46 protein-coding genes and 1 pseudogene are annotated in these 57,671 nt (G+C 39.8%); 36 read left to right on the forward strand and 11 right to left on the reverse strand.

The genetic code is table 11. The features are described from left to right. Positions 1 to 109: 109 nt before the first annotated feature. The 13 genes and pseudogenes from MUN53_RS03735 to metH all read left to right on the forward strand — a co-directional run. Positions 110 to 637: pseudogene (locus tag MUN53_RS03735) on the forward strand (DUF2264 domain-containing protein); the annotation flags it as partial. A 58-nt stretch (positions 638 to 695) separates the two neighbouring features. Beyond that, positions 696 to 1,490, forward strand: coding sequence for a gluconate 5-dehydrogenase (locus MUN53_RS03740; RefSeq protein ID WP_022456210.1), 795 nt, complete (start codon positions 696 to 698; stop codon positions 1,488 to 1,490). A gap of 20 nt (positions 1,491 to 1,510) precedes the next feature. After that, positions 1,511 to 2,761: a DUF4861 domain-containing protein gene (locus MUN53_RS03745; protein WP_243323479.1), complete on the forward strand. Its 1,251-nt coding sequence runs from the start codon at positions 1,511 to 1,513 to the stop codon at positions 2,759 to 2,761. A 1-nt stretch (position 2,762) separates the two neighbouring features. Next, positions 2,763 to 4,148 carry a PTS galactitol transporter subunit IIC gene (locus MUN53_RS03750; protein ID WP_243323480.1) on the forward strand — a complete coding sequence of 462 codons (1,386 nt, stop codon included), beginning with the start codon at positions 2,763 to 2,765 and terminating at the stop codon, positions 4,146 to 4,148. Between the two features lie 28 nt (positions 4,149 to 4,176). Further along, complete coding sequence (kduI, locus tag MUN53_RS03755; RefSeq protein ID WP_022456206.1) at positions 4,177 to 5,100, forward strand: 5-dehydro-4-deoxy-D-glucuronate isomerase; 924 nt, start codon at positions 4,177 to 4,179, stop codon at positions 5,098 to 5,100. 97 nt (positions 5,101 to 5,197) lie between these two features. Then, positions 5,198 to 6,676: a glycoside hydrolase family 10 protein gene (locus MUN53_RS03760; protein WP_243323481.1), complete on the forward strand. Its 1,479-nt coding sequence runs from the start codon at positions 5,198 to 5,200 to the stop codon at positions 6,674 to 6,676. A 327-nt stretch (positions 6,677 to 7,003) separates the two neighbouring features. Further along, positions 7,004 to 7,534, forward strand: coding sequence for an RNA polymerase sigma factor (locus MUN53_RS03765; RefSeq protein WP_022456204.1), 531 nt, complete (start codon positions 7,004 to 7,006; stop codon positions 7,532 to 7,534). Beyond that, positions 7,531 to 8,781 (forward strand): porin family protein, encoded by a 1,251-nt coding sequence (locus MUN53_RS03770; RefSeq protein WP_243323485.1) that lies wholly within the window; start codon positions 7,531 to 7,533, stop codon positions 8,779 to 8,781. The genes MUN53_RS03765 and MUN53_RS03770 overlap by 4 nt, the downstream gene beginning before the upstream one ends. Before the next feature lie 24 nt (positions 8,782 to 8,805). After that, complete coding sequence (locus MUN53_RS03775; protein ID WP_243323487.1) at positions 8,806 to 9,591, forward strand: BFO_2992 family lipoprotein; 786 nt, start codon at positions 8,806 to 8,808, stop codon at positions 9,589 to 9,591. Between the two features lie 119 nt (positions 9,592 to 9,710). Next, entirely contained in the window at positions 9,711 to 10,499 is a 789-nt protein-coding gene (locus MUN53_RS03780; protein ID WP_243323489.1) for a BFO_2992 family lipoprotein, read from the forward strand. 19 nt (positions 10,500 to 10,518) lie between these two features. Next, entirely contained in the window at positions 10,519 to 11,106 is a 588-nt protein-coding gene (locus MUN53_RS03785) for a hypothetical protein (protein ID WP_243323491.1), read from the forward strand. Positions 11,107 to 11,121: 15 nt separating this feature from the next. Beyond that, the gene (gene smpB / locus MUN53_RS03790; protein ID WP_022456199.1) at positions 11,122 to 11,583 is read left to right on the forward strand and encodes an SsrA-binding protein SmpB; all 462 of its coding nucleotides are present in this window, start codon (positions 11,122 to 11,124) and stop codon (positions 11,581 to 11,583) included. A 70-nt stretch (positions 11,584 to 11,653) separates the two neighbouring features. After that, positions 11,654 to 15,343 carry a methionine synthase gene (metH, locus tag MUN53_RS03795; RefSeq protein ID WP_243323493.1) on the forward strand — a complete coding sequence of 1,230 codons (3,690 nt, stop codon included), beginning with the start codon at positions 11,654 to 11,656 and terminating at the stop codon, positions 15,341 to 15,343. Between the two features lie 96 nt (positions 15,344 to 15,439). On the opposite strand, the gene MUN53_RS03800 is transcribed toward metH, so the two are convergent. Next, a complete protein-coding gene (locus MUN53_RS03800) occupies positions 15,440 to 16,810 on the reverse strand; it encodes a Gfo/Idh/MocA family protein (RefSeq protein ID WP_243323495.1) in 1,371 nt (456 codons plus the stop codon). 133 nt (positions 16,811 to 16,943) lie between these two features. On the opposite strand from MUN53_RS03800, the gene MUN53_RS03805 reads away from it, so the two are divergent. From MUN53_RS03805 to MUN53_RS03815, 3 genes are all read left to right on the forward strand, one after another. Next, positions 16,944 to 18,143 carry a C1 family peptidase gene (locus tag MUN53_RS03805; protein ID WP_243323496.1) on the forward strand — a complete coding sequence of 400 codons (1,200 nt, stop codon included), beginning with the start codon at positions 16,944 to 16,946 and terminating at the stop codon, positions 18,141 to 18,143. Between the two features lie 457 nt (positions 18,144 to 18,600). After that, positions 18,601 to 20,829, forward strand: coding sequence for a S9 family peptidase (locus MUN53_RS03810; protein WP_243323497.1), 2,229 nt, complete (start codon positions 18,601 to 18,603; stop codon positions 20,827 to 20,829). Between the two features lie 49 nt (positions 20,830 to 20,878). Next, the gene (locus MUN53_RS03815) at positions 20,879 to 21,676 is read left to right on the forward strand and encodes a M48 family metallopeptidase (protein ID WP_243323498.1); all 798 of its coding nucleotides are present in this window, start codon (positions 20,879 to 20,881) and stop codon (positions 21,674 to 21,676) included. A gap of 25 nt (positions 21,677 to 21,701) precedes the next feature. Here MUN53_RS03815 and MUN53_RS03820 read toward each other — a convergent pair whose 3' ends face one another. Further along, positions 21,702 to 23,495 (reverse strand): MutS family DNA mismatch repair protein, encoded by a 1,794-nt coding sequence (locus MUN53_RS03820; RefSeq protein ID WP_243323499.1) that lies wholly within the window; start codon positions 23,493 to 23,495, stop codon positions 21,702 to 21,704. 181 nt (positions 23,496 to 23,676) lie between these two features. Between MUN53_RS03820 and MUN53_RS03825 the strand changes: the two genes are divergently transcribed. Continuing rightward, positions 23,677 to 24,492, forward strand: coding sequence for a phospholipase A (locus tag MUN53_RS03825; RefSeq protein WP_394803037.1), 816 nt, complete (start codon positions 23,677 to 23,679; stop codon positions 24,490 to 24,492). A gap of 84 nt (positions 24,493 to 24,576) precedes the next feature. Here the strand turns inward: MUN53_RS03825 and MUN53_RS03830 are convergent, their stop codons facing one another. Together MUN53_RS03830 and MUN53_RS03835 are read right to left on the reverse strand one after the other, a co-directional pair. After that, positions 24,577 to 26,070 carry an IMP dehydrogenase gene (locus MUN53_RS03830; RefSeq protein WP_243323501.1) on the reverse strand — a complete coding sequence of 498 codons (1,494 nt, stop codon included), beginning with the start codon at positions 26,068 to 26,070 and terminating at the stop codon, positions 24,577 to 24,579. A gap of 170 nt (positions 26,071 to 26,240) precedes the next feature. Beyond that, the gene (locus MUN53_RS03835) at positions 26,241 to 27,527 is read right to left on the reverse strand and encodes a M64 family metallopeptidase (protein ID WP_243323503.1); all 1,287 of its coding nucleotides are present in this window, start codon (positions 27,525 to 27,527) and stop codon (positions 26,241 to 26,243) included. Between the two features lie 355 nt (positions 27,528 to 27,882). On the opposite strand from MUN53_RS03835, the gene MUN53_RS03840 reads away from it, so the two are divergent. The 4 genes from MUN53_RS03840 (at position 27,883) to MUN53_RS03855 (ending at position 34,317) form a co-directional block, all read left to right on the forward strand. Next, positions 27,883 to 29,067 carry an N-acetylmuramoyl-L-alanine amidase family protein gene (locus MUN53_RS03840; RefSeq protein WP_243323558.1) on the forward strand — a complete coding sequence of 395 codons (1,185 nt, stop codon included), beginning with the start codon at positions 27,883 to 27,885 and terminating at the stop codon, positions 29,065 to 29,067. Between the two features lie 28 nt (positions 29,068 to 29,095). Then, positions 29,096 to 29,980, forward strand: coding sequence for an MlaD family protein (locus MUN53_RS03845; protein WP_022455712.1), 885 nt, complete (start codon positions 29,096 to 29,098; stop codon positions 29,978 to 29,980). A gap of 360 nt (positions 29,981 to 30,340) precedes the next feature. Then, positions 30,341 to 31,735: a chromosomal replication initiator protein DnaA gene (dnaA, locus tag MUN53_RS03850; protein ID WP_243323559.1), complete on the forward strand. Its 1,395-nt coding sequence runs from the start codon at positions 30,341 to 30,343 to the stop codon at positions 31,733 to 31,735. Positions 31,736 to 31,776: 41 nt separating this feature from the next. Beyond that, positions 31,777 to 34,317 carry an adenosylcobalamin-dependent ribonucleoside-diphosphate reductase gene (locus MUN53_RS03855; protein ID WP_022455709.1) on the forward strand — a complete coding sequence of 847 codons (2,541 nt, stop codon included), beginning with the start codon at positions 31,777 to 31,779 and terminating at the stop codon, positions 34,315 to 34,317. Positions 34,318 to 34,390: 73 nt separating this feature from the next. Here the strand turns inward: MUN53_RS03855 and MUN53_RS03860 are convergent, their stop codons facing one another. Beyond that, the gene (locus MUN53_RS03860; protein ID WP_243323504.1) at positions 34,391 to 34,786 is read right to left on the reverse strand and encodes a bactofilin family protein; all 396 of its coding nucleotides are present in this window, start codon (positions 34,784 to 34,786) and stop codon (positions 34,391 to 34,393) included. Positions 34,787 to 34,907: 121 nt separating this feature from the next. On the opposite strand from MUN53_RS03860, the gene folB reads away from it, so the two are divergent. From folB to MUN53_RS03915, 11 genes are all read left to right on the forward strand, one after another. Then, positions 34,908 to 35,261, forward strand: coding sequence for a dihydroneopterin aldolase (gene folB, locus MUN53_RS03865; RefSeq protein ID WP_243323505.1), 354 nt, complete (start codon positions 34,908 to 34,910; stop codon positions 35,259 to 35,261). Positions 35,262 to 35,301: 40 nt separating this feature from the next. Then, complete coding sequence (locus MUN53_RS03870) at positions 35,302 to 36,750, forward strand: monomeric [FeFe] hydrogenase (protein WP_243323506.1); 1,449 nt, start codon at positions 35,302 to 35,304, stop codon at positions 36,748 to 36,750. A 162-nt stretch (positions 36,751 to 36,912) separates the two neighbouring features. Beyond that, a complete protein-coding gene (locus MUN53_RS03875; protein ID WP_243323507.1) occupies positions 36,913 to 37,656 on the forward strand; it encodes a copper homeostasis protein CutC in 744 nt (247 codons plus the stop codon). 67 nt (positions 37,657 to 37,723) lie between these two features. Then, positions 37,724 to 38,491 (forward strand): type III pantothenate kinase, encoded by a 768-nt coding sequence (locus MUN53_RS03880; RefSeq protein ID WP_245406144.1) that lies wholly within the window; start codon positions 37,724 to 37,726, stop codon positions 38,489 to 38,491. Continuing rightward, entirely contained in the window at positions 38,478 to 39,779 is a 1,302-nt protein-coding gene (locus MUN53_RS03885; protein ID WP_243323509.1) for a hypothetical protein, read from the forward strand. Before MUN53_RS03880 ends, MUN53_RS03885 begins: the two co-directional genes overlap by 14 nt. 31 nt (positions 39,780 to 39,810) lie before the next feature. Next, on the forward strand, positions 39,811 to 41,175 hold the full coding sequence (locus MUN53_RS03890; protein WP_243323511.1) for a tetratricopeptide repeat protein: 1,365 nt from the start codon (positions 39,811 to 39,813) through the stop codon (positions 41,173 to 41,175). 60 nt (positions 41,176 to 41,235) lie between these two features. After that, positions 41,236 to 41,832 carry an LPS export ABC transporter periplasmic protein LptC gene (gene lptC / locus MUN53_RS03895; protein WP_394803034.1) on the forward strand — a complete coding sequence of 199 codons (597 nt, stop codon included), beginning with the start codon at positions 41,236 to 41,238 and terminating at the stop codon, positions 41,830 to 41,832. Positions 41,833 to 41,834: 2 nt separating this feature from the next. Next, positions 41,835 to 43,091, forward strand: a complete 1,257-nt coding sequence (locus tag MUN53_RS03900; RefSeq protein WP_243323513.1) for a hemolysin family protein — start codon at positions 41,835 to 41,837, stop codon at positions 43,089 to 43,091. A gap of 112 nt (positions 43,092 to 43,203) precedes the next feature. Further along, complete coding sequence (locus MUN53_RS03905; RefSeq protein ID WP_022455699.1) at positions 43,204 to 45,339, forward strand: peptidylprolyl isomerase; 2,136 nt, start codon at positions 43,204 to 43,206, stop codon at positions 45,337 to 45,339. A gap of 576 nt (positions 45,340 to 45,915) precedes the next feature. After that, on the forward strand, positions 45,916 to 46,329 hold the full coding sequence (locus MUN53_RS03910) for a DUF3836 domain-containing protein (protein ID WP_022455698.1): 414 nt from the start codon (positions 45,916 to 45,918) through the stop codon (positions 46,327 to 46,329). Between the two features lie 121 nt (positions 46,330 to 46,450). Beyond that, positions 46,451 to 47,287, forward strand: a complete 837-nt coding sequence (locus MUN53_RS03915) for an OmpA/MotB family protein (protein WP_243323514.1) — start codon at positions 46,451 to 46,453, stop codon at positions 47,285 to 47,287. A 230-nt stretch (positions 47,288 to 47,517) separates the two neighbouring features. Here MUN53_RS03915 and MUN53_RS03920 read toward each other — a convergent pair whose 3' ends face one another. From MUN53_RS03920 to MUN53_RS03930, 3 genes are read right to left on the reverse strand one after another with little or no spacing between them, the layout of a single operon-like run. Beyond that, positions 47,518 to 48,753: a sugar MFS transporter gene (locus MUN53_RS03920; protein WP_243323515.1), complete on the reverse strand. Its 1,236-nt coding sequence runs from the start codon at positions 48,751 to 48,753 to the stop codon at positions 47,518 to 47,520. 20 nt (positions 48,754 to 48,773) lie between these two features. Next, on the reverse strand, positions 48,774 to 50,228 hold the full coding sequence (locus tag MUN53_RS03925) for a DUF4153 domain-containing protein (RefSeq protein ID WP_243323516.1): 1,455 nt from the start codon (positions 50,226 to 50,228) through the stop codon (positions 48,774 to 48,776). Further along, positions 50,225 to 50,941 (reverse strand): SGNH/GDSL hydrolase family protein, encoded by a 717-nt coding sequence (locus MUN53_RS03930; protein WP_243323560.1) that lies wholly within the window; start codon positions 50,939 to 50,941, stop codon positions 50,225 to 50,227. Before MUN53_RS03930 ends, MUN53_RS03925 begins: the two co-directional genes overlap by 4 nt. 168 nt (positions 50,942 to 51,109) lie before the next feature. Here MUN53_RS03930 and MUN53_RS03935 point away from each other — a divergent pair, with 168 nt between their 5' ends. The 3 genes from MUN53_RS03935 to mazG all read left to right on the forward strand — a co-directional run bounded on the left by MUN53_RS03935 (position 51,110) and on the right by mazG (position 54,976). Then, the gene (locus tag MUN53_RS03935; protein ID WP_243323517.1) at positions 51,110 to 52,030 is read left to right on the forward strand and encodes an RluA family pseudouridine synthase; all 921 of its coding nucleotides are present in this window, start codon (positions 51,110 to 51,112) and stop codon (positions 52,028 to 52,030) included. Positions 52,031 to 52,043: 13 nt separating this feature from the next. Beyond that, entirely contained in the window at positions 52,044 to 54,104 is a 2,061-nt protein-coding gene (locus MUN53_RS03940) for a protein-disulfide reductase DsbD family protein (protein WP_243323519.1), read from the forward strand. 83 nt (positions 54,105 to 54,187) lie between these two features. Next, complete coding sequence (mazG, locus tag MUN53_RS03945; RefSeq protein ID WP_243323520.1) at positions 54,188 to 54,976, forward strand: nucleoside triphosphate pyrophosphohydrolase; 789 nt, start codon at positions 54,188 to 54,190, stop codon at positions 54,974 to 54,976. Between the two features lie 104 nt (positions 54,977 to 55,080). On the opposite strand, the gene MUN53_RS03950 is transcribed toward mazG, so the two are convergent. Genes MUN53_RS03950 through MUN53_RS03960 form a run of 3 tightly spaced genes read right to left on the reverse strand, consistent with a single transcriptional unit; the run spans position 55,081 to position 56,578 of the window. Next, the gene (locus MUN53_RS03950; protein ID WP_243323522.1) at positions 55,081 to 55,527 is read right to left on the reverse strand and encodes a hypothetical protein; all 447 of its coding nucleotides are present in this window, start codon (positions 55,525 to 55,527) and stop codon (positions 55,081 to 55,083) included. A gap of 36 nt (positions 55,528 to 55,563) precedes the next feature. Then, positions 55,564 to 55,980: a hypothetical protein gene (locus MUN53_RS03955; RefSeq protein ID WP_243323524.1), complete on the reverse strand. Its 417-nt coding sequence runs from the start codon at positions 55,978 to 55,980 to the stop codon at positions 55,564 to 55,566. A 49-nt stretch (positions 55,981 to 56,029) separates the two neighbouring features. Beyond that, a complete protein-coding gene (locus MUN53_RS03960; protein WP_243323525.1) occupies positions 56,030 to 56,578 on the reverse strand; it encodes an RNA polymerase sigma factor in 549 nt (182 codons plus the stop codon). A gap of 495 nt (positions 56,579 to 57,073) precedes the next feature. On the opposite strand from MUN53_RS03960, the gene MUN53_RS03965 reads away from it, so the two are divergent. Further along, positions 57,074 to 57,616, forward strand: a complete 543-nt coding sequence (locus MUN53_RS03965) for a 30S ribosomal protein S16 (protein WP_243323526.1) — start codon at positions 57,074 to 57,076, stop codon at positions 57,614 to 57,616. The last annotated feature ends 55 nt before the right edge of the window (positions 57,617 to 57,671 follow it).

Consider the following 57,671-nt stretch of genomic DNA (forward strand, 5'->3'; position numbering starts at 1 on the left):
TAGCTTTATTGTAAATTAATAGTTTGATCACTTCTAATCTACTAATAATCAGCGATAAGCACAACCTTTTATACATATTTATTTTATCAATTTAATTCCGCCAACGGGTAATAGTTTTGTGATCCATCCGATGTTAACAGATGTATTACGTATCATGAAGAAACATCAGATTGAAGGAGCAGATTTCTTGGAAACCCAAGAAACGCGTCTAGCTCGTTATGCCGAGCAATTGGAACGCTTTATCTCTCCCGAAGGAACTTTTCCTGTTGTTGGTCGTTCCATTGTTTATCGTTTCGGGGCTTTTCATGCATTGGCACAAGCTTCATTGTTGCATCTACTTCCAAAAGGAATTACACCGGCACAAGTACGTTGTGCATTGACAGCTGTTATCCAACGCCAGCTTAAATCTCCATCTAATTTTGATGCGAAAGGATGGATTCGGGTTGGTTTCACTGGAAGTCAGATGAAGATATCCGAGTCATATATAAACAATGGTAGTGCTTATCTTTGTTCAGTTGGGCTACTTGCTTTGGGACTGCCTCCAACTGATCCTTTCTGGAGTGATCCTTATACCGAATGGACCAACCTGAAGGCTTGGAATGGCATTGATGTCCCGGCTGACCATGCGTTGGAGTAAGAATTGGATATTTAGGATAGTGTAATAGAATAAAGTATAATAAAAACGAATAAACAATATGGTAAACTTTTCATTAGAAGGAAAAATTGCACTGGTAACAGGTGCTTCTTATGGTATTGGTTTTGCAATTGCAACGGGCTTTGCTCAAGCTGGTGCAACAATCGTGTTTAACGATATTAAGCAGGAATTGGTTGATAAAGGTCTGGCAGCTTACAAAGAATTGGGGATTAATGCGCACGGATATGTATGTGATGTGACAGACGAGAAGGCGGTTAATGCTTTTATTGCTCAAATCGAGAAGGAAATAGGTACAATTGATATTTTAGTCAATAATGCTGGTATTATCAAACGGATTCCGATGTGCGAGATGTCGGCAGCAGAGTTCCGTCAGGTTATTGATGTCGATTTGAATGCTCCTTTTATTGTTTCGAAGGCTGTCATTCCGGGGATGATCAAGAAAGGCCATGGAAAGATCATCAATATTTGTTCGATGATGAGTGAACTGGGACGTGAAACGGTCTCTGCTTATGCTGCTGCTAAAGGTGGTCTTAAGATGCTTACTCGTAATATCGCTTCTGAATATGGTGAATATAATATCCAATGTAACGGTATCGGCCCGGGTTATATTGCTACTCCGCAGACAGCTCCGCTTCGGGAAAAGCAACCTGATGGTACGCCTCATCCTTTTGATTCATTCATTATTGCTAAGACACCAGCTGCTCGTTGGGGAACACCTGAAGATTTGATGGGACCGGCTATTTTCTTGGCATCTGATGCTTCCAACTTTGTGAATGGGCATGTACTATATGTAGATGGCGGTATTTTGGCTTATATTGGTAAACAACCTAAATGATAAAAATACCTTTTGTTGATATGTGGATGAAGAATACGTTGGTAATCTGTGCATGTATCCTGGGTTTGGTTACTGGATGTTCCCAAACAAAGGATAGGCAGATTATAACGATAACAAATCATCTGGATCTGCCTCGAACGGAAGAATTAGTGGAGATTCCATTGAAGGAACTACATCGTTCAATGTTGGCAGAAGATAAGACATGGGTGGTACTTGATTCGGAAGGGAATCAAGTACCTTATCAGATTACGTATGACAGTTTGTTGATATTTCCTGTTCGTATAGCGGAAAAAGGAACAGCAGAATATACTGTCGCCAAAGGAATTCCTGCTCCATCAGACACTATTTGTTGCGGGCGATGCTATCCGGAACGGTTGGATGATATTGCATGGGAAAATGATAAGGCGGCTTATCGGGTGTATGGACCTGCGTTACAGCGTAGCGGAGAACGGGGTTTTGGTTATGATATCCTGACAAAAAGTGTCTCTTATCCGGTTTTGGAAGGGCGTTACCGGAAGGAATTGGATCCATTGGCCAGAAAACAAATGAAGGAATTACGGGAATCGGGTAAGCATCATGAGGCGGATAGTATCGGAAGAGCTATTTCTTATCATATTGACCATGGAAATGGAATGGATTGTTATAGTGTCGGACCTACTTTGGGCGGAGGAACTTCGGCTTTACTTGTTGACTCTTCTCTTGTTTATCCTTATTGTTATAGGGAATATCAGATATTGGATAATGGTCCGTTACGCTTTACAGTCCGGCTGGAGTTTAATCCATTAACAGTTGCTTCTGATTCGAACGTCATTGAAACACGAGTGATTTCGTTGGACAAAGGTTCTTATTTGAATAAGACGATTCTTTCTTATCAGCATTTATCAGAACCATGTCAGTTGGCAACAGGTATTGTTGTTCATCCACAAAATCCGGACGGTGCTTGGATAGGAAAAGACCGGGCTATCATTGCTTATGCTGATTCTACCGATCGGGTCAATGCCGGAAATGGAGTTATTCATGTGGGAGCTTTATTGACTAAGAGTCCTTTATGGAAAGGTGTTCGCTGGTTCAATGAGCAGGAAAAGCAATTTTCTCCGGGAGCATTGGGACATGTGATGATGATTTCAGACTATAAACCGGGTAAGCCGCTGGTTTATTATTGGGGTAGTTCATGGAGTAAGAGCGGTTTCAGTACGCAAGAAGAATGGGTGAACTATTTGGAAGATTATGATAAGTTTCTTTCTTCTCCTTTAGAGATAAGTATAAAGTGAAATGGAACAGGTATTTGGTTATATTATAGGATTAGGTGCGGCTGTAATGATGCCGATCATTTTTACAGTCCTTGGACTTTGTATAGGTATCAAACTGGGAAAAGCATTAAAGAGTGGTCTGCTGGTGGGTGTCGGTTTTGTCGGCTTGTCGGTAGTTACAGCCTTGCTGACGGATAGTTTGGGAGAACCCTTGAAAAAGGTAACGGAGATCTACGGATTGAGTTTAGGTATCTTTGATATGGGATGGCCGGCAGCAGCGTCGGTAGCTTATAATACATCGGTGGGTGCTTTTATTATTCCGGTTTGCTTGTTGGTAAATGTCATTATGTTGTTAACCCGGACGACGAAGACGGTTAATATCGATTTATGGAATTACTGGCATTTTGCTTTTATCGGGGCGGTTGTATATTTTGCCTCCGGCCATATTGGATGGGGATTCTTTGCTGCGATTGTTTGTTATATCATAACGTTAGTCATGGCTGATTTGACAAGCAAACAGTTTCAGCGTTATTATGACAAGATGGAAGGTATTTCTATTCCACAGCCTTTCTGTCAGGGATTTGTTCCTTTTGCGGTAGTGATTAATAAAGGATTGGATGCTATTCCAGGCTTCGATAAGTTGAATATTGATGCCGAAGGTATGAAGAAGAAGTTTGGTATCATGGGTGAACCTTTGTTCTTGGGTGTCATTGTTGGTTGCGGAATCGGTATTTTGTCTTGTGAAAACTGGAAACAGGTCATTGATAAGATTCCTTTTATCTTGGGTTTGGGTATAAAGATGGGAGCAGTGATGGAACTGATCCCTCGAATTACGTCTTTGTTTATTGAAGGTTTGCGCCCGATATCGGATGCCACCCGTGAAATGATTGCCCGTAAGTTCAAGAATAGTGCGGAATTGAATATCGGGATGAGTCCAGCTTTGGTGATTGGTCATCCAACTACGCTGGTTGTTTCCCTGCTTCTGATCCCGACTATTTTATTCCTGTCGGTGGTTCTTCCCGAAAATCAGTTCCTTCCTTTGGCTTCTCTGGCCGGAATGTTTTATCTCTTCCCGGTTGTCCTTCCTATTACGAAAGGGAATGTGCTGAAAACATTTATTATTGGTTTGGTAGCATTGATTGTAGGTCTTTATTTTGTAACCGATTTGGCACCTTATTTTACGCAGGCAGCTACAGACGTATATGCAAAGACCGGTGATACAGCGGTAAAGATTCCGGAAGGTTTCCAAGGCGGAGCACTCGATTTCGCTTCTAGTCTGTTCTCTTGGGTAATATTTCATTTGGTTTATAACCTGAAGATAGTCGGGGCTGTTGTCCTTGTACTGTTTACTTTGGCTTTGGCTTTTTATAACCGTACGCGTATTATCCGGGAGAGTAAGAATAAATAAGAATTTAGTTATATAATAAATGTAAGGAATGAAAAATAAAGTTTTAGCAATGATGATTGGTATAACAGCTGCGTTGACAACCAATGCGCAAGTGAATTATCGGATGCAGACAGCTTGTCATCCGGAAGATGTTAAGACGTATACGACCGAAAAGCTTCGTGAACGGTTTGTGATGGAAAAAGTCTTGAGTGAAGATGCCATTCATTTGACTTATTCGATGTATGATCGTTTGATCTTTGGTGGTGCTATGCCAGTACAAAAGGAATTGGTCCTGGAGACCATTGATCCGTTGAAAGCTCCTTATTTCTTGTTTTCCCGGGAACTGGGTGTGATTAATATCGGTGGTGATGGTATTGTAACGGTTGATGGTAAAGAATATGCCTTGAAGTTTAAAGAGGCTTTGTATGTTGGACGTGGAAACCAAAAGGTAACGTTCAAGAGTGTTGATCCTTCTAAACCAGCCAAGTTCTACTTGAATTCTGCTCCGGCTCATAAGGAATATAAAACCCAATGGATTACGATTGATGGCCGAAAAGGTTCGTTGAAAGCGAACAGCATGCCGGCCGGAAAGATGGAAGAAAGTAATGACCGGGTAATCAATCAGCTGATTGTAAAGAACGTATTGGAAGAAGGACCTTGCCAATTGCAAATGGGACTGACGGAATTGAAGCCGGGCAGTGTATGGAATACAATGCCTGCCCATACGCATAGCCGTCGTGTTGAAGCTTATTTCTACTTTAATGTACCGGAAGGGAATATGATTTGTCACCTGATGGGCGAGCCTCAGCAGCAGCGTTTGTTATGGTTGGCCAACGAACAGGCTGTTATGTCTCCGGAATGGTCTATCCATGCAGCAGCCGGAACCAGCAATTATATGTTCATTTGGGGAATGGCCGGCGAGAATTTAGATTATAATGATATGGATAAAATTCCTTATACTGAAATGAAATAAATTCGCCCCTTGCTTTAATTGTGCGGTTTTATCCCTAATTTATAAAGAGAAACAGGCAACATTTTGTATTTTTGTCCGATTTTTATAGCAGATGAGGATGAAAAAAAGACTTGTTGTCCTGTTTTTATTTTGTGTTTCCTGGCTGTTGCAAGCAGCCGATTCGCCTAAACACGAGATTCGTGCGGTATGGCTGACGACCGTTTATGGTTTGGATTGGCCTCGTTTTACTGCAAATTCCGAACATTCTCGGAAAGCCCAGCAAAAGGCCGTCTGTGATATGCTCGATCGTTTACAGGATGCTAATTTCAATACCGTATTCTTTCAGGTTCGTTTGCGGGGAGATGTGGCTTATCGTTCTGCCATCGAACCGATGTCGTATGTCTTTTCCGGAAAAGAAGGTGTTTCTCCGGGGTATGATCCATTGGCTTATGTGATAAAAGAATGTCATCAGCGAGGAATGGAATGTCATGCTTGGTTTGTTACTTTTCCGTTGGGTACGGATGAGTTTGTCAGGAAATTAGGAAAGAAGTCTGTCGTGAAGCGCCATCCGGAACTCTGCAAGAAGCACAAAGGAGAGTGGTATTTGGATCCCGGTATTCCCGGAACGACTGATTACATCTTGTCGTTGGTGCGCGAGATTGTTTCGAATTATGATATTGACGGTATTCACTTTGACTATATCCGCTATCCGGAATCTGCCAATTCTTTCCCAGATAAGAGTGTTTATCGTAAATACGGACGGAAGAAAGATTTATATCAATGGCGCCGAGATAATATCAACCGGATGGTTCATCGGATTTATGACTGGGTGAAATCGGCTAAACCTTGGGTACAGGTAAGTAGTTCTCCGTTGGGAAAATACAGCCGGATTCCGGAAGTTCCCAATGCGGGTTGGACTGCCTACGAGAGTGTTTACCAGGATCCGAAGCAATGGATGCAGGATGGGAAACAAGACATGGTGGTTCCTATGATGTATTATTTGCATAAAAATTTCTTCCCGTTTGTGGATAATTGGGTAGAAAACAGCAATGGCCGACTGATTGTTCCGGGTTTGGGCGCATACCGGCTTGAGAAAGAAGAAGCCGACTGGGCTTTGACGGATATTACCGACCAGATTGATTACTGCCGTTATTATGGTACGGCCGGTTGCACCTTCTTCCGCTGTCTGAATGTCCTTTCGAATGAAAAAGGCATATACGACGAATTGAAAAACCATTACTATCAATACCCAGCCTTATTGCCTCCGCTGACGTGGTTGTGCGATTCACTTCCGCAGTCTCCTGCCGAGATCTGGGTTGAACGCTTGGAGGGAGAACTGAAGTTAAGTTGGGAGAAACCCGCTTCTGAAAAACAAGATTTGACTTATACCGTTTATTATTCCTTGACTGATACGATGAACACCGACAAGCCTCAGCATATTTTGGCGACAGGTATCCGAGGAACAGAATTGTATCTGCCTGTACAGTCCAATCGGGAACAGGGATATTTGTTTGTAGTAACGGCTTCCAACCGGTATCATCTGGAGGGAAAACCTTCCAGAGAAACGTATTATTATTACTCGAAATACGAAAAATAGCTTTTACATTCATGACCAAATAGTTAAATCTTCGTATCCTTTTATATTTTTGACAGATGTGCTAAAGCTTTTCCATATATGTGCTAAAGCTTTTTGACGGATATGGAAAAGCTTTTCGACAGCTGTCAAACAATTAAAAGATAGCAGGTATAAATTTTCAATTGAAAGGAAAAGGATATTCAGATAAATGGACTTATCTTTGCGGCGATAAAAAAGTTCTCTTTTTTATTAAAAAGAATGCAGCGTTTTATTAATTAATTTCATCATTCTAAATGTTGGTTCCTGTATTAATAAGGATGAACTACGTGTGAATGAAGGTGTGTGAGGATGGACGAACAACAACTGATAGCGGGTTGCAAAAGCGAAAATCGATTGGCTCAACGGGAGTTATATGAGAAATATGCTCGTAGAATGCTGGCGGTGTGCTTGCGCTATGTCAATGATATGGAGACAGCCCGCGATTTATTGCAGGATGGTTTCGTCCGGGTGTTTACGAACATTCATTCTTATACTGGATCCGGTTCGTTTGAAGGCTGGCTTCGAAAGATATTCGTAAATGGTGCTTTGGAATATTTGCGGAAGTCGGATGTCTTGCGCGAATCAACAGATTTGGAAAACTCGGCGGAATTAGTACAGCCGGATAGTTCCGCCATAGAGAATTTGTCGGCTGCAGAATTGATGAAAGTGATACAGGAATTGCCTGCGGGCTTTAGGACTGTATTCAACATGTTTGCCATAGAAGGGTATTCGCATAAGGAAATTAGTGAGATATTGGGTATTACAGAAAGTACATCACGCTCACAATTTACGCGGGCGAGGCAACTATTGCAGAAACGCATAAAAGAATTGTACAAATGAAGAAGGGAGATCGGGATAATATAGATGATTTGTTTCGTTCGAAGTTATATGACTTTGAAGTGGAAACAGCACCGGAAGACTGGGATGCGATCGAAAAGAGTTTGACTCGTCCTTCCATTCCTTTCTATCGGAAATATAAATACCAGTGGATGGCTGCGGCTGCTGTGGCGGCCTTGTTGGTTCTATCTTTCGGTATTCCTTGGAACAGCCAGGAAGAAGAACTGGTAAAAATAGCCCAGGAGGTTAAACAAGAAGCCGAGAAGCAAATGAACGATAACGAGTGGGTGGCTGCTGTAACAGAAAATCAGGAAGCTGTTGCTGAAGAGGAAGAGAAACCTAAACAGCGTTCGTTGCGTCCGCGTCTCTTGTCGGTCAATGCGCGGGCAAATAATGTTCCGGCCGTCAAGGTTTCTTCGGAAGTTCCGGTTGATGAGGTGGTAACGGAAGACATTCATGAAGATAATATAGAAGAACAAGACGAGGTATCGCCTGTTGTTCAAGCTGAAGAACAAATTATAGAAGAAGTACAACCCGTACAGACCAGAACGGTTGTAGAGAAGGAAGAAAAGCCAACGAAGGCTGAACCGAAGCCACGTAAATGGGGATTCGGTATGGGAGCCGGAAGTCTTTCGGCTGGAAACAACAGTTCTGTCAATGCCTTTGCATTGAGAAGTTCAGCTGTAACCAACGAATATCTGTCGTTGATGAATGCTTCTTCGTTTGAACAGCTTCCAAAGACAGATGTAAAACATAAGATGCCTTTGTCTTTCGGTCTTTCGGCAAGCCGGTATTTAACAGACAGATGGTCGTTGCAGGCCGGATTGTCTTATTCGTATCTGGTTTCGGAATGGACAACCAATAAGACTTATCGGGCAGAGTCGGAACAGCGTTTGCATTTCTTGGGTGTTCCGGTTGCTGTGACGTATAAGATAGCGGAATGGAACCGATTTATGTTTTATGCTTCGGCTGGCGGACAAGTGGAGCTGAATGTTGCGGGAAAGGTTTGTACGGATTTGTATTCGCCTGTTGAAAAACTGAAATCAGTGACAGAGAAAGAACGTATGAAAGAGCCTTATTTCTCTGTGAATGCAAGAGTAGGCGTCAGTTATCCGATCATCCGCTTCTTGAGTGCTTATGCGGAAGTAGGAGCTGATTATTATTTTGACAACGGAAGCGATGTAGAAACAATTCATTCAGAAAAGCCTTTTTATGTCGGTCTGCAATTAGGTTTTCGTTTTGGATTTTAATAGAAGAACTAATAATAAATTGAAATGAAAAAATTAAACTTTTTAGCGGCAGCTTTGGTATCTGCCATGACTTTGTTTACTTCCTGTTTAGGAAATGGTGGGAACTCTGCGGAATTTTCTGCTACGGGAATTGTCTTTTTGAATGATAAGGCCGGTTTTAAGCAGATGGTAGATGTGGGAAGTGCTTATTTGTATATTCCACAGTTGGAAACAGCAGAATATGGTGAAGGTGATTGTGTAGCTGTCGGCGTACATGTAGACTATAATTCTCCAGAGAATGCTAATTGGGGAACAACTGGTTATTTGACAGCCTCTTTGACAGGACAGCCTTCTGTAATAGATCAATATCGTGCTTCATTTATTACTTCAGAAGCAGATACAACATTGATTCTGGCAAACGAAATCCCATTGGTAAGTGCATTCCAGGCAAGTATGTTCAATAACTATGTTCGTGGTTGGTTGATTTTCCCTTCAACAGCAAAGTTTGGAAGCAAGCAGACATTGACATTCAAGATGATGTATCCGCGTGAATTAAAAGCGGAAGAAATCAATGGCAAACGGTATTATAACTTGTATCTGCGTGCTATGGCAAAAGGTGATGATACAGGAGCTTCCAATTCATCTATCATCAATGCCTATTATTTGAAAGATGTGATTGATCGTGCTAATGCAATAGAAAAGGCAGAGGATCACGATAGTTATTATCTGAAGTTCAACTTCGTCAGTGAGATCGACAAAGACAACAATAAGCTGACTTGGGATTATGAAGAAGCCCAAATGGCTGTAACGGATGATAGTTCATCTATGTAATCGTCCTTCATTAGGATATAGGAAAGTCGTATGGGTAGGAGTTTTTCTCTGCCAATACGACTTTTTTCTTTCTTTTTATTACCTTTGCCCCCTATAACGAAAAGATTAAAAGGTAGGTTATGATCAAGATAAGATATGCGGTTTTCACTCTTTTGACTTTGATGCTCTTGTCCTGCATGGGAGAAAGTGGTGACGTATATATCTATGGCTCCCAAGCTGGAGTTGTCCGTTTGACGCCGGAAAAAGTAATTTCCTTGCGTTCGGGTGTTCAAGTTACTTCCTCCGAATTTCAGAACCAGCAGGTAGAAGATGGCGATTGTTGTTTGGTGGATTATAAAGTGAACTTTTCTGCTTCAGAAAACAAAGATGCCAATCTTTATCAGGTTGATATATTAAACTATCTTCCCGTAAAAAGCTGGCCTCTGAATAGTACGCCTGATACATTGGCTGTTCGTTGGGATGAATCTTATTTGGATATCTCGATCGAGAGCGGAATTTATGTGGATGGGTATTTCTTCCTGTATCCGGAATATAAGAAATATTACCAGACACAGAAGGATTCGTTTTCTATTTCATACGATCCGCTTCAGGAACCTGTTTGGGATGAGATTACAGGCCAACGTTGTCTGCAGTTATATCTTCGCTCCACTTCTTCCTATCAGACAGGCGATACGGTGTTTACTACATCAACGGTAGTTCCTCAGGCTTTTCATATCCAGGAGTTTATTGATAATGCCATTCAAAAAGGTTATGTCAGTGGTGATTCGTTGAATTTCCGCTTGGTTTATCCTGAGTATTTTTCAGAAGAAAGCGCCGTATATAGTTGGAAGTATTCGGACATTTATACAATTTTGATGGATAAATATCCGGATAATTTGCAAAACGCAGCTAATATATTAAATTTGTAATTGAAAAGATTGAGAGTATATGTATAAGGAAATCGTAAAATTAGTGATAATGATGATTTCTCAACCGACAAAAACCTGGAAGATGTTGCAGGAACGTCGGGAGAAAGACGAGCAAGAGACAGGTTCTATCCGATATGAAGCTTTTCAAAGTGATTATTTATATCCATTTATCGGAATTCTGACGGTAGCAGCTTTCTTCAGTGTCTGCACACGTCAGGAATTTGATATCGAGCAGGCATTAAAATCTGCCATTGTCACGTTTGTTTCTACTTTTGGTGGTTTTTATTTGGCTTCCTATTTGTTGAATGAGTTATGGCAAGGCTTTTTCAAGAAAGAAAAGAATTTACCGTTATGCCAGATGTTTGTGGGTTTTTCTTCGGTGTTAATGTTTACGTTGGATATTGTCTGGATGCTTTTGCCTGATTTCTTTTTCTTATATATCTTTATCGTCTATACGTTTTATATTGTATGGGAAGGCTCAACAGTCTTTATGCAGATAGAAGAAGCAGCACAGATGAAATTTACGGTCTTTGCATCCGTGCTGATTATCGCTATGCCGCATTTGATAGAGAAAGTATTGATCTTGTTGATGCCTGGGTTACGTTAAATAAAAAGGAATATTATGAAGGAAAAGTTCGAAAAGAATATTTCTATAAAAAACAAACGTGCCTCTTTCGATTATGAATTATTGGATACGTTTACGGCAGGTATTGTCTTGACCGGAACTGAGATCAAATCAATCCGGCAAGGGAAAGCAAGTTTGGTAGATACATTCTGCATTGTGGATAAAGGTGAGCTGTGGGTAAAGAATATGTATATTGCCGAATACTTCTATGGTACTTACAATAACCATAATGCCCGTCGGGACCGGAAGTTGCTTTTACAGAAGAAGGAAATCCGAAAGATTGCGGGAGCTATCAAGGCTAGCGGCTTTACCATAGTTCCGACGCGTTTGTTTATTAATGATAAAGGATTGGCCAAACTGATTGTTGCCATAGCCCGAGGAAAGAAAGAATATGATAAACGGGATTCGATCAAGGAACGAGACGACAAACGGGAAATGGCTCGGGCATTCAGGCATTGACAAGGCGTCAATGCTTTTTTTGCATTAAGAAGAATTTGACCAATAACGAAGATAATTATGACTATATAATATGAATAAGGAAACCTTTTTGAATCTTCTGCAAGAACGCATTCTTCTATTAGATGGAGGGATGGGTACAATGATCCAAGGGTATCATTTGACGGAGGCCGATTATCGGGGAGAACGCTTCGCTTCGTTTCCTGGCATGTTGAAAGGAAACAATGACTTGTTGAGTATCACACGTCCGGATGTAATTCGGGATATTCACCGACAGTATTTGGATGCAGGAGCGGATATCTTCACAACAAACACATTTAATGCCAATGCCATTTCGATGGAAGATTATGGCATGAGTAATTACGTGCGGGAAATGAATTTGGCTTCGGCTCGTTTGGGACGGGAACTGGCGGATTCATATATGAAGGAATATCCTGAAAAGACAATCTTTGTTGCAGGTTCGGTAGGACCGACCAACAAGACTGCATCTATGAGTCCGGATGTCAGTAATCCGGCTTATCGGGCAGTTACTTACCGGGATTTGTATGCTGCTTATAAGGAACAGGTGGAAGCGTTGGTAGATGGCGGGGTTGATATTATTTTGTTCGAGACAACTTTTGATACGCTAAACGCCAAAGCCGGACTGGAAGCTGCAGAGGTCGTTCTGAAGGAAAAGGGGGTTGATTTGCCAATCATGCTTTCCTTAACCTTGGCTGGTCAGGGCGGACGTACATTGTCCGGACAAACATTGAAGGCTTTTCTGGCTTCCGTACAGCATACACATATTGTCAGTGTCGGGTTGAACTGTTCTTTCGGAGCAGCCGATATGAAACCTTATCTGGAAGAATTGGCAAGAGTGGCTCCTTATTATATTAGTGCTTATCCGAATGCGGGATTACCAAACAGTTTGGGTGGTTATGATGAAACACCGGAAACGATGGCCGAGCACGTGAAACCTTTTGTGGATGAAGGTTTGGTAAATATTCTCGGTGGCTGTTGTGGTACGACACCGGCGCATATAGCGAAATATCCGGCTTTGATTGCCGGAGCCAAGCCTCATGTGCCTGCTCCCCAATCGGATTGTTTATGGTTATCCGGATTGGAATTATTGGAAGTTAAACCGGAAAATAACTTTGTCAATGTGGGCGAACGCTGTAACGTAGCAGGTTCACGCAAGTTTCTTCGCCTGATCAAGGAAAAGAATTATGAGGAAGCTTTGAGCATTGCCCGGAAGCAGGTGGAAGACGGAGCTCAGGTGATTGATATTAATATGGATGACGGGTTGTTGGATGCAGAAAAGGAAATGGTTACTTTCCTGAATCTGATTGCTGCGGAACCTGATATTGCCCGGGTACCAGTAATGATCGACTCATCCAAATGGGCCGTTATCGAAAGTGGTTTGATGTGTGTACAAGGAAAGAGCATTGTCAATTCAATCTCTTTGAAAGAAGGAGAAGAAAACTTCTTGCAACATGCACGTCGTATCCAGCAGTTGGGAGCAGCTACGGTTGTGATGGCTTTCGATGAAAAGGGACAGGCTGATACGTTTGAACGGAAAATAGAAGTCTGCCAGCGGGCTTATCAATTGCTTTTAGGTATCGGATTTAATCCGAACGATATAATCTTTGATCCGAATGTTTTGGCAATAGCCACCGGAATGGAAGAGCATAACCGCTATGCCCTTGATTTTATCCGGGCGGTTGACTGGATCAAACACAATCTTCCAGGAGCGAAAGTGAGTGGCGGTATCAGTAATCTGTCGTTCTCTTTCCGTGGAAATAATTACGTACGAGAAGCCATGCATGCCGTATTTTTATATCATGCGATAGCAAAGGGTATGGACATGGGTATTGTTAATCCTTCCACATTCGTATTGTATGAAGATATCGAACCGGAGTTCCGGAATTTATTGGAAGATGTTATCTTGTGCCGCAGACCGGAAGCTGCAGAAGAGCTGATCGCTTATGCGCAGCAGTTGCATGTGCAGACACAAGGAAACACCGAGCATCATCAGCAGGAAGCCTGGCGGACATTACCTTTGGCCGATCGTCTGGAATACGCTTTGGTAAAAGGAATCGGAGAGCATCTGGAAGAAGATTTGCAGGAAGCATTGCAAAAGTATCCTCGGGCAGTTGCTATTATTGATGGCCCTTTGATGAGTGGTATGAATAAAGTAGGTGATTTGTTTGGAGCCGGTAAGATGTTCCTGCCTCAAGTCGTCAAGACTGCTCGTACCATGAAAAAGGCAGTCGCCATTCTTCAGCCGGCTATTGAGGCTGAGAAAGAAGCCGTTTCTTCGGCAAAGGCAGGTAAGGTCGTTTTTGCTACGGTAAAAGGAGATGTACATGATATCGGAAAGAACATTGTTTCTATCGTCTTGGCTTGTAATAATTATGAGGTAATCGATTTAGGAGTGATGGTTCCAGCCGAGACCATTGTCAAGACGGTGCAGGAAGAGAAACCGGATATTCTTTGTTTGTCTGGGCTGATTACACCTTCTTTGGATGAAATGGTACATGTAGTGGATGAGATGCAGAAGGCCGGATTGCAGATTCCTATTATGGTGGGCGGTGCAACTACTTCTAAATTGCATACTGCCTTTAAGATTGCTCCACACTATGCTGGTACAGTTATCCATGTATCGGATGCTTCTCAGAATCCATTGGTAGCTGCCAAGTTGTTAAATCCAGCTACGCATGATGTCTATGTAGCAGACTTAAAGCAAGAATATCAGGCATTACGCGAGACTATGGAAGAACAACAGGCTGAATTGGTTTCGTTGCAGGAAGCCAGAAACCAATCAATCCAGTTGGATTGGTCTGCTTACCAACCAGTCGTGCCTCATCAGTTGGGTGTACATGTACTTCCTTCTATTCCTTTGCAAGAGATAATTCCTTATATTCATTGGACCTTCTTTTTCCAGGCCTGGAAATTAACAGGACGGTTTGACGAGATTTCCCGAATTTACGGATGTGATTCCTGTCGGGCAATGTGGTTGGCCGGTTTCCCGGAAAAAGACCGTGCAAAGGCGGCTGAAGCAATGCAGTTATTTAAGGATGCACAACGCTTGCTACTCCAACTTGTAAAAGAAAAGGTTGAATATTGCAAAGCGGTATATGGATTTTTCCCAGCAGTACGTAAGGGTGATGATATTTGGATTCAGGATATTCGGATACCGACATTACGGCAACAGGTAAAACGGGAAGGCGGTTATAAATCTTTAGCCGATTATATTATGCCTGAAACTGCTGGAAAGGTAGATTATATCGGTGCTTTTGCTGTCACTGGTGGTGCCGGTTATGAAAGCCTGAAGAAGAAATTTGAACAGGAAAATGATACTTACCGCATGATGTTGCTTCAGACATTAACCGATCGGTTGGCAGAAGCAACGGCAGAGTATTTGCATAAGAAGGTGCGGAAAGAATACTGGGGATATGCTCCTGAAGAACAGTTGACAATAGATGATTTGTTCAAGGTGAAATACCAAGGTATTCGTCCGGCAATTGGTTATCCTTCGTTGCCGGATCAATTATTGAACTTTGAATTGGATAAATTATTGAATCTGTCTCAAATAGGTATTCAGCTAACAGAAAACGGAGCGATGATGCCGACTGCGTCTGTCAGTGGTTTTTACTTGGCACATCCGCAAAGTGAATATTTTATGGTTGGAAAGATTGATGAAGACCAGGTGAAAGATTACGCCGTGCGTCGTGGTTTATCGGAAGAGGTAGTTCGAAAGGTGCTCAATAAAAATATCCGGTAACGGGTTTTTATTAATCGATTCAGGAAAATAGAAATCCCCGGGAAAAAGGATGACCGACTTTTTCTCGGGGATTTGTATCAATAGTGAGTTAATTCATTACATCGGAGCAGATGGATCTTTTCCTGGACGAGGAGCTTCTCCTTCATGATAATCAGGTAACGGACCGAGCTTATATTCAGTCGGACCATAGCGAAGAGTAGAAGCCATGATTTCATCCCATGTAATTCGATTACCTGTGTAAGCTGCCTCGCGACCGAGAATGGCAACTTGGGTAGAATAAGCCAAATCAAGAGCCTGATTGATTTTCTTGTTCAGTCGGATAGATTCTACCAGGTGAATATGTTCTTGGTTATATGGATTCTTGACCGGCTTGGCATCATAATCATATTTCCAGATAGTATTTCCTTGGAAATCTTCAAAGTGTATGGTGTTATTGTCGCTGAGTAAAGCTACACCTTTCGTACCGATGATGCGTTCAGAAACATTTCCTTCGCAACCGTCTATCTGACGGGCAGTACAAAACATGCGTTTGTTACCGGCATAAGTATAATCGCAGGCAAAGTTATCGTAAATATCTCCTGTCAGACGGCGTACACGTCCTCCGAATCCAGTTGCTGATTGTGGACGTTCGCCCATGAACCAGGTAACGATATCTATATTATGTACGGCTTGGTCCAAGATATGGTCACCACTGAGCCATTTGATGTTAAACCAGTTGCGGATACAGTATTCCATATCGCTCCATTCCGGACGTTTTTTCTTGTTCCACCAAGCGCCTTGATCCCAATGTGCAGAAGTGGCTACGATATCACCGATCATACCGTTTCTTACATTTACATAAGCTTCCCAATAATCACGGCGATGACGGCGCTGATTACCGGTAATAACAGTTAAACCGGCTGTTTCGGCTACTTTTGCAGCAGCAATAACAGTACGAATACCGGAAGGATCAACTGCACAAGGCTTTTCCATGAAAATGTGTTTCTTGGCTTCTACCGCAGCCTTAAACTGTTCCGGGCGGAAATGAGTAGGAGTACAAAGCAGAACAACATCAATTTCCGGCATAGCCAATACTTTCTTATACGCATCGAAGCCTAAGAAACAGTTCTCGTCGGGAACGTCGTTGTTATACTTTTCTTTTAATACTTTCCGACAAGCATCTTGTCTGTCTTTGAAAATGTCAGCCAAAGCAATGATCGAAACATTGGGGCCGGCTTCCAAAAACTGGCAGGCTGCGCCGGTTCCACGGTCTCCATTACCAATTAAAGCTGCTTTCAATGGTTTTCCGTCTGGTGCAATGTCAACGAATGAAAACATGCCCAATTCTTCAGGGGTAAATTGTTTGGCTGCAGAAGAGGCAGCATCTGTTGAGGAAGGTCCGCTACACGACGTGGTCGTTGTTGTTAATCCTAAAGGCAGGCCCGCTCCAAGTAAAAGAGAACTCGTAATGAAATTTCTTCTTTTCATAATCTGGTACGTTTTAAGGTGAATAATGATCTTGTCTGTAATACAATATGCAAATATAAAAATAAACTTGTATAATCCATACAATTTTGTATATTTGCTGTCTAAATTGTATTAATTTAATATTCATTATATCATGAAGAAATTTTTTGTATCAGCATTGATGCTGGCATTTGCGCTTTCTTCTGTTTCGGCTAAAGACAAAAAGAAGACCGAAGATGAAGGCTATGTGTTTACAACAGTAAAGGAATTAAAGATAACACCGGTTAAAAATCAGAATCGTACAGGTACATGTTGGTGTTTCTCTACGCTGGGATTCTTGGAATCAGAATTGTTGCGTATGGGTAAAGGTGAATATGACTTGTCTGAAATGTTTATTGTTAGCAAAAACTATAAGGATAAAGCAGAGAAATTTGTTCGTTTGCATGGTGAGTTGAACTATGCACAAGGTGGTTCTTTTGAAGACGTGTTGCAAGCATGGAAAGATTATGGTATTGTTCCGGAATCGGTGATGAACGGTTTGCAATACGGCGAAGACATGCACGTTCATAATGAGTTGGAAAGTGCATCTCGTGCTTACTTGGATGAAATTATCAAGAATCCGAACCGCAAACTTTCTACTGCTTGGAAAAAAGGATTTGACGGAATTATTGATGCTTATTTAGGTACAGCTCCGGAGAAGTTTACTTATAACGGAAAAGAATATACTCCGAAAAGCTTTGCGGCTGAATTAGGAATTAATCCGGATGATTATGTTTCTTTGACTTCTTATACACATCATCCGTTCTATTCTGAATTTGCTATTGAAGTACAGGACAACTGGCGTTGGGCTACTTCATACAATTTGCCGATCGATGAACTGATGCAGGTATTTGAGAATGCAATCAATACTGGATATACGATTGCTTGGGGTGCAGATGTGAGTGAAAAGGGCTTTACTCGTAATGGAATCGGTGTGATTCCTGATATCGAATCAATGGAACGTAGTGGTTCTGACCAGGATCGTTGGTTAGGTTTGAGTACTTCTGAAAAGGATGCCGAAATCAAAAAGATGATGGAGAAACCTTGCAAAGAGTTGGAAATTACGCAAGAAATGCGTCAGGAAGCTTATGATAATTATGAAACGACTGACGACCATGGAATGCAGATTTACGGTATTGCCAAAGATCAGACAGGAAAGAAGTTTTATATGATCAAGAACTCTTGGGGAACTGACAATAAATACAAAGGTACTTGGTATATCTCTGAAAACTTTGTGAAGTATAAGACGATGAATATTGTTGTTCACAAGGATGCTCTTCCTCAGGCTATCAAGGATAAACTTCATATTAAATAAGGTAAGATAATCAAGAAGGATAGTTAGGCAGTTGTTGCTTTACCTATATTAAGGGAAGGCGATAACTGCCTTTTTTATCTTCAAACACGCCGGCTTTTTCCGAAGAGCCGGCGTGTTTTGATGAAAAGCCGGCGTGTTTGGGAATAGAAACTTACGAGAATCAAAAACGAAACTCGTGAGAATCATTTCCGGTTTTCGTTGGTTTTGTTTGGAATGGTATAGGCTTTTGAAATAAAACGTATGATTTGTTTGCGGAATTATCATTCATGTCTGTTTTATTTACCTGGTTATCTGGTAGATGAAGTGATTCAAAGCCGATTTCTTGTCTGGAGAGGATAGTTAGAAGAAAATGGTTAGTGAATATAGATTTTACTTGAAAAAAGATCGTTTGAAAAGAAATTAGAACTATCTTTACGGTAGATAAAATTAAACAATAATTGACAAAAGAATAAATATCATGAAATGGACAGGATGGTTGACTGCGATACTTTTGCTGTTAGGTGGTGGATCGCAGGCGCAAGTGCAATTAAATCTGGAAGATGTTGTTGCGGGTAAGATTATTCAGACAAAAGGAATGGGAGCGATGAGCTGGCTCAAAGATGGTGAACATTACAGCCGGGTGGAAGCCAATGCAGAGCAGGGTGGTACGGATATCGTTTCTTATCGGGCGAAAGATAATGCAAGAGAAGTCTTGATTCCTGCCTCTTTGTTTGTAGATAAGGCAACCGGTAAACCGGTTCCGGTACGAAGTATTTCCTGGAGTGCTGACAATCGTAAGGTTTTGGTTTATACCAATACGCAGCGGGTTTGGAGATATGATACAAGGGGCGATTATTGGGTGTTGGATTTGTCGGATAAAAGTTTCCGTCAAATCGGAAAGGATCGTCCGGAATCTTCTTTGATGTTTGCCAAATTTTCTCCGGATGCATCCAAGGTGGCTTATGTATCAGAAAATAATATTTATGTAGAAGATCTCGCTTCTCAGTCTGTTAAGCAACTGACAACGGATGGCAGTGAAACCATTGTCAACGGAACATTCGACTGGGTGTATGAGGAAGAGTTTGCTTGCCGGGATGGTTTCCGTTGGAGTCCGGATGGTCAGTACATTGCTTATTGGCAGAGTGATACTGAAGGAACTGGAGTATTCGATATGATCAATAATGTGGATTCTTTGTATCCGAAGATTCTTCATTTCCCTTATCCGAAAGCTGGAACAACCAATTCGGCCGTAAAGGTGGGTTATGTATCGGTGAATGGTGGAGCAACAACCTGGATTGATATTCCGGGAGATCCGAGAAACAACTATATTCCACGTATGGAATTTATACCAAACAGCAACGAATTGTTTATCCAGCAGCTGAACCGTCCGCAGAATACCAATAAAGTGTGGATTGCCCAAATTGGAAGCAGTAAGCCGGAACATATTTTTACTGACGAGGATAAGGCTTGGGTTGATACGAACGATCATATCCGTTGGCTGAAAGACAATCAGTATTTTACCTGGGAAAGCGAACGGAGCGGTTGGCGTCATTTATATCGGGTGAGCCGGGATGGAAAAGATATCCAACCGATTACAGCCGGAGATTTTGATTATATCTCGACAGTGGGTATGGATATGAAGAAAGGTTTGGTTTACTTTATCGCTTCGCCTGATAACTTTACTCAGCGCTATCTGTATAGTGCCAAGTTGTTTGGTAAAGGAGAAGTAAAGCGGGAGAGTCCGATGGATGAAGCCGGTCAGCATAGTTATTCCATGTCTCCGACAGGAAAGTGGGCGGTACATACATTCAGTAACGCCGTAACACCTCCGGTAATAGATATGGTTTCTTTCCCGGGACATAAGTCGGTACGGATGATTGAAGATAATGCGGAAGCCAAAGCACAGTATCAGACTTTGGGGTTGCGTCCGAAAGAGTTTGTAAAGGCAAAGAGTGGCGACCTGATGCTCGATGTGTGCATGATCAAACCTGCCAATTTTGATCCGAATAAAAAGTATCCGGTGATTATTGAGGTCTATGGCGAACCGGCAGGATCAACGGTTCAGGATGTTTGGTCCGGTGGAGATTTATGGAATCAGTATATGGTAAATCAAGGATATATTTATGTCAGTATCGAAAACCGTGGAGCCAATGCTCCCCGAGGCCGTGAATGGCGTAAATGTATCTATGGAGAAGTCGGAACCTTTGCTTGTGAAGATCAGGCAAGAGGTATTCAGGATCTGGCCCGTCAGTATTCGTTCATTGATTTGAGTCGTATCGGTATTACCGGCTGGAGTGGTGGTGGTAGCCAGACGTTGAATTGTATGTTCCGTTATCCTTCGGTATTCCGTACGGGTATAGCCATTGCTTTTGTATCTGATCAACGCTTGTATGATACGATTTATCAGGAGCGGTATATGAATACACCTCAGAATAATCCGGAAGGATACCGGAAAGGTTCTCCGATTACGTATGCCAACGGATTGGAAGGTAATTTGTTGTTAATCCACGGAACCGGAGACGACAATGTACACTATCAGAGCTGTGAGATGCTTGTCGATAAGTTGGTAGAGTATGGTAAGATGTTTTCACAGATCAGTTACCCGATGCGTAGCCATGGAATCTATGAACGTAAAGGAACAACCTTGCATTTGCGTAAATCGATGGCTAAATACTGGCTGGAACATTTGCCGGCTGGCGGTAAATAATCTGGATGTTTTATAAAGGAGTTACTGATAAATGATCTATAATATGCATATGAAGAAGTGGATTTTATCAATGGGAGTTTTGTTTATGTTATATGGTTGCGGAAGCGTTCCGCTGACCGGACGTAAACAATTGTTGCTGGTCAGTGACCAGGAGGTCTTGTCGGCCAGCTTGACACAGTATTCAGATTATATGAAGACTGCTAAGAAATCTACATCGTCTAAGGATGCCAGTATGGTGACTCGTGTAGGGAAAAAGATTGCGGCAGCAACAGAAACCTATCTTCGCCAGAATGGTCTCGAGAGCGAAATCAAGAATTTTGCCTGGGAATTCAATCTGGTAAAAGATAATCAGGTAAATGCTTTTTGTATGCCGGGTGGAAAGATTGTTGTGTATGAAGGGTTGATGGATCTGGTTTCTTCGGATGATGAATTGGCTGTTGTAGTAGGGCATGAAGTTGCTCATGCCGTGGCTAAACATAGTAATGAGCGAATGAGCCAGCAAATCGTGGCGCAATATGGCGGAGCTATTCTGAATGCTGCTGTATCTAATAAGAGTACTGCGGTACAACAGGTCGCTGGAACGGTTTATGGTTTGGGTGCCCAATATGGTGTCATGCTTCCATTCTCCAGAAAACATGAGACGGAAGCCGACTATATGGGACTTGTTTTGATGACGATGGCTGGTTACAATCCGGATGTAGCGGTTGGCTTTTGGCAGAAAATGTCGGCTGGCTCCAGCGGGAAAGTTCCGGAATTCATGAGTACGCATCCCAGCGATGCTACTCGAATTGCTGATATTGAGAAAGCCTTGCCAAGCATCAAGGCCCAATATGGGAAGAAGAAATAACTGATAGTATGTGGGAATAACCAAGTCAGACGGTTATTCCCATTTTTTTCATTAAGAAGCAAGCGTTCATGTTTTGTGCAATTCCGGGTCGCATCCGGTAGGAAAAGCTGAGTTCGTCATTTTGGATGTCTGCTTCAAAGCAATAGTTCTTGATTTGTTCGGGAAACTCTTGTTCCAAAGTTCCCAATACCAAGTCGTGCGTAGCAATAATACCGCAGCTCTGGTTGGCTACCAATTGTTTCATTAAGGCTAATGAACCTTTTTGCTTGTCGATGGAATTGGTTCCTTTAAGGATTTCGTCCAAGATGATGAATAGCTTTTCTCCTGTTTGTAAACGGTCGATGATCATTTTCAACCGTTTTAATTCCGCAAAGAAATAGGATTCATTTTCAGACAGCGAGTCTGAAGTCCGCAGGCTGGTTACCAAATGAGCGGGATAAACAACCAGTTTCTCCGCGCAGACAGGCAAACCGGTACAAGCCAGTAAATAATTGACTCCGATAGTTCGCAGATACGTACTTTTTCCTGCCATGTTAGCTCCGGTAATAATCAGGAACCAGGGTTTCTGTGGAATATCAATATCATTGGTTACACAGATATTCGGTTTCATCAGCGGATGCCCGAGCCCTTTTCCTTGCATTTGGAAATAAGTATCTGCTATTTCGGGATAAATATACTTCGGATGGTTGAAGGCAAAGTTCCCTAACGAATAGAAAGCATCGAAGGTTCCTAGTGTTTCTATCCAGGATAACATATCGGATTGATGCTGTTGTCTCCATCTTTCTAATGCGATGGCATGGCGTATGTCCCGTAAACAAAATAGATTCAATAATACACCTGCCAGACTAAAACGTTGGTTCAATGCTCCGATATGGTGCGATAGTTGTTTCAAGGATTCGGAAGCTGAGAGGTTGTTGCGCTTAAAACACTGTTTGAGTTGTTGTAATAAGGGCGAGGAAAATTCTCTTTCCTCAATGCACTTGATGAGGTTAGCATATCCATTGAATATAAGCTCCATTTTGTCGACAGACTGATAAAGCCGGTTTACTTCTTTGGCACGCCAATAGGCAATAACAAAACTGAAGGCAGCATAAATTCCGAACCATTTCTCTGCTATGCCAGCCATGACACTTCCGATGACTAATAATATCCAGCCTGAAGGAATTATCCAAATCATGATTTTCCAAAATGAACTTTGACTGAAGAAGGATGATTCCTGGGTCAGATCTTCCATCTTATGCAGGCTGTTACTTCCCTCTTGTGTCATTTTCCCGTTGGTATAGAAACTTTGTAATTGTTCCGGCTGTTTGGATAATTCCTGGATGGCTTCTTGCCGTTGGTATATATCGTTTTTCTGGTCTAATGGTTGTTTGAGCCAAGTGGCTAATCGCTTTTTCCCTTGTACGGTGACTGTTCGGTTGATGGCTTGGAAAAGGGATTTGTTTCCGAACAGATCCAGGTCTAAAGAGAAGGAATGTTCTCCTTCGATAAATTCCGAACCACCATCAAACGCCTGATAATCGAGGTCAAGACCTTTTTGTTCATTAACTAAAAGTTCGGATTGGGTATCGATATATTTCCGTCTGAAGAATAATCGGTTGTGAAAGATCATCAATCCGATGAAAGGCAGTCCGAAAAGCAAGATAATTTCCATGATTATATACCAGCCTTCTTGATGAAATCCATACAGCATAAGCAAGGCTCCGATGACCAATAGCAATCGAATGGTTCCGATGATATGGATTTTCTGGTTTACTTGATTTTTCTCGGTAGAAAGTGTATGTATGAGTTCCTGATAATACGTTGATAGATTTTTCATTTTTCTTTTAGTCTGTTTTGAGAGAACAAATTTACAATAAAATCCAAAGTGCACAATAACGCGTACAAATGGAACACTTTTACATTTCGTCAATTTTCAGGGACGATTTTATTCTTAATAACTTTGAGGCCTTAAAATGATTGGTTAAAGAGAGATGAATAGATATATTATTCTTGTGTGTATGTGTTTCTTTGCGTCTTTATCGTGGGGACAGATTTTAGAGGAGAAGAACGAAGCAGTGAAAGTGAAGTACAATGCGGATAGTGTGCGTGCTGAATTGGATAAGATGCCTTATTTTACGTTGTTCCGTGACAACTATTTTTCAGGCGGTATTCCTTTAGGTACCAAACCGACGGGGCATAATTCGGATGTGAAGTTCCAATTGAGTATTTCCCAGAGACTGACGAAAAGTAAACTTCCTTTCGATTCTTATTTATTCATTCAATATACGCAGAAAGCTTTTTGGGATGTGTTTCGGGAATCGCTTCCGATGCGTGACCTGAACTTTAATCCGGGAATCGGATTAGGACATCTGATCATCCGTCATAATAAATATATCGGAAAGGCTTATTTGATGCTGGAACATGAATCGAACGGAAAGGACAGTATCGACTCTCGAAGTTGGAATAAGATAACTTTCTCGTGGGCTTTGGTCTTGAATGATAATTGGGAAACTCAGTTTAAAACCTGGATTCCGATTATTGATGGAGAGAACAATAAAGACATCCTGAAGTATAATGGTATCTTTCAATTTGCCGTAAACTATCGGACTTGTAATAAACGTTTGCAGATAGGAGCATTGATTACTCAAAGGAAAGACTGGTTCGGGTTTAATACACAACTCGAATTAAGTTATAAGTTCAATAAACGGGAAAACCAGTTCTTCTTTATCCAATATTATAATGGTTATGGTGAGAATTTATTGGAGTATAATCAATATAAAAATATGCTTCGGGTAGGCTTTGTGATCAAACCACAGGACTTCAGTTTGTATTAACAACTTATTGATATAAAATGAAACAAGTGTATCAAACCCATATCTTAATTGGTTCGATACACTTGTTTTTATATTTATCAGGAATTAATTCTGATCTTTCAGAATAACGTCGTGAGCTCCACCTTCTACGATTGAAGTTGAAGAAACCAAGGTGATTTTAGCGCTCTTCTGTAACTGTTCAATGGTGATTGAACCACAGCTGCACATAGTAGCCTTGATTTTGCCTAACGTTACTTCCAGGTTGTCTTTCATCTTTCCGGCATAAGGAACGTAACTGTCAACACCTTCTTCAAATTTCAGTGCTTCATTTCCGCCCATGTCATAACGCTGCCAGTTTTTAGCTCGGTTAGAACCTTCTCCCCAGTATTCTTTAACGAAACTGTTTCCGATCTTTAATTTTTTGGTAGGTGATTCGTCGAAGCGGGCAAAGTAACGTCCCATCATCAAGAAGTCTGCACCCATTGCCAATGCCAATACCATGTGATAATCATGAACTAAACCACCATCGCTACAGATAGGTACATAAATACCTGTCTTTTCATAGTAAGCATCGCGTGCTCTTGCTACATCAATCAAAGCTGTAGCCTGTCCGCGTCCGATACCTTTTTGCTCACGTGTGATACAAATAGAACCTCCTCCGATACCAACTTTCACGAAATCGGCTCCTGCTTCTACCAAATAGTTGAAACCTTCCTGATCAACTACGTTTCCGGCACCAACCAATAGTTTGTCTCCGTAAGTTTCTTTGATCCAACGAAGTGTATCATATTGCCATTCAGAATAACCGTCAGAAGAGTCAATACATACTACATCAACTCCTGCAGCTACCAATGCCGGAACACGATCTTTGTAATCGCGGGTATTGATACCGGCTCCCACTAACAATGTTTTATCTTTGCCCGACAATTCATTGGGGTTTTCGTGGTGGCTGTCGTAATCTTTACGGAATACGAAATATTGTAAGTTCTGATTCTTGTCGATAATAGGCAATGTATTTAATTTATGATCCCAGATGATTTGGTTGGCTTCTTTCAGTGTTACACCTAATTCACCGACAATCAGTTTCTGGAAAGGAGTCATAAAGTCTTTTACCGGAGTTGCAGGATCATCCTTTTCAACCCGATAATCACGACTGGTTACCATACCCAGCAATTTCCCGTTAGGTGTTCCATCTTCAGTAATACCTATGGTTGAGTGCCCGGTCTTTTTAACCAATGCTATTACATCCTTCAAGGTATGGTTGGGTGTCAGGTTTGAATCACTAACAACGAATCCAGCTTTGAATTTCTTTACTTTGCGAACCATTTCTGCCTGGCTTTCGATTGGCTGAGAACCGAATATAAACGACAAACCGCCGTTTCGAGCTAATTCAATAGCCAAATCAGGACCTGAAACAGATTGCATGATAGCTGATACAAACGGGATATTAAGTTCGATAACTGCTTTTTCGCCAGCTTTGTGTTTAACAAGAGGAGTTTTGAGCGATACGTTCGCCGGTGTACATTCTTTTGTTGTTAACCCAGGAATAAGCAAGTATTCACCAAAAGTTCTTGATACATCATTTAAGTAAATTGCCATAAGATTCTATTTATTTACTGGATGAAAGTTTTATCTTGCAAAGATAAGGATTTTACTTGGAATTATGCGTTGTGTCTGAAAAGTTTCTTTCCCCTTTCAAACAAAAAAGGAAATCTCTTGCTCTAAACAAAAGATTCCCTTTTTTCTGCCCAGAAGTAATCTGGCAGGGATCAGTATTTCTTGTCGCAGTAGTAATCAATCATCCGGTGAATGGCTCTTGTACATGCCGGACAGAAAGGTGCATAGTCGCGCATCATACAGTGATCCATCGGGCGATATATACCTTTCGATAAATAACCACCGCCTTCAAAAACGCCACATTTATCTTTATGGGCATCATCTAATGGAGTCGGAACCGGTGTATTAGCCGGTAATAAGTCTTTCCACTTGGCATTAAAATTCACCAATGTGGTAATGTTGGGTTCCCAAGGTTCGTATTTCAGATTATAGAAATCGTTGTAGGCTACTTCAGAGGAGAAGTATTCGTCGGCAAGTCCGGCGAAACTGTGTCCGAATTCGTGTGTGAAAACAACCGGAGTTTTAGGATGATCGGCTGTACCACAGGCATAGAAGTTATACATTCCTCCGCCTCCGTAGGTGTCGGCATTGATGAGAATGAAGATCGCGTCGGTAGGAACGTTCCAGACTGCATCACGGATTGACTTCATGTCTCGGGTCGTTAAATAGCGATCAATACCGAATGTGTAATAGCCTGTATTGAAAGCGGTGTTCTTAAATACACCTTTACCAGAACTGTCTGTACCGGATTCTTCAGAAATACAACCAACAGCCCATACGTTAAAGTCATTTTTACGCTGGTCGTATGGGGGTGTTTTGAACAAAGCTTCCATAAATCGTTTGGCATCGGCTACAAATTTATCTTGTTCGGCAGCAGTATAACCTTCGGCCAAGAAGACCAGATCGACTTTTTCATGCGAATCTCCGTTACTTAGAATAGGAGTTACCCGATTGGCCTTTAAGTTTCCCTGGTCAATAAAGATACTGGTCGGATCGATGTCCATTTTTAATAAGGTATGAAACTGCATGTCGTTCCGGTCGCGTGCCGTCAATTCCATGACAATTGGATTCTTGGGATAGGGAACAGATACACTGTTAGTCCAAGCTTGTGTCTCTGTATTGGCTTGGTCGGTTGTTCTCCATTCCTCAAATAAGGTATTGAATCCGCGGGAGTAGATCAATTTGTTTGTTGCTTTGTCATAGATATTGACGTAATAACCTCCATAATAAAATTGATCAATCAAGTTGTTCAAAGGTCCGCTCCATACCGGTTCCTTTCGTAATTGTTCAATCGCAGCAGATTGTTGCTTTGCGTTTCCACTTAAGGAAAAATCAATTCGCAGACTTTTTCTTTCAAAAAAAGTGTCGAATGTTGTTTGGGCAAACAAACTCGGTATAATACAGAGAATGCCTAAAATTAAATGTATTGTTTTTTTCATAAAGCTGTTGTTTTTTGCAAATGTACTGTTTTTAGCTTAAAATAAACTTGGTTTTGGGATGAAAATATAGGGGAATAATTGTTTGATAGTTACTTTTTATATTTTTGACAGATATGCTAAAGCTTTTCCATATTTGTCAAAAAGCTTTATCACATATATGGAAAAGCTTTTCGACAACTGTCAAAAAATAACATTCTAATAAGAACCAGTTTTGGGGAAATCCGAATAGCTCTTAATTATATCTAAAGTTTTGCCAGTCAAATTAAAAAAACATTACCTTTGTGACCGAATTTTTCAATAATGCCAGAAGGTGATTCGTAGATTATTGTATATTATACCATTTGCATTGTTCTTAATGGCTGCTACGATGCTGGTGCAAGCAGCAGAACGAAATTTTGTTGTGGTGATAGATGCTGGTCACGGAGGAAAAGATCCGGGAGCACGGGGGAAAATCATCAACGAGAAATCTATAAATTTATCGGTCGCCTTAAAACTGGGAAAGCTCATTTCCAGTAAACATTCAGATGTGAAAATTGTTTATACCCGTAGTACTGACAAATTTGTAGAATTGGATGAACGTGCAGAAATAGCTAATCGGAATAAAGCCGATTTGTTTATATCCATTCATACGAACTCGGTGGCTAAAGGGAATCAGGCAAAAGGAACGGAAACCTATACATTGGGTTTGGCTCGTACGGAAGAAAACCTGGCAGTGGCGATGCGGGAGAATTCGGCGATCTTACTGGAAGATGATTATCAGCAGAAGTATGAGGGATTTGATCCGAATTCGACGGAATCGTATATTATATTTGAGTTTATTCAAAATAAGCACATGCAGCAAAGCGTTGCCTTTGCTTCTGAAATACAAACCCGCTTTGCTTCGTCGAGACGTGAAGATCGGGGTGTTCGCCAGGCGGGTTTCTTGGTCTTGCGGAAGACTAGTATGCCGAGCGTATTGATAGAAGTCGGGTTTATTTCAAATAGAGACGAAGAACGTTATTTGGCTTCAGAATCCGGACAGCAGCAATTGGCCAAGGCGATATCCGATGCTTTTGACCGTTACAAGCAGGAGTATGATGTCCGGCAGGTCGGCTCGTTGGGAAAAGGAAGAGCTGAAGTCAGAACAACCGTTGCGGAATCTGCAGTACCGGCCGTAACAATGGAAGCAGAGGATACGAATTTTGATGAGAATCCTCCTGCCGGAAGTGAGGAAGATATCTTGCGGAAGAAGAAAGCACGTCTGGCAGCTCAGGCGAAAGCCGAAGAGATGTCTTCTGAAACGGTTTCGCAAGAGCCGATACAGACCGGTACGATTTATAAGATTCAGATCTTGACATCGGATAAGCCGCTTTCATCGAATTCTCGTTTGTTGAAAGGCTATGATCCGGTTGAATGCGTAAAGGGAAAACGTATTTACAAATACTTTTATGGATCAACGTCTAGTTATAAAGAGATCAAGCAGCTATGGCGTAAAACCGTAAAAGACTTTAAAGATGCATATATTGTAGTCTTTAAAGATGGAAAGCAGGTAAATAATTAATTTGAAACTAAAAAAATAACAGGATAAGATGAAAAAAGTATTCACCAAAGAAGCAAAGATAGGATTAGTGTCAATAATCAGCCTGATCTTACTTTATTGTGGAATCAATTATTTGAAAGGTATTAATTTGTTCAAGCCGGTAAATCACTATGAGGTCGTATTCTCGAATGTAAAGGGTGTTACTATTTCAAGCCCTGTTTATGTAGAAGGATTTAAAGTTGGTCTGGTACGTGAAATCCGTTACGATTATGAGTCAAAAGATAAGATCCTTGTGGATATCAGTCTGGAAGATGAGATGAAGATAAATAAGGGAAGTTATATAAGCATCGTCAATAGTTTTTTGGGAGGTGCTGAACTTCATATCCATTTGAATAAATTCGTTTCAGATTATTATAAGCCGGGAGATAGCATTGAAGGCCGGATGACGGAAGATATGATGCAGTCTGTTCAAGAAGATCTGTTACCTTCGGTTGAGGCCATGCTGCCGAAGATTGATTCAATCTTGGGAGGTTTGGAAAAGATCGTGAATCATCCAGCTTTGACTCAGTCATTGGAGCATGTGGAAAAATCGACAGCCAACCTGGAAGTTTCAACTCGCCAGTTAAATCAGTTGTTGGCAAGCGATGTTCCGGTGATTGTTTCGAACCTGAAAACGATCACTGCCAATTTCTCGGATGTGAGTGGCGAGTTGAAAACATTAGATTTGCAATCAACCGTTCAAAGCATCAATGCTACGCTCGCTAATCTGAAAGTAACGACAGAGAAGTTTAATTCGAAGGACAATACCTTAGGTTTGCTTCTGAACGATCGGGCTTTGTATGATAACTTGAATGCAACCACAGATAATGCCTCAAAACTATTATTGGATTTGCGTGAGAATCCGAAGCGTTATGTGCATTTCTCGGTATTTTGATTAGGAGAAAAGAATATAGAAAATTTACTTTTGTCTTTCTGATTTTCGGATATTCTTTTTGATGAATCAAGGTGGTAGTATAAAATCTTCTTTTTTAGAAGGATAGGCTTTATTGTCTGTTTGCTTTCTGCTAACCGGGTTTTGACAAAATGATAATGAAAATTGGGCTTTTGGTTTAATTCTTCTATCTTTAAAAATATAAATACCTGATTATTAGGATGGTATATTAAGTTGTTGAGATTAAGCTAGATAAATTTATTTGTAAATTACAAGACAAATAGGATTTTTTTTTTTAGAATTTATTTCTAAACTTTGCAGTCCGAATAAGAGCGAAAAAAAGTTTTGGGAGAAATAAAAACGATGCAGTCTGATTGTCAAATATTGTGGAATAAGTGCCTGGAAATTATTAGGGACATCATCCCGGAGGAACAGTTTAATACGTGGTTTCGTCCGATAATTCCTTATTCATTTAATGAAAAGAAGGAATTTAGGATATTGGTACCCTCAAATTTCTTTGGTGAATATATAGAAGCTAATTTCCAGAATTTATTGATGCCTGTTGTTCAGCGAGTAATGGGGGCTGAGGTGTCTTTGATATATCGTGTGGCTACTTATGGTGATGTGACAGATGAAGGATCTATGATGGATTGTCATCCGGAACCCACTGTAAAAGCTGCTCCTGTTCGTTCTACCGTACCTGGTTTGTTTGATCAGCGTGCTCCTCAGGATTGGAATTCTTACTTGAATCCTAAATATAGTTTTGATAACTATTTTGAGGGCGAAAGTAATAAGTTGGTTCGTTCAGCCAGTGAGGCTATTGCCCAGAATCCGGGAAAGACTGCCTTTAATCCGATGTTTATTTTTGGTGCATCTGGTGTGGGTAAAACCCATTTGTGCCATGCAATAGGTAATCGGATTCAGGAACTGCATCCCAATAAAAAGGTGTTGTATGTATCTGCACATCTGTTTAGTACCCAATTTACAGATGCTGTTCGTAAAAACAACGTAAATGATTTCTTGTATTTTTACCAGGGTGTTGATGTGTTGTTGCTGGATGATGTACAGGAATTTATTGGTAAGGATAAGACACAGAATACGTTTTTCCATATATTTAATCATTTACACATGCTGAATAAGCAGCTTGTTTTGACATCGGATAAGCCTCCGGTGGAACTTCAGGGTATGGAAGAGCGTCTGTTTACCCGTTTGAAGTGGGGATTGACAGCCGAATTAAGTCGTCCGGATTTGGATTTACGAAAGAAAATCCTGAAAAATAAGATGAGCCATGATGGTATCGTAATACCGGATGACGTATTTAATTTCATTGCAAACAATGTAACGGAAAATGTTCGGGATCTGGAAGGCATATTGGTTTCATTGATGGCAAATTCATTGGTGAACAACAAGGAAATAGATATGTCTTTGACCAAACGTGTGGTAAGCTTATCTGTTCGTTTGGAAAAGAAGCAGATTTCAGTTCAGTCAATTCAGGAAACTGTTTGCAAGTACTTTAATCTGGAGCAGGCTGCTATTCAAACGAATTCTCGTAAACGTGAAATAGTTCAAGCACGCCAAATAACCATGTACTTGGCGAAGAAATATACAGATTGTTCTTTCTCTCATATTGGGAAGATTGTTGGAAAGAAAGACCACGCAACAGTTTTGCATGCGTGCAAAACTATCAAGGACCAGATAGATACCAATAAGTCTTTCCGTACTTCTGTTGAAGAAATCGAGAGTCTACTGAAAGGTTAATTCTAAATATTGTAATTATTGATTTATATAAATGAATAGCTGTGGAACGTAAAATCTATACTTTTGACGAAGCTTATAAGGCATCGTTAGAATACTTCACCGGTGATGAACTAGCGGCGAAAGTATGGGTAAATAAATATGCCTTAAAAGATGCTTTTGGAAATATTTATGAGCAGTCGCCGGTGGATATGCATTGGCGTTTGGCCCGTGAAATAGCTCGGATTGAGAATAAGTATCCTAATCCATTATCCGAGCAGGAACTGTTTGATCTTTTTGATCATTTCCGTTATATAATTCCTCAGGGAAGTCCGATGACAGGAATCGGAAATGATTATCAGGTTGCTTCCTTGTCCAATTGCTTTGTCATAGGTTTAGACGGCCCGGCTGATTCATATGGAGCTATTATCCGAATTGATGAGGAACAGGTTCAGTTGATGAAACGCAGAGGTGGTGTGGGACATGATTTATCTCATATCCGTCCGAAAGGTTCACCTGTGAAAAATTCGGCTTTGACCTCAACAGGTCTTGTTCCTTTTATGGAGAGATATTCCAATTCTACCCGTGAAGTAGCACAGGATGGCCGTCGTGGAGCCTTGATGCTTTCGGTATCTATTAAGCATCCGGATTCAGAATCCTTCATCGATGCTAAAATGGTAGAGGGGAAAGTGACAGGAGCCAATGTTTCCGTCAAGATTGATGATGAATTCATGGATGCTGTCATCCATAATAAAATGTATCGTCAGCAATATCCTATTCATTCAGATAATCCAGAATATGTAAAAGATATAAATGCTGCAGCATTGTGGGAAAAGATTATCCATAACGCATGGAAGTCGGCAGAACCGGGAGTACTATTCTGGGATACTATTCTGCGTGAATCTGTAGCAGACTCGTATGCTGATTTAGGATTCCGTACTGTATCAACCAATCCTTGTGGTGAAATACCTTTGTGTCCGTACGATAGCTGTCGCTTGCTGGCAATCAATCTTTATTCTTACGTGGTTAATCCTTTTACGAAAGATGCTTATTTTGATTTTGATTTGTTCAAGAAGCATATCGGATTAGCTCAGCGTATCATGGATGATATTATTGATTTGGAATCTGAAAAGATTGAATTGATATTAAAGAAGATCGAATCAGATCCTGAATCGATGGAAATTAAGCAGCCGGAGCATTATCTGTGGGAAAAAATTCAGCGAAAGACTTTGATGGGACGTCGTACCGGAGTTGGTATTACGGCAGAAGGAGATATGCTGGCTGCATTGAATTTGCGTTACGGCACAGAAGAAGCTACTGATTTTGCAGAGAAGGTTCAGCGTACATTGGCTTTGGCGGCTTATCGTTCGTCTGTGAATATGGCAAAAGAACGTGGTGCGTTTGAAATATATGATGCCAAGCGTGAAGAAAAGAATCCGTTTATTAATCGTATAAAAGAAGCAGATCCTTCCTTGTATGAGGATATGGTGAAATATGGTCGTCGTAATATCGCTTGTTTGACCATTGCTCCTACAGGAACGACCAGTTTGATGACACAGACAACTTCCGGAATAGAACCTGTCTTTTTACCCGTTTACAAACGTCGTAGAAAAGTAAATCCGAATGATGCGGATGCCCGGGTTGACTTTGTGGATGAAACTGGCGATGCTTTTGAGGAATATATCGTATTTCATCATAAGTTTGTGACTTGGATGCAGGCCAATGGTTATTCTGTAACGAAAAAATACACGCAAGAGGAAGTTGATAGTTTAGTTGAAAAGTCTCCTTATTTTAAAGCAACTTCAAATGATGTAGATTGGTTGCAGAAAGTCCGGATGCAAGGACGTATTCAGAAATGGGTTGATCATTCAATTAGTGTGACTATTAATCTGCCCAATAATGTGACGGAAGATTTGGTAAACCAATTATATGTTGAAGCTTGGAAAAGTGGATGTAAAGGTTGTACGGTTTACCGGGATGGTTCTCGCTCGGGCGTGTTGATCGCAACAGACAAGAAGAAAAAGAAAGATGATTGCAATTGTATGCAACCACCGGTTATTGTTTCTACTCGTCCTCGAGAATTGGAAGCCGATGTTGTTCGCTTTCAAAATAAGAAGGAGAAATGGATTGCGTTTGTTGGTTTGTTGAATGGCCGTCCATACGAGATCTTTACAGGATTAGCTGATGACGAAGAAGGAATCATGGTTCCGAAAAATATATTAAAAGGTTCGATCATCAAGAGCTATGATGAAGATGGAAAGAAACATTATGATTTCCAATTTAAGAACAAGCGGGGCTATAAGATGACAATAGAAGGATTGGATGGTAAGTTTGATCCTGAATATTGGAACTATGCTAAACTGATTTCCGGAGTATTGCGCTATGGTATGCCTATTGATCAGGTTATTAAGTTGGTTCAAGGAATGGACTTAAGCAATGAATCAATCAATACATGGAAAAATGGAGTTGAGCGAGCCTTGAAAAAGTATTTGCCTAATGGTACGGAAGCTAAAGGACAGAAATGTCCTAATTGCGGTCAAGAAACCTTGGTTTATCAAGAAGGTTGCTTGATTTGTACTAATTGTGGAGCTTCTCGTTGCGGATAAAATCTATATAAATAATTATGTAATAGTAACCTTCTGATTGATGCAATTTGTTTTTGATCAGAAGGTTTTTTATTTATTTCTGCTTGGGTGAATTCTTTTCAGGAAGGCGACTGGTGTTATCCATGGTACATTTCCCGTTGAAAACAGCGTTCGGTTCAATTTCTATATTAGGAGCTGTAATATCTCCTTGAATTGTTGCGGTCGCTTTTAATACGAGTTTGGTACTTACATGGATGGAACCAGTCACATTGCCATGTATTTCAGCATTGTTTGAAGTGATGTTGCCATTGACACATCCTTTAGGACCGACAACGATTTTTGCTTGACAAATGATATCACCTTCGACTTTTCCATCAAGTCTGAAGTCTGTATCTGTAGAAATGTTCCCTTTAATCGTAGTTCCGGCAACTAGCACATTGTGTAGGCCGTTACTTGTTTGTTCTTCGTTCTTTTGTTTGTTTCCAATCATAAGGCAATTTATAGCGAATGTTTTGCAAATATAGACTATTTTTTTGCAGAGACGTTTAATTTAGGCTATATTTAAACCCGAATTATGAGTTCGAAAAACTCCATAAATGGAATGATTGGGTATGACAACTAAGATTGAATTAAAGTCAATGAGATTTTATGCTTATCACGGCGTTGATCCACAGGAGACTCGGGTAGGCAACTGGTTTATTGTTGATTTGATGGTGACAGTCGATCTTGTTCAGGCTATTGAAAATGATAACTTGGATAGTACAATTAATTATGCAGAGATATATGAGGTTGTTAAGTCGGAAATGAATGTACCTTCAAAGTTAATTGAGCATGCGGCCGGAAGGATTCTAAAATCATTGAGAAGGCGTTTCCCTCAAATAGAACATATTCAGCTTAAGCTGGCTAAACAGAATCCTCCATTTGGAGGCGATGTACAAAGTGCAGCAATATTATTGGAAGATTAAAAGAAATTATTTCAAAATAAAAGGATAAATTAAAATGTATATGGCGTATACTAATAATGTAATGATCGTTCGTCATGGTCTGTTGGCTAATTTGGTGAAGTTATGGAAAGAAGACCGATTGGTTGAAGAAATTGACCGTTTGCCAATAGAAATGAGTCCTCGTCGTGCGAAACCTAAAGGGAGATGTTGTATATATAAAGAAAGAGCCGTCTTAAAATACAAGACATTGCCGTTGTTGGGTTTTGATATGAGTGACGAAAAAGACGAGCTGACCCCTTTATCAAGTTATGCTAGTCAGGCATTGGAACGCACAGAGAATCAAAAGGAAAATTTGATGTGTGTGATAGATGAGGCTTGTTCTTCTTGTGTTTCGGTCAATTATGAAATAACTAATTTGTGCCGTGGTTGCGTAGCGAGAAGTTGTTACATGAATTGTCCGAAAGATGCTATTCATTTCAAGAAAAACGGGAAAGCCGAGATCGACCATGACACCTGTATTAGCTGTGGAAAGTGTTATCAGAATTGTCCATATCATGCGATTGTCTATATACCAATACCTTGTGAAGAAGTTTGCCCTGTCAAAGCAATTAGTAAGGATGAGTATGGAGTCGAACATATTGATGAATCGAAATGTATTTATTGTGGTAAATGTTTGAATGCTTGTCCTTTTGGTGCAATATTTGAGATATCTCAAGTCTTTGATGTCTTGCAGCAAATTAAGAAAGGAACAGAAATTGTTGCTATAGTTGCTCCTTCTATACTGGGCCAGTTTGGATGTTCTAAAGAACAAATCTATGGTGCATTAAAGCAGGTAGGATTTACGGATATAGTGGAAGTGGCACAGGGTGCGATGGAAACGACAAGAAATGAGGCCGAGGAATTGAAGGAGAAACTTCATGAAGGACAAGCCTTCATGACAACAAGTTGTTGTCCTTCTTATATTCAGTTAGTGGAAAAACATATTCCGGACCTGAAGAAATATGTGTCGACAACAGGTTCTCCTATGTATTATACAGCCCGGATGGTGAAGGAGCAAAGACCTGATGCTAAAATTGTGTTTGTAGGACCTTGCGTAGCTAAACGAAAGGAAGTGAAAATGGATCCATGTGTGGATTATACGTTGACTTTCGAGGAAGTTGCTTCTATATTTACAGGAATGGGAATCAACTTAGATGTTGTTAAGCCATATTCTTTGTTGTCAACAGCATCCCGTGAGGCGTATGGATTTGCACAAACCGGTGGTGTTGTGAATGCCGTAAAAGTTTGTTTGCAGCAAGATTCTGTCAGTGCGATTCAGATTGCTGGTCTGAATAAAAAGAATGTGTCCTTGCTTAGAGCTTATGCAAAAACAGGAAAGGTGCCTGCTCAATTTGTCGAAGTGATGGCTTGTGAGGGCGGTTGTGTTACGGGACCGAGCGTTTATGGAGATAAGTCGGTTGGTCAAAAACAATTATTGAAGGAGCTGGCTAAAATAACAAGTGCGAAGTAACATAGGCTTTCAAAGAATTTGATGATTCATAGGTTGGAAATGCTTCGGGCAATTTTTTGATCCTTAAACGATATGGTTTCGAAAAGGATTGTATCTTTGTAGGATGTATTGCAGAATAAATAGCATTGGGATTTAACCAAAGGATTTAAGTTTTTAGAAGGAATGAAACGTATTATAGAAATATGCGCCAATTCAGCACAAAGTTGCGTGGAAGCTGAAGCAGGAGGTGCTTCTAGAGTAGAATTGTGTGCTGGTATTCCAGAGGGAGGAACTACTCCTAGTTATGGGGAGATAGTCATGGCAAAGCGATTGACTTCCCTGATAGATATTAATGTAATTATTCGCCCTCGGGGTGGTGACTTTTTATATACGGAAGCTGAGATAAATTCAATGTTGTTGGATATTGAATTGTGTAAGCAGCTGGGTGTTCATGGTGTCGTATTTGGGTGCTTGACGAAAGAAGGAGACATTGATGTCCCTTTGATGCAGAAATTGATAGAAGCAGCCAAACCTTTATCTGTAACCTGTCATAGGGCATTCGATGTTTGTCGTGATCCGTTTAAGGCGTTGGAGGAGTTGATAGCGTTAGGATGTGATCGGATTTTGACATCTGGACAACAATCAGATGCCGTTAAAGGTATTCCTTTGATTAAAGAACTTGTAGAAAAAGCTGCCGGACGAATTATTATTATGCCGGGTTGTGGCGTGAGAGATACCAATATAGTTCAGATTGCACGTGAGACTGGTGCTGTAGAGTTTCATACATCAGCAAGAAGCATTGTATACAGTCAGATGGAATTCAGAAATGAAAAGGTTCCTATGGGTAGTAATAGTGTCTCGTCTGAATTTGAAACGGTACAGACGGATCGTAAAAAAGTGGCCCTTTGTGTCTATGGTGAGGAGTAAATAGATGCGGTGAAATAAGAATTTGGTGTAAATACGAAAGAAAAACGAAAAGAATGGAGCTTATTTCATGAATTTTGTTTTCCTTTGCGAAAAATATCATTTTGAGGTGAATTTAATCATAGAACAAGGAAACACATCTACGAAGGTGGCTATCTATGCAGAAGGTAATTTAAAAGCATCTTTTGTGTATAAAACTTTTGATAAGAGTAAGTTAAAGCCGTTGTTTGATGTTTATTCGTTAGACAAAGGTATATATTCGACAGTTGCCGATGTGGATGAAGATTTAATAGCTTATTTAAAGGAGTGTCTTTCTTGTTTTATTTATTTTGATAACGATGTTCGATTACCTATCACTATCAAATATAAAACACCTCATACATTGGGAAAGGATCGCATTGCGGCTGTTGTGGGTGCTTACTACCTTCAGCCGAATCGGAACATTCTGATTATCGATGCGGGAACGTGTATTACTTATGAATTATTGGAAGCTTCCGGTTCATATTTGGGTGGAAATATATCTCCGGGTATGACAACGCGGTTCAAGGCTTTGAATGATTATACTAAAAAGTTACCTCTGGTAAATGAGAGGGAAGAGGTTCCTTGTTGGGGAACTTGTACGGAAGATGCTATCCGGGCCGGTGTGGTGAATGGCATAGTGTTTGAAATGGATGGGTATATTGATAAAGCAAAAGAATTATATTCTGATGTTTTGGTTTTTTTAACGGGTGGACATTCGTTTTATTTTGAAAGCCGGTTAAAAAACTTCATCTTTGCAGACATTAATTTAGTGTTGACAGGATTAAATAGAATCTTAGAGTACAATGTTGAAAATTGAAAAGTTTATTTTGTCGGGAGTTTTGTTGTTGACTCAATTGTCGGTTTGGGGCCAAAACAATACAGCATCTCCATATACTCGTTTTGGATTTGGAGAAATAGCTGATCGTTCTTTTGGGGCTGGCCGTGCAATGGGAGGTGTAGGGATAGGATTGCGTTCTCCTGAACAAATAAATCCGATGAACCCTGCATCTTATAGTTGTATGGATTCTTTGACCTTTATCTTCGATTTTGGAGCGTCAATGAAAGCATCCTCGTTTAAAGATCAATCGAATCAGTACAATCATCTGAGTGGTAATTTAGAGTATATAGCTCTGCAGTTCCCTATAACCAGATGGTTGGCAATGAGTGCCGGGTTATTACCATACTCGTTTGTTGGTTATAAGTTTGGAGAAGTTTCAACTATTGGAGATGAAACTTATCAGAATACTTATTCAGGAACAGGTGGATTAAACGATCTCTATGGAGGTTTGTCTATAGATATATGGAAGAAGCGTTTGGCTGTTGGAGCGAACTTCGGTTTCTTGTTTGGTAATATAAATCACTCGCAGTATTTAGCTTTTTCGTCGAATGATAATTCTTCTTCTTCACCTTATATGAATCAGCGTATTCGTCAGATGAAGGTGAGAGATATGAAGATGGATTTTGGTTTGCAGTATACACATCCTCTGAGTGCTACGGAAAGTGTGACTTTAGGATTAACTTATTCTCCGTCAAATCAATTGGGCGTGAAAACTTATGATACAATTGAGAAGTTAAGTGTGACTAGTTCTGGAACTTCTGTGATTGAATCTTCTACAGATACAATTCAGGGGCTTCGTTATGATTTGCCTAATTCTTTTGGAGTTGGTTTGTCTTATATGAAAATAGATAAGCTGTTGTTGGCTGCCGATTTCTTATATGAAGATTGGAGTAATGCAAGCTTTATGGGAGAAAAAACATTCCAGAATCGTACACGTTTTGCTATCGGTGCTCAGTATGAACCTAATGCAAGAGCTAAAAATTACTTTAATCGTATTCGTTATCGTGCAGGTTTTCATTATGGCGATTCTTATATAAGAGTGAATCAGTCTGAGGAGAACGGAAATAAGGGATACGGTTATAAAGAATATGGCGCAAGCCTAGGTTTGGGATTGCCGTTGATTGACAATCGTTCAATAGTGAATGTTTCGTTTGAATATGTTAAAGTCAAACCGGAGCATGTATCTATGATTGATGAACAATATTTTCGCGTGACGGTGAATTATACATTTAATGAACGTTGGTTCTTTAAATTTAAATTGGATTAATAATATAGTTAACTTTAATTGAAAAATAGATATGAAGATCAAAGTATTATTATTAGCTCTTGGCTGTACAATGGGAACATTGGGAGCATACGCCCAAAAAGGGGTGGACAATGGAACTCAGTTTGGATCTGGTGAAGACAGTGTACGCTGTATCACTAACATTAGCTTGTTTGTACCTTATGCAAAAGGTGGTAATTTTAAAGACGCCTTAGAATTTTGGAAGATTGCTTACAATGAATGTCCGGCATCTACGAAGGACCTTTATTTGTATGGTGTACGAATCGTTTCTTGGCAGATTGAAAACGAAAAAGATCCTGCTAAGAAAGCTCAGCTGGTAAATGATTTGATGACAGTTTATGATAAACGTATCAAATACTTTGGAAATGATCGTAAGTATGGTAAAGATTGGATCATAGGAAACAAGGCTGAAGATTATGTAAAATATGCTGGAGACAATTTGGATGCGAATGCATTGTATGATTGGACAAAGTCAGCAATTGACGAAAAAGGTGACAAATGTGAAGTAAAGGCTGTTTCTTATTTTATGTTTGCTTCTTTGCGTAAAATGCAGGCTGATCCTAATTTCAAAGATCAATACATTCAAGATTATTTGAAAGCTGCAAGTATCATTGATGCTCAGATTAAGGTTGCAGAAGCTGCAAATAATGAAAAGGAATTGAAGACATTAAAGGCTTATCAAACAGCTGTGGAAACAGGTTTTGCAAACAGTGGAGCTGCAGACTGTGAGACTTTGCAGAATGTATATGCATCAAAGATTGAAGAAAATAAGACAAACTTGGATTTCTTGAAGCAGACAATTGCATTGTTGCGTAAATCTCGTTGTCAGGAAATTGAAGCTTATTTTGCTGCTTCAGGATATGCTCATGCTATTGAACCGACTGCAGAATCTGCAATGGGCTTGGCAAAACAGGCTGTAAAGAAACAGGATTACGAAACTGCTATCAAGTTCTTTGAAGAAGCTGCTAATATGGAAAGTGATGCTGCTACTAAAGCTGAAGACTATTATATGATTGCTCTGTTGACATTTGATCAGAAGAACTATTCTAAGGCAAGAGAATATTGTCGTCAGGCTATTTCTTTGAATGCTAATTATGGTGCACCTTATTTGTTGATTGGTAAAATGTATGCTGCAACATCTAAGAGTGTTTATCCAAATGATCCGGTGTTGGCAAGAGCCGTATATTATGCTGCTATTGATAAATTCCAGAAAGCTAAATCGGTTGATGCAAGCTGTGCAGAAGAAGCTAGTAGCTTGATCTCTTCTTACAGTGCTCACCTTCCTTCTACAGAAGAAGTATTTATGCACCCGGATTTGGAAAAGGGTAAATCATTTACAATTGGTGGTTGGATTGGAGAATCAACCGTTGTTAGATAATTATATATGTTGGAACGTTTTATACGTGTGACAAATATTTCAAGCATAACAACTATCTCAATGGTAGTTGTTATGCTTCTTTCGTTTACAGTTTCTTGTTCTAAAGAAACTAAGGATGTCGTTAATGCGACGTATGATCCTGAAAAAAGTTATACCATGAAAGCTACTCAGGTTAACACGCTGATATCAGATTCTGGAATAACACGTTACCGGATAGAAGCTGCTGAATGGATCGTTTTTGGTAAAGCAAAAGAACCATATTGGTATTTTCCTGAGGGTATTTATGTGGAAAAATTTGATACCTTGTTCCATTCAGAGGCAAGTATTAAAGCGGATACAGCTTATTATTTTGATAAAAAAGGCTTGTGGCATTTGATTGGAAATGTTGAAGTAGAAAGTCTGCAAGGGGAGAGGTTTGATACTTCCGAATTGTTTTGGGATCAGAAAAAAGAGAAAGTTTATTCAGAAAAATATATTCGGATTCAGCAGGAAGAACAGATTATTACGGGTGTTGGATTTGAATCGAATCAAAATATGACGCGTTATAAGATTTTTAATTCTCAGGGAGAATTTCCTGTAGAAGATACTCCTCAATCGCCAACAGATTCTGTTCAAATGGAAAGGTGTTTGGCTGTTGATTCTTTAAAAATGAAATAAGAGTGGAAATATTATTCAATATATTAGTATCATTAGCTTTTTCTGCCTTTTTCTCAGGGATGGAAATATCGTATGTCTCTGCCAATAAGTTGCGTTTTGAATTGGATAAGAAGGATAAAAGTTTGACAAGTAAAATATTGGATGTTTTTTTCCATAATCCGAATCAATTCATTTCGACAATGTTGGTGGGTAATAACATCGCATTGGTTGTATATGGTTTGCAAATGGCCATTTTACTTGAACCCTGGATTGCTCAATTCGTTGATCAAGAAGCCTTGATTGTCTTAATTCAATCGATAATTTCTACCATACTGATATTATTTACGGGAGAGTTTATACCTAAAACGATCTTTAAAATTGATCCTAACTTTTTCTTGCGTCTTTTTGCTCTCCCTCTATACCTTATATATATACTTTTATATCCCATCTCGAAGTTCTCTTCTTTATTGTCTTTTCTGATATTGAGAATTGCGGGTGTAAAAAACTTGAAAGACTCAGGTGTTTATACTTTGGGTAAAGTGGATTTGGATTATTTCATTCAGCAAAGTATTGAAGATGCACCACAGGATTCGGAAATGGATACGGAAGTCAAGATTTTTCAGAATGCTCTTGAGTTTTCAAATGTGAAGGTTCGTGATTGTATTGTACCCAGAACAGAAATCGTCGCTTGTGATAAAGAGGTTTCGACGGATGAACTTCGTTCCCGCTTTATTGAAACGGGACTTTCCAAAATCCTTATCTATGATGAGAATATTGATAATATAATAGGATATATACATTCTTCGGAGTTATTTAAACATCCTAATAATTGGTTGGAACAGCTTTGTAAGGTTTCTATAGTCCCCGAGACTATGGCGGCTAATAAATTGATGCGTGTTTTAATGCAAGAAAAGAAAAGCTTGGCTGTCGTCGTGGATGAATTTGGTGGTACATCTGGTATCGTCACATTGGAAGATTTGGTGGAAGAGATTTTTGGCGAGATAGAAGATGAACATGATATGAAAAGAGAAGTTGCCCGTAAAGTCTCTGAAAATGAATATTTATTATCTGGTCGTATGGAAATAGATACCTTAAATGAAATGTTTGGATTGGATTTGCCGGAATCAGATGATTACGTAACAATTGCCGGCTTGATTCTCCATTATTACCAGAAATTTCCGAAGTTGAATGAATCCATAGAATACGGTAAATATACTTTTAAAATCGTTAAGGCTACAGCGACTAAAATAGAGTTGGTACGGATGAAAGTTCGTGTATAAGTGAAAAAAAATGAGTAAAATGATGTTGCATGTCCTTTTTTTCGTATCTTCGTGCTCTTAAATTGAAAATGCTAAAAAGATAGATATAAACTTTAAAAATAAAATAAGATAAATGGCTACGCTAGAAAAAATTAGAAGCAAAGCTGGACTGCTGGTCCTTGTTGTGGGATTAGCGTTGTTCGCTTTTATCATTGGAGACTTTTTGAACTCAGGTTCAACCTATTTTAGACAAACACAGGAGCGTGTTGGTGAAATTAACGGTGAGGTAATTAGTATTCATGATTATCAGGCTCGTGTAGATGAAATGACCGAAATGTATAAAATGCAGACGGGATCTACAAGTTTACCTGAAGAGTATTTGACTCAGATCCGTCAGAGTGTGTTTGATGCCATGGTGCAAGACATTGTCTTAGGTGAAGAAACTGAGAAAATCGGAATGGAAGTATCTCCTGAAGAGTTATTTGATATGGTTCAAGGTGAAAATATTTCTCCGATGATTCAGCAGATGCAAATGTTTGTCAATCCACAGACTGGTGCATTTGATAGAAATGCATTATTAAATTTCTTGAAGACGATTGACAACGATAATATTGCAAGTATGCCGGCTGAACAGCAGGATCAATTGATCAAAGCTCGTAATTTCTGGTTGTTCTGGGAAAAGAATATCAAGCGTCAGCGTTTGGAACAGAAGTTTACTACTTTATTGGCAAAGGCTGTTTCTGCGAATAAGTTGGATGCCAAAGAATCATTTGATGAAAATGCCAAGAATGCTAACATTGTATATGCAATGCAATCTTATTCATCTATACCTGATTCAACCATTGAAGTAAGCAAGAGTGAAATTGAAAAGCTGTACAATCAGCGTAAAGATCTGTATAAGCAGAAAGAAACAAAGGTTATTAAGTATTTGTCTGTAGACATTCGTCCTAGCCAGGAAGATTATAACAATGCTCAACAAGATATCGAATCTTTGAAATCTGAATTTACAACAAGTCAGAACGTAGCAGACATTGTTAATGAAAATTCAGAAGTACCTTATATGGATGTTTTCTTTACTGACAAGGCTTTTGATCCTGAATTGAAGCAGTTTGCCACTACGGCAGAAGTCGGTGCAGTATATGGACCGGTATTTGAAAACGATAAATACAGAATGTTTAAACTTGTAGCCAAGACTACAGCTCCAGACTCTGTAAAAGTAAGTCATATTATGTTGGCTGGTCAAACAGAAGAAAGAACAAAAGTATTGGCTGATAGTTTGATGAATGAAATCAAAGGTGGAGCAGATTTCGCTGAATTAGCTAAGAAGTTCTCTGCTGATCAGGCAGCTGAGAATGGAGGAGAATTAGGTTGGTTTACTGAAGCAACTGCTTTGAGAGGTGTCAATGAGGAATTCAAAAATGCTATCTTCTCAACTCCGGTAAATCAAGTATCAGTTGTAAAATCAATGTATGGAACCCATTTGGTGAAAGTAACAGAGAAGACAGCTGATGTTGCTAAGTATAAAGTTGCTGATATCGATATGACGGTATCTCCAAGTTCTAAGACTTATAGCAATATTTATAATGAATTAAATCAGTTTATTTCTAAGAATCGGGATATTGCAAAATTGGATACAGCCGCTAAATCAGCTGGATACAATGTAATTTCTAATGTTTCTATTACTCCGGATAATCAAGTATTAGGTTCAATTAAGAGTTCTCGACCTGTCATTCGTTGGGCTTTCCAGAATGAAAATGGAAGTGTTTCTGAAATTTTTGAATGCGATGACAAGTTTGTGATAGCTGCTATCGAAAAAAGTATTCCGAAGGGTTATACTCCGATTGAAGTTGTAGCACCTTCCTTGAAAGCAGAATTGGCCGCTCAAAAGAAAGGGGATAAGATCGTTGCTGATTTGACAGCTAAGAATTTGACTTCTTTGGATGCTTATGCACAGGCGATGAATACTTCAGTAGACAGTGTTAAGTTCGTATCTTTTGGAACACGTCGTATTTCCGGAATCGGTGTTGAACCGAATATGAATGCAGCTGTATCTTTAGCTAAAGTAGATCAATTGAGTGCACCTGTAAAAGGAAATAATGGTGTATATGTGTTTAAAGTAATAGCTGAAAATACAGACAGCAAAGAATATAATGAAGCAGATGTGGTTCGTTCATTGGATGCTACAAATGCTTATCGGTTCTCTTATCAGGCAATCCAGTCTTTGGTGAATAAAGCCGATGTAGAAGATAACCGTATCCGTTTTTATTAATTTAAAGGAAGTACTGGTAGGGCCTTTATAGGCTTAAAAATATAAGGTCATCTTGGAGTTATCCAAGGTGGCCTTTTGTCGTTCATAGAGAATATAGTCTGTTTGTGATTCCTCGTGTGCGGAAAAAGGTAAATGATATACGTAGATATGAAAAATGAAACCTTAGAGAATTGATGATAAAACTCATTGGAATTGATTGTAAAAGTAACGAGATTCATTTTAGAGGTATGATAGGATCTTACTTGGTGTTTTTCTCCCTTTAGCTTGAGGTTAACCTTACGCCTTATGATTTATAACTTGTTTGTAAGTTTTCAGTAGTAAAAAGCTTCTTTTCTTTCTTATATTTCGTGATACTTGTTGAATTATAAGCTAAAATATAATCTTTGATGATAAATTATAACTATCAATATGTAAGTATAAATATCTTATATTGATAATATCCTCTTTGAGTATAATTAATAAAGGTTAAATAAGTAGTTTATTCTATCATTTTGTCAATTATTATTTGGTAATAAGGAAAAACGTATGCATCTTTGCAGTGTCAAAATAAAACAACCTATAAAACAAAAGTAAGATATGAAAACTCAATCTTTTTCAAAAAGCATTATTACATTAGCATTAACATTCGCCTGTGGTTTGGTTGCAAATGCAGCTTCTCCTCGAAATTATTTATATGACACAAAGGAAGAAAATGGTTTGATTACTTCTAAAACTATTTTTTTGCAAGCTGATAATGGAATGTTGGATAAACAAGTCAAATATGAATTTGTCTATAATGAAGCCGGTAAAGTGGCTGTAAAGAAAGCTTACCGTTGGAGTGAAAACGAAGGGAAATGGCTTCCGTTCTATCAGACAAATTATACATACGACGATAAAAAGCAAAATATTGAATCAACTTATGGCATGTGGAATAAAAAGACTAAACAGTTTGATTTGAATAAACAGACGATGAATATTCCAGCCTCAAGTTATAATGAGATATTTTCTTAAATGAAGCAATTTACTATTTATTAGAAGCGATGATTATTTCATCGCTTTTTTTATGTTTATTTCTACGGGTAAACTTGAAATTATTATTATTTTCGCATCAGTTGAATTTAATATTTATCCTATGAAAAAGTATGGTTGTTTTGTGGCTGTTTTACTATTGCTAGGTTCAACGTCGTGTGTTACGAAGAAAAAGTATCTATTAGCAGAAAATGGTCGGTTAGAAGCTTTACAGCGTGAAGAGACACTGAAAAAGCAATTGGTAGATTGTCGGGATGAAAATGATCAGTTGTCTGCCAGATTAACGCAATTGATGCGAGATACGGCAGATATGCGTCGGAATATCCGCAGTTATCGGGAGATGTTGAATACGAATCTGGGCGAACAGGATAAACTAAATGAGTTGTTGACAAAGAAAATGCAAGAGCTGGATGAACGTGAACGTACGATCAATCAGTTGCAAGACTTGATCAATGCTCAGAATGAAAAGGTTCAGAATATATTGAAAAGTGTAAAAGATGCCTTGATGGGCTTTAGTAGTGATGAATTGAGTGTGCGAGAGGAAAATGGGAAAATATATGTGGCCATGTCAGACAAATTATTGTTCCAGTCAGGAAGTGCTACTGTTGATAAACGAGGCAAAGAAGCTTTGGCCAAACTGGCAGAGGTCTTGAATAAACAGAAAGATGTAGACGTGAATATAGAAGGACATACCGATACGAAACCAATTCATACAGCTCGCTTTACTGATAATTGGGATTTAAGCGTGATCCGTGCCACCTCTGTAGTCCGGATATTAACTAAAGAATATGGAGTAAGCCCGATGCAAATTGTTCCTTCAGGTAGAGGAGAATACTTGCCAGTAGCAGATAACGAGACAACAGAAGGGCGAAGTAAAAACCGCCGAACAGAAATAATAATCGCTCCTAAATTAGATGAATTACTCAAAATCTTGAATTGAAATATATTCTTATAAGAGTAGAAGATAATTTTGCTGATCAGGGAAAGTATATTTTGATAATCTCTGGAAAATAAGGTTGAGAAGAAGAGAAGTTTCTATAAGAACAGGAAACTTCTCTTCTTTTTTGGAATAGGATATTAGTGACTTATTCCTATTGTTTTGATTGGATATTCTGGTTAAGAGCTTTAGTATTGTTATTTTTGTCTGTACAGGTTTATATAATATATCGATTAATCTTTACACGTAAAAGCAAAATATAATATGTAGGAGAAGGCTAGTAGAGGAATGATAAAACCGATTGCCATTTGATTTTCTCCGATATGTCCCATCAAGATGGGACTAAAAGCTCCGCCTGCTACACTCATCACAAGGTATGAAGAAGCTTTCTTTGTTTTACTTCCCATACCTTCCAAGCCTAAGGCAAAGATGGTAGGAAACATGATAGACATGAAAAAGAAAGAACAATATAGAGCATATAATGATATACCTTCGATGGATGAAATGACAAGTAGCATACAGATTATACTGAGGAATGCATATAATCGTAATAGTCTGTTGGGTTTTAGCCATTTCATGGTGAAACTACCGGTTAATCTGCCGAACATAAACAAAGCCATTCCTCCGAATGCCAGGAATTGGGTCGCTTGTGTATTACTGATGTTGGAATCTATTTCTGTTACATAGTTGATAAAGAAACTGAATATTCCTGTTTGAGCTGCACAATAGCATGCTTGGGCAATGACGGCTCGTACAAATTGTTTGCGTTTCCAGAGTGGGATCGTTGGAGTCATTTCCTTTAGTGTTGATTTCTCATCAGGAAAGGCTTCATCTATAATTTCTTCTTTTATTTCTGGCAAATGAATGAAGCAGAATATCAGTGCTACTACAATGACAATTGTACCTATTAACAAGTAGGGTCTTGCTAAAGCAAATTGGTCTCCTTGTTCTGCCCCGAATATTAGTAGTCCTCCAACGAATGGGCCTAAAATCCAACCTAGACCATTAAATGATTGGGATAAGTTAAGACGTTGGGCTGCTGATTCCGTAGGACCAAGTACGGTAGAATAGGGATTCGCAGCCGTTTCAAGCATACACAATCCACAGGCTATGATGAATAAAGCTATAAGGAAAGGTGATGCCGAATGTATCATTACTGCGGGAATGAAAGAAAAGGCTCCTAAGGCAAATAATAGTAAGCCAAAGATAATACCTCGTTTGTAACCGAATCGTTTCATAAAGCTACCTGCTGGCAAAGCCATTAGAAAATAGGCAATATAAGTGACGAATTGTACTAATCCGCTTTCTGCTTTGGTCATGGTGAAGGCTGTCTGAAAATGTTTATTCAGTACATCAAGCAGACCATGGGCGAATCCCCAAAGTAAAAACAGACAAGTAATTAAAGTAAAAGGAATCAAGTAAGATTTTCCGTTCTCTGCACGAAAAAGAGATTTGTTTGTTTGCTTCATTGTTTTTGAGTTTCACAAGTTCATTTTATGAAATAGCATCTTGGATAGGCATCTGTCAACCGTAATGACGAGCCTGAGCGTTGGATGTTTAATTGTTCGAACACTAACTTTGTTGAATCAGTTGTGTATTCAAGCATAGAAGCATACTTCTCTTCGGGAATAGAGTCTAAAGAATTTATTCCAGCCTTTGAGAGTTGGAGGTGCAGCAGCTGAGAGTAACTTATGCTTAATACTAATTTGTCTTGTATATAAATGTATAGACTGTCATGAATGGAATGAAAGTAATTCCCATCATTCTTGTATGGGCTAATAAAATAGGCTTGATGATAAGGAGAAATATCGGTTGGTTCATCACTTTCTATCGAAATAAACTGGATTTTACTTGATGAACCATCCTCTGAATGATCTCGCCCTTCCTGAGAATATGTCTCAATATCTTGTATTGAAATACCGGGTAGGTATGATATTCCCATTATAACAATAACTGTTGTCCAGGCAATTGTATAATAATGGAAAGCTCTCTTGATAAAGAAAGATAGGGATAATAAAGTCAATAGCAAGACAACTACTACCAGATAAACACGAGGTATGGTAAATCCATACTGAGAAATGCGGTAATAAATACCAATCCAGCAAAGTATCAGGGTCGGTAAAGAGATCAGACTTGCATGCCGATAAAACCAATCATAATATCGTTGGCGCAGAAATGGCTGACAACCTTTCAGCAAGAACAGTAACCCGACAAATCCGGTAACCAGATAAGCTATCTGTCCTTTGGGCAAATTCATGGTAAGTCCTATCCGGATTATATACAAATATAAGATACCACTATAAATCAGTAAAGCCGGAGACAGGATGAAGTTTAGTAGGAAAGACAAGAAAGAACTGAAAGTCTCTTTGGTTTCTTCTTTCATGGAATTGAACTGAAGAAAAAACAAAGGCGCCAACAATCCGTAGGAGAAAGCTTGTGTATATTGGATTATCTGTTCGGACGATCCTTGCCAGATATCAAATATATAGCGGATAGAAAACAAAATCGATAACAAGACACTCCAGGTAACGGATGATAGAAAGACCGTAATGGCAATGAGTTTGATATAGTTTAATAACGAGTATATGAAACCTGAGTCCTCTTTCTTATTGAAGGATAGAATATAAAGGAGTTGTATCGCTCCAAATGTGAAAATATAACGTAAAGAGATGTTTTCGTTTACCCAGTAAAATGGTATCAGTAATAAAGGACTGATGTAATATAGTATCTTTAACCAGCCTGAAGTTTTGTGATGCAACATGCAGGTGACCAAGAAAACCATCGGACTGTATCTCAATATGGTTTGAATAAACTCTCCTCCGTAATTTTCCAGACTACTCCATAGTATGAAAAAAACACATGCCAGACATGCTTCTATCGGATTTTGAACAATGATCAGTCTTAATCCTTGTATAAATTGTTGGATCTTGTTATGCTCTTTCATTGGTTGATAGCTTTATAAATGGCTTTACCCCATAATTCTCCCAAATCTTTGGCTCCTTCTTTGGTCGGATGTAAGAAGAATATGCCGGCATTACCATCTTCGTGTTGAAATTTATCATAGTTCTCTTTAAAGAAGTCAAATCCTTCTGTGTCTCCCAAGAATACTTGTCCCGGGTTTGTCTGAGAATAGGATTCAACCAGTTTCTGGATTTCCGGATAATAAGATTGGAGGCGGAGTAATCCTTCCTTCAAATACATGGCGCCATTGTAGGTATTCGGACTATACCAGATAGGACGGTTCAGCACAACTTTGCATCCGGGATAAAGTTCGAGCAGCTTATTGATGATAGTTGCCATGTTTTGATAGTATTGTTCAGGTGAAACCGGACAGCCATGTGTGCCTTTGATGGCACTGTCGTTTGTACCCAACATGATAGAGAAGACCATTGTTGCCCAATCTTCGTCTTTGAACTGATCGGCAGCCTGTTGCATTTGGGTAAACAGGGTTTGGGTTTCAGGTAGGTAATCGACCGTTGTACAACCGCTAACACCTTGGTTGGAGTATTTTACCTCGCCAATACCCGGTTGTTTTCCTAAATACAGTGCTGTATAAACAGGAGGAGCATTGTGAGTCGGATCGGATAAACCGGCTCCATATGTAATGCTGTTACCGATGAATATAATATTCAAATGTCTTTTTTCTAAGGCTTGCATTTGACCGCTGCAAAGAAGCAAAGCGAACAGACATAGTAATTTTAGATAGTTCTTCCCTTTCATAAGCTTCTCAACTTATTAATTGATTTTGACATACAAAGAAACATATTATTTTTTAAATCGCAAAAATGCCCGTATCTTTGTACGATATATTGGAATATAAATTATATGAACAGACGCTTTAGCTACCAGAAAACGAGACAGGCGGGAAAAGCTCCGCGTGGAAGAAATGTTACGATAGAACAAGAAACGACGTTACTCCCTTTCTTGTTTGATTTATTGAAAGAACAGAGCCGCTCATCGGTGAAGGCTTTGTTAGGACACGGTCAGATATTGGTCAACCAGAACGTGACTACGCAATTTGATACTCCGTTAAAACCGGGTGATGTCGTGACAATCAGTTATGAGCGAGGAAAAGTTGCTTTTAATAATCAGTTGTTGAATATTGTGTATGAAGATGATTTTGTAATTGTCATCAATAAGAAAGAAGGTTTGCTTTCTGTTTCAACAGCCAAGGTTCGTGAGCGTACGGCATATCACATTCTAAGTGATTATTTGAAGAAGAGTGATCCTCGAAATAAGATATTTGTCTTGCACCGCTTGGATCGGGAAACATCCGGACTGATGATGTTTGCAAAGACACGTGCCGTACAGGAAAAGATGCAGGCTAACTGGAACGAGATGATTACCGAACGGACGTATGTGGCAGTCGTGGAAGGACGTCCGGAAAAAGATTCGGATCTGTTGACGACAAACTTGCAGGAGAATGCAGAAGCTCGGGTTTATGTCGTTGCCGAAGGCGGTAAGGAAGCCATCACGCGTTATCAGGTGTTACGTACGAATGATAAATATACGTTGCTGGAGTTGAATCTGGAAACCGGACGTAAGAATCAGATCCGTGCGCAAATGGAATATATCGGACATCCGATTGCGGGTGATTATAAATATGGAGCGGAAACAGATCCGACAGGACGTTTGATGCTTCATGCACAGCGTTTGTATTTTATACATCCGGAAACAGGCGAAGAAATGCGTTTTGATACACGTATTCCGGATTCATTCAAATCGTTAACAAGTAAAAACTGGTAAATACATATTATTTATGAAGAAATTTTTGTGTTTGTGGCTGCTGACTTTAGTTGCCTGTTTAGGACAAGCTCAGATTTTGACGCCTGTCAAGTGGAAAATTAAATTAGACGATTCGGAATCAGTCGAGAAGACATTGACCTTCACGGCTACCATCGATAATGGCTGGCATTTGTATGATATGAATTTGCCTGAAGGTGGTCCGGTTTCAACGTCTTTTGCATTCGAAACCCTTGAAGGTGCCAAATTAATTGGTAATCCGGTGGCTTCGAAAGAAGCGACAACCGTATTTGATGAACAGTTCAATATGAATTTACGGTGGTTTGCCAAGAATGTTTCGTTCACACAAAAGATCGAAGTGACAGATCCGAAAGGATTGAAATTGGAAGGTTATGTGGAGTTCATGGCTTGTAATGACGAGAACTGTCTGCCTCCTGAAAAGGAAGAGTTTTCTTTCGACAAGAAAAATATAGATGTAGAGAAGACTTTGGCGGCCTTGGCTGCTAAAGGTGAAACTCAGCCTGAAGAACCATTAGTTGCAGATACTTCTGAGGAAACAGCAGAACAAGCTCCGGTAGCGGAAGAGAATAAGCCTGTTGCTCCAACCAAGACTGCAAATAAGACAACAACAGTTGGAAATACGGATTTGTGGGAACCGGTGATTGATGAACTGAAAGCTTTTGGAGATGCAACAATTACAGCTGCCGATACTAGCTGGTTGTTTATTTTCTTTGCCGGATTCTTAGGCGGTTTGGTTGCTTTGTTGACTCCTTGTGTCTGGCCGATGATTCCGATGACGGTAAGTTTCTTCTTGAAACGGACAAAAGACCGGAAGAAAGCCATTCGGGATGCCATGACGTATGGTGTTTCTATTATTGTGATTTATCTGGTAATGGGTTTGCTGATTACAGGTTTGTTCGGAGCTAGTGCCTTGAATGATTTATCGACGAATGCCATCTTCAATATTATTTTCTTCCTGTTGTTGGTTTTGTTTGCGCTTTCTTTCTTTGGAGCTTTCGAACTGGTATTGCCGGCATCATGGACTAATAAGTTGGATAGTAAGGCAGATTCTACAACAGGTATTATCAGTATCTTCTTCATGTCGTTTACCTTGGTACTGGTTTCCTTCTCTTGTACAGGTCCGATTATCGGTACGCTATTGGTACAGGCGGCTTCTATGGGTACAGCTATCGGACCGGCTATCGGAATGTTCGGTTTTGCTTTGGCCTTATCTATTCCGTTTAGTCTGTTTGCCATCTTCCCGAATATGTTGCAGAGTATGCCGAAATCAGGTGGTTGGTTAAACTCTGTCAAGGTAGTCTTGGGCTTCTTGGAGTTGGCTTTGGCCTTGAAGTTCTTGTCGGTGGCCGATTTGGCTTATGGTTGGCGTCTGCTTGATCGTGAAGTCTTTATCGTTTTGTGGATTGCCATCTTTGCTTTACTCGGATTCTATCTGTTGGGTAAAATCAAGTTCAGTCACGACAGTGATTTGAAATATGTATCTGTTCCACGACTGTTTATGTCAATCATCTCGTTTGCGTTTGCTATTTATATGATTCCTGGTTTGTGGGGTGCTCCGTTGAAGGCGATCAGTGCTTTTGCTCCTCCTTTATATACACAGGACTTTAACTTGTATGATAGTGAAGTTCATGCTGCTTTTGATGATTATGAGCTGGGTATGGAATACGCACGTAAGAATAACAAACCGGTTATGATAGACTTCTCTGGTTATGGTTGTGTCAACTGTCGTAAGATGGAGGCTTCGGTTTGGACGGATGCTCGGGTGAAGGATTTACTGGAAAAGGATTATGTGCTGATCACTTTGATGGTAGATGACAAGACGAAGTTGCCTGAACCTATCCAGATAGAGGAAAATGGCAAGAAGCGCACGTTGAAGACGGTAGGGGATAAATGGAGCTATCTGCAGCGAAGTAAGTTTGGAGCCAACGCCCAGCCGTTCTATGTGACGCTTGATGGCGAAGGTAAACCTCTCGGACCTTCGTATGCGTTCAACGAGGATGTTTCTTTATACATTCAGTTCCTCGAAAACGGATTGAAACAATTTAAATCGAAATAAGTGAGGTAGTAGGAGAGGAGAACCAAAACAACCGGTTCTCCTTTCTTGCTTTTATACACGTAAATATTATAAAACAAATCAATATGAATAGTACAAGAAGTGAAAAGCTGGAAGCATTCGGCCGTTTGCTGGATATTCTGGATGAATTGCGGGTTAAGTGTCCTTGGGACCGTAAGCAGACCAATGAAAGTCTGCGTACCAATACGATTGAGGAAACGTATGAACTTTGTGAAGCGTTGATGCGCGACGATGAGGTGAATATCAAGAAAGAACTGGGGGATTTGTTGCTGCATATTGTCTTTTATGCCAAGATTGGAGACGAGAAAGGTGAGTTCGATATCAAAGACGTTTGCGACAGTCTGTGTGATAAGCTGATCTTTCGTCATCCACATGTATTTGGAACGGCAGAAGCAGATACTGCCGGAAAGGTAGAACAAAACTGGGAACAGCTGAAATTGAAGGAGAAGGGTGGAAATAAGACCGTATTGGGTGGCGTCCCGGCTTCCTTACCTTCAATCGTTAAAGCTTACCGGATACAAGATAAGGCTCGTAACATCGGATTTGATTGGGAAGAACGCGAACAGGTATGGGATAAGGTAAACGAAGAGTTTAATGAGCTGAAGGCTGAAATAAATAAGATGGATGCCGACAAGATGGAAGCTGAATTCGGTGATTTGTTCTTCAGTCTGATTAACGCTGCCCGTTTGTATAAGATCAATCCGGATAATGCGTTGGAAAGAACAAATCTGAAGTTTATCCGAAGATTCAATTATTTGGAAGAAAAGACCAAAGAGCAAGGTCGTTCGCTGAAGGAAATGACATTAGCCGAAATGGATGAAATTTGGAACGAAGCGAAAGCAAAAGGGTTATAAATAAAAAAGGGGACCGACATCACGTCGCTACCCCTCCCTAAAATTAAACGCCAAAACTAAATCTAAACAAAAAACACAAATAATGATAATATCTAATTAAATCTTTACTTATTTCTTTCTTTCATAAAAATGCGTGCAAACTTCATTTCCGCATTCTTATATCTGTAAAGCTTTTCTGGCGAAAGAATCTTCCTGAATTTAGCGTAATATTCTTTTTCCAGCTCAGCTTCTTTCATATGCACCTCCAAACAAACATCAATGGCTTGATTGAAATCCTGATCGGTTGACGATTCTTTCTTACGTAATTCCCGATTTATTTTCCGGCATTCCATACTGGCTTCGAATTTTTTATGTTCCAATTCATTTGTCAGAGGAATGAATGCTGCTGCTTCTTCAGGCGTCAGCTTTAGTTCTGCCGTAATAAATGCATTTTTTCTTGATTCGTAAGCACCCCGATCAAAGCCTTTATGCTGTTGAGAAGGTTGGGCGATCACCTCTGTGACCTGCATTACTGAAAACATCGCAAATATATAAACAAATAATTTATTCATGCTCTTCTTTTGGTAAAAAAAAGTTAATACATCAAATTATTTTATCTGATCCTCTCCATCCAAAGATTCTTGTATCAAAGCATCTGTATATTGATTTTCCAGATAATGCAAGAATTCTTCATCTTCATCATAGGAAGCTTCGATAGCAATCATTTTAGAATCAGCAGGAATGCTGGATCTTACGAGCAACGATGTCGTATCTCGTCCGTCGGTATGGCTTGAATCAAAGCGGGCAATCGTTTTAAAGAATAATCCCAGGCCGGCAAACATGGCTGCCATGTAAAGGAATGGACGCAGACGATCCAGAAGAGAAACTTGTTGAGCTTCCGGAATATGTGTTTCTTCCGGAATTTGTTTCATAATCCGATCTGTCAATCCTTCCAGGTATCCTTCCGGTGTGCTGAACGGATTTTCCTTGAGTTTGTTTTTCAGATTATTGTCTTCTATCTTCATTGTTCTCTTATTTTTTATATTACTATTGACACTTGTCGGGGACAAAGGTTTAAACATCTTTTGTTAAATATTCCTCGACTTTTTTGACGGCATGGTGATAAGATGCCTTGAGGGCTCCTACCGATGTACCCAGAATTTCCGACATTTCTTCGTATTTCATGTCATCAAAATATTTCATGTTGAATACAAGCCGTTGCTTGTCGGGCAACAAGGCGATTGCTTCCTGTAATTTTCGCTGGATGTCATCACCGCAAAAGTATTCGTCGCTTCTCAGTCGTTCGAGCAAGAATACATCTGTATCATCTATGGATATGTTGTTTTGTGTACGTTGTTTGTTCAGAAACGTAATACATTCGTTGATGGCAATTTTGAAAAGCCAGGTGGATATTTTAGCTTCCCCTCTGAAATAATCGAGGTTTGTCCATGCTTTTAAGAATGTATTCTGCAACAAATCGTCGGCATCATCGTGGTTAAGAACCATTTTTCGGATTTGCCAGTACAACTTCTCTCCATACAAAGATACTACTTGCGAAAAAGCTTTTCTTCGCTTTTCCGGATCCTGAAGATGGATAGCAATATCTTTTTCTATATCTAGCATGTTTGATTCATTTGCTGGCAAACTTACAAAATTATTCCTGTTTATAAAGGAATATCTCCGGAAAAAATACGATTGGGAAACTCTTAGGTTTAGGTTGTATCGGAATGTCAATCGGATCCATATACAACTTGGAGAATGCGAAATATCTTATTTGTATTGTATAGATCTGTTTTTCAAGTGATTTATTCCTGATTTTCGTTTACTTTTTACCGTTTCACCCAGGTGGAACGGTCGTATCACCTATGTGGAACGATCGTATCACAAGGGTGGAATGATCGTCCCACCCGGGTGAAACGGTCTATGGGTAACGAGATGGAGACGAAAACTTTTGGAGAGCGCGGAATGCGGTTCCCGATTATGAAAGGAGAAACCGATTGAAAACCGGATAAATAGCAGAAAAATATGAAATAAAACATTGTAGTATCAAAAGTATTTTATTATCTTTGCACCCGCAAAATGCTAATACAAACAGCTTAATTAAAATTATTATTTCAAATGGCAACAAGAATTAGATTACAAAGACACGGTCGTAAAGGTTATGCTTTTTATCAGATCGTAGTTGCAGACAGCAGGGCTCCACGTGATGGAAGATTTATTGAAAGGATAGGTTCTTATAATCCGAACACTAATCCTGCTACAGTAGATTTGAACTTCGATAGAGCTTTGTATTGGTTGCAAGTAGGTGCTCAGCCAACAGATACAGCACGTAACATTCTTTCTCGCGAAGGTGTTTGCTTGAAGAAACACTTATTGGAAGGTGTAAAGAAGGGTGCGTTCGACGAAGCTAAGGCTGAAGAAAAGTTCCAGGCATGGAAACAGAACAAGCAGGCTTCTTTCGAAGCTATCAAGAACAAAGACGCTGAAGCTGCTAAGGCTGCTAAAGCTGCTCGTTTGGAAGCTGAAAAAGAAGTAAACAAAGTAAAAGCTGAAGCTCTGGCTCAGAAGAAAGCTGAAAAGGCTGCTGCTGAAGCTGCAAAACAAGCAGAAGCTGCTGCTGAAACAACTGCTGAAGAAGCACCGGCTGAAAGCGCAGAATAATTCGTGCAAAAGCTTAATAAAAGGAGAGTATATCGTATGTGTCGATATGCTCTCT

This window comes from Parabacteroides faecalis (genome assembly GCF_022809355.1).
GTDB lineage: Bacteria > Bacteroidota > Bacteroidia > Bacteroidales > Tannerellaceae > Parabacteroides > Parabacteroides faecalis.

Bases quoted from the DNA above. Each gene is read 5' to 3' on its own strand.
- MUN53_RS03740 (WP_022456210.1), top strand. From the start codon at position 696: ATGGTAAACTTTTCATTAGAAGGAAAAATTGCACTGGTAACAGGTGCT.
- MUN53_RS03745 (WP_243323479.1), top strand. From the start codon at position 1,511: ATGTGGATGAAGAATACGTTGGTAATCTGTGCATGTATCCTGGGTTTG.
- MUN53_RS03750 (WP_243323480.1), top strand. From the start codon at position 2,763: ATGGAACAGGTATTTGGTTATATTATAGGATTAGGTGCGGCTGTAATG.
- kduI (WP_022456206.1), top strand. From the start codon at position 4,177: ATGAAAAATAAAGTTTTAGCAATGATGATTGGTATAACAGCTGCGTTG.
- MUN53_RS03760 (WP_243323481.1), top strand. From the start codon at position 5,198: ATGAAAAAAAGACTTGTTGTCCTGTTTTTATTTTGTGTTTCCTGGCTG.
- MUN53_RS03765 (WP_022456204.1), top strand. From the start codon at position 7,004: ATGGACGAACAACAACTGATAGCGGGTTGCAAAAGCGAAAATCGATTG.
- MUN53_RS03770 (WP_243323485.1), top strand. From the start codon at position 7,531: ATGAAGAAGGGAGATCGGGATAATATAGATGATTTGTTTCGTTCGAAG.
- MUN53_RS03775 (WP_243323487.1), top strand. From the start codon at position 8,806: ATGAAAAAATTAAACTTTTTAGCGGCAGCTTTGGTATCTGCCATGACT.
- MUN53_RS03780 (WP_243323489.1), top strand. From the start codon at position 9,711: ATGATCAAGATAAGATATGCGGTTTTCACTCTTTTGACTTTGATGCTC.
- MUN53_RS03785 (WP_243323491.1), top strand. From the start codon at position 10,519: ATGTATAAGGAAATCGTAAAATTAGTGATAATGATGATTTCTCAACCG.
- smpB (WP_022456199.1), top strand. From the start codon at position 11,122: ATGAAGGAAAAGTTCGAAAAGAATATTTCTATAAAAAACAAACGTGCC.
- metH (WP_243323493.1), top strand. From the start codon at position 11,654: ATGAATAAGGAAACCTTTTTGAATCTTCTGCAAGAACGCATTCTTCTA.
- MUN53_RS03800 (WP_243323495.1), bottom strand. From the start codon at position 16,810: ATGAAAAGAAGAAATTTCATTACGAGTTCTCTTTTACTTGGAGCGGGC.
- MUN53_RS03805 (WP_243323496.1), top strand. From the start codon at position 16,944: ATGAAGAAATTTTTTGTATCAGCATTGATGCTGGCATTTGCGCTTTCT.
- MUN53_RS03810 (WP_243323497.1), top strand. From the start codon at position 18,601: ATGAAATGGACAGGATGGTTGACTGCGATACTTTTGCTGTTAGGTGGT.
- MUN53_RS03815 (WP_243323498.1), top strand. From the start codon at position 20,879: ATGAAGAAGTGGATTTTATCAATGGGAGTTTTGTTTATGTTATATGGT.
- MUN53_RS03820 (WP_243323499.1), bottom strand. From the start codon at position 23,495: ATGAAAAATCTATCAACGTATTATCAGGAACTCATACATACACTTTCT.
- MUN53_RS03825 (WP_394803037.1), top strand. From the start codon at position 23,677: ATGTGTTTCTTTGCGTCTTTATCGTGGGGACAGATTTTAGAGGAGAAG.
- MUN53_RS03830 (WP_243323501.1), bottom strand. From the start codon at position 26,070: ATGGCAATTTACTTAAATGATGTATCAAGAACTTTTGGTGAATACTTG.
- MUN53_RS03835 (WP_243323503.1), bottom strand. From the start codon at position 27,527: ATGAAAAAAACAATACATTTAATTTTAGGCATTCTCTGTATTATACCG.
- MUN53_RS03840 (WP_243323558.1), top strand. From the start codon at position 27,883: ATGGCTGCTACGATGCTGGTGCAAGCAGCAGAACGAAATTTTGTTGTG.
- MUN53_RS03845 (WP_022455712.1), top strand. From the start codon at position 29,096: ATGAAAAAAGTATTCACCAAAGAAGCAAAGATAGGATTAGTGTCAATA.
- dnaA (WP_243323559.1), top strand. From the start codon at position 30,341: ATGCAGTCTGATTGTCAAATATTGTGGAATAAGTGCCTGGAAATTATT.
- MUN53_RS03860 (WP_243323504.1), bottom strand. From the start codon at position 34,786: ATGATTGGAAACAAACAAAAGAACGAAGAACAAACAAGTAACGGCCTA.
- folB (WP_243323505.1), top strand. From the start codon at position 34,908: ATGACAACTAAGATTGAATTAAAGTCAATGAGATTTTATGCTTATCAC.
- MUN53_RS03870 (WP_243323506.1), top strand. From the start codon at position 35,302: ATGGCGTATACTAATAATGTAATGATCGTTCGTCATGGTCTGTTGGCT.
- MUN53_RS03875 (WP_243323507.1), top strand. From the start codon at position 36,913: ATGAAACGTATTATAGAAATATGCGCCAATTCAGCACAAAGTTGCGTG.
- MUN53_RS03880 (WP_245406144.1), top strand. From the start codon at position 37,724: ATGAATTTTGTTTTCCTTTGCGAAAAATATCATTTTGAGGTGAATTTA.
- MUN53_RS03885 (WP_243323509.1), top strand. From the start codon at position 38,478: ATGTTGAAAATTGAAAAGTTTATTTTGTCGGGAGTTTTGTTGTTGACT.
- MUN53_RS03890 (WP_243323511.1), top strand. From the start codon at position 39,811: ATGAAGATCAAAGTATTATTATTAGCTCTTGGCTGTACAATGGGAACA.
- lptC (WP_394803034.1), top strand. From the start codon at position 41,236: ATGGTAGTTGTTATGCTTCTTTCGTTTACAGTTTCTTGTTCTAAAGAA.
- MUN53_RS03905 (WP_022455699.1), top strand. From the start codon at position 43,204: ATGGCTACGCTAGAAAAAATTAGAAGCAAAGCTGGACTGCTGGTCCTT.
- MUN53_RS03910 (WP_022455698.1), top strand. From the start codon at position 45,916: ATGAAAACTCAATCTTTTTCAAAAAGCATTATTACATTAGCATTAACA.
- MUN53_RS03915 (WP_243323514.1), top strand. From the start codon at position 46,451: ATGAAAAAGTATGGTTGTTTTGTGGCTGTTTTACTATTGCTAGGTTCA.
- MUN53_RS03920 (WP_243323515.1), bottom strand. From the start codon at position 48,753: ATGAAGCAAACAAACAAATCTCTTTTTCGTGCAGAGAACGGAAAATCT.
- MUN53_RS03925 (WP_243323516.1), bottom strand. From the start codon at position 50,228: ATGAAAGAGCATAACAAGATCCAACAATTTATACAAGGATTAAGACTG.
- MUN53_RS03930 (WP_243323560.1), bottom strand. From the start codon at position 50,941: ATGCAAGCCTTAGAAAAAAGACATTTGAATATTATATTCATCGGTAAC.
- MUN53_RS03935 (WP_243323517.1), top strand. From the start codon at position 51,110: ATGAACAGACGCTTTAGCTACCAGAAAACGAGACAGGCGGGAAAAGCT.
- MUN53_RS03940 (WP_243323519.1), top strand. From the start codon at position 52,044: ATGAAGAAATTTTTGTGTTTGTGGCTGCTGACTTTAGTTGCCTGTTTA.
- mazG (WP_243323520.1), top strand. From the start codon at position 54,188: ATGAATAGTACAAGAAGTGAAAAGCTGGAAGCATTCGGCCGTTTGCTG.
- MUN53_RS03950 (WP_243323522.1), bottom strand. From the start codon at position 55,527: ATGAATAAATTATTTGTTTATATATTTGCGATGTTTTCAGTAATGCAG.
- MUN53_RS03955 (WP_243323524.1), bottom strand. From the start codon at position 55,980: ATGAAGATAGAAGACAATAATCTGAAAAACAAACTCAAGGAAAATCCG.
- MUN53_RS03960 (WP_243323525.1), bottom strand. From the start codon at position 56,578: ATGCTAGATATAGAAAAAGATATTGCTATCCATCTTCAGGATCCGGAA.
- MUN53_RS03965 (WP_243323526.1), top strand. From the start codon at position 57,074: ATGGCAACAAGAATTAGATTACAAAGACACGGTCGTAAAGGTTATGCT.